We start from the raw sequence: 57,437 nt of genomic DNA on the forward strand, positions 1-57,437 counted from the left end.
TGTCGATGTCTTCGTCGGTGAAGGCTGCATTGACGGCGGCCTTCTTGTCATCGGGAAGCAGATCCTTGCCACCATTGACCGCAGCAATGGCGCCAGTGCTGGCAGACATGATCTTCACGTTTTCCGGCTCGAGCACGAAGTTGATCCACTTGTAGGCGGCATCATCGGCTTCACCCTTGCGCGGGATTGCGAAGGTGTCGATCCAGGCAAGTGCGCCGGTTTTCGGCGGCACGAACACGATATCCTTGTTTTCGCCATAGAGCTTGTAGGCGGTCGAATCCCAGGTTTCGGACGCAACGATCTCGCCCGACATCATCATCGCCGAAAGGTCGTCGCCGCCCTTCCAGTAGGCCTTGAGATTGTCCTTGCAGGAAATCAGCTTGTCCGCGACCTTGTCGAGAATGGTCTGGTACTTGTCGAGGTCGGCATAGGCTGCAAACGGATCCTCGCCCATGTCGAATGCCATCCCGAGAAGGATCGTGCGCTTCAGGCGCATCGAGGTCTTTCCCTTGTATTGCGGGTCGCACAGATCGCCCCATGCCTTGACGTCAGGCGCCATTGACGTGTTTGCCATCAGGCCCGAGGTGCCCCATTGATGCGGCACGGCATAAACTTCGCCATCGATTGTCGTGTTGGCCTTGACCCCATCCAGCAGCTTGGCCTGCATGGCGGAGGTGTTGATCTTGGAAAGATCCAGCGGCTTGTAGATGTTGTATTCCTGTTGCACCGCATAAATGCGGTCATGGCTCGGTTGCGCCAGGTCGAAACCGGCACCGCCGGTTGCCCGCAGCTTGGCGATCATTTCCTCGTTGTTGGAAAAAGTCACCTCGACAGTGATGTCGGGATTTTCCGCTTCAAATTTCTTGACCAGCTCGTCAGGAGCGTAAGAGCCCCACGTCAAAAGGCGCAAGGTTTCTGCCTGCGCCGGAACGGCTGCCATGACGGTTGTGGCCAGAAGCCCGGCCATTGCTATTCTTATGATCATTTTCTACTCCCTTTGAACCCTCTGAATATCAGCGCATTATTGCTTATAACCCGCGCAGATGACAAGAAGCGTAGTCCCTCATTGGACTGCACCTCATATCCATTATAGATATTTTTCCATACCAATTTGTGACATTCAGCCACTTCTGTACAGAGCATTGCACCGGAGTCAATTGAGCGCAATACGGGCGAGCGATTGAGTGCCGGTGCAAGGCCAGTTTTGGCATGAACACAGCATGTCAGGCAAACAGCTGCGCCATGACATCCATGCCCTGCCTGATCTCGCTTTCACTCGCCGCCCCGTAGCCAATCACCACCCCCTTGCGATCTATCGGGGCAAGGCAGTAGCGGCCGATCCCCGACAGGGTAAGCCCTGCGGCGTTCGCCGCCTCTATGAAATCATCTTCGCTCCGGTCCGGATCCGAAAAATAGCCCACCGTGTGAAACCCCGCCGATGCGCGCTGCACAAGCATATGCGGTTCAAGCCGTCTGGCGTTCTGGTGAAGAACTTCGTGCTTCTTCTTGTAGTGTTGCCGCATGGTCCGGATATGGGTGGAAAAATGCCCCTCATCGATAAAATCCGCAACGACTGCCTGCGGCCAGGTCGGCACGCCGCTCAACGCGGCCGAAAAAACCGTCATCATGGCTCCGACCATGCTGGCGGGTGCAATCAGAAAACCCAGCCGCAGCGAGGGAAATAGCGTCTTGGAAAAGGTGCCCACATAGATCACACGGCCATGGGTATCGATGCTCTTGAGCGTCGGAAGCGGTTGATCGCCGAAATAGAAATCACCGTCATAATCATCTTCCACGATAAAAGCGTCGGCCCGGTCCGCAGCATCCAGCAGCGCCAGACGGCGTGACAGGCTCAAGACCTTGCTCAAGGGCTGCTGATGCGATGGCGTGACAAACGCCAGCCTGAAATCCGGCGCTTTTGCGAGCCCGTCATCAACGACAATGCCTTCCTCATCCACCGCAACCGGAACAAGCTCCCCGCCTTGTGAAACAAACGCGTTGCGGGCTCCAATGGCGCCGGGATTTTCGAACCAGACCTTATCGCCCTGGTTGAGCAGCATGCCACCGATCAGGGAAAATGCCTGCTGGGCTCCTCCCACAATGAACACTTGCTCGGGATCGCACTGGATACCGCGACTTGCATTGAGATGCGCCGCGATTGCCGCACGCAGCCGAGGCAGTCCAAAAGGGTTGCCATATCCCATAACTGCATCCCGGTCCGTCCGCAGGTGTCTGGCCGAAAGCCGCGCCCATTGCGCCATCGGAAACGAGTTCAACGCCGGGAGCGCGGTGACGAAAGCCTGGGATTTGTTCGGCAGTCGTCGTCGCTCGGCAAACAGGCCGCAGGCCTTGAGCGTTGATTGAGACAGGCGCGGCTGTATCTCGGCACCGTTTTTGGCCGTCTCCGGCCTGACCCGCACCCTGCCCGTCATTGTGTGGCTGACAAATGTCCCCGCACCGATCCGCGATTCCAGCAGTCCCTCCGAGATCAGACGGCTGACCGCATCGAGCGCGGTTGTGCGCGAGACGCCGACTTCACTCGCAAGGGTGCGTGTCGCAGGAAGACGCTCCCCTCCGCTCAGTCCGCCAGAAAGGATGATGTCACGCAGTCCCATATAAAGCTGCACACTTATTTTCCGATCCTGCAATCTGTCGATCCGGATCGAGGAAAGGATCGCGCCCGCCTTGGTTTTCATAATTCTCCATCCGTCGCCGGTCAAAATTGGTTTGCAAGCTTTGCCAGATTGGACCTTATCGTAAGTCCAATCGAGCCGCTACGGTCTCACCAAATGTCAGCACGGAATCGAACATCATGAAAATTTCTCACATCGAAACCTTCACCAACGAGTTTGTCTGCTTCGTCAAGGTAACCACGGATACAGGCGATATCGGATGGGGCCAGGTGGCGCCCTATTACGCCGATATCACCGCCCAGATCGTGCACCGGCAGGTCGCCCCCTACGCGCTTGGTCAGACCGCGCTCGACATTGATTACCTGGTGGATCTGATCCCCGAGAAAGAACACAAATTCCCCGGCTCCTACCTGAAGCGGGCCATTGGAGGCTTGGAAACGGCGCTCTGGGATTTGCGCGGACGCCTGGAAGGCAAGCCCGTGTGCGAACTGATCGGCGGAACGCCGGGCACCATTCGCGCCTATGGTTCCTCGATGAAGCGCGACATCACGCCCAAGGACGAAGCGGCGCGATTGAGCCGCCTGCGCGACCAGTTCGGATTTGATGCCTTCAAGTTCCGCATCGGAGCCGAATGCGGCCGCGGCAAGGATGAATGGCCGGGCCGGACCGAGGAAATCGTGCCGACTGTGCGCAAGGCCATGGACGACACCGTCGCGCTGCTGGTCGACGCCAATTCGTGCTATGCCCCGGCCCAGGCAATCGAGATCGGCAAGATGCTCGAGCAAAACGGGATCAGCCATTTCGAGGAACCTTGTCCCTACTGGGAATACGAGCAGACCAGGCAGGTCACCGAAGCGCTGTCGGCACTGCCTATCGATGTCACCGGCGGCGAGCAGGATTGCGAACTGCCGAACTGGCGCTGGATGATCGACATGAAAGCCGTCGACATCGTACAGCCCGACATCTGTTATCTGGGCGGTCTCACCCGCACATTGCGCGTGGCGGAGATGGCGCACAAGGCAGGGCTGCCATGCACACCCCATTGCGCCAACTGGTCGATGGTGACGCTGTTCACCATGCATCTTCTGCGCGCTATCCCGAATGCGGGAAAATATCTCGAATTCTCCATCGAGGGCGACGACTATTATCCGTGGCAGGACGGTCTGTTTGTCAAATCTCCCTATGACATTGTTGACGGCAAGGCGACAGTTACCAACGCACCCGGCTGGGGCGTGGAAATCAATCCGGTCTGGCTTGAAAAATCCAGCCATCAGATCAGTTCTGTCGGGGCCTGACCCACAGTCGGCAACCGGCAGCCTTTCGGATTTCAACAAGAATGCGGCGGCCAATTGTCCAGCCGTGTTTCTGCGGCTAGAAAGACCGGATGAAACATCGTCAATTGGGAAAATCCGGGCCTAGCGTTTCCGCGATCGGGCTCGGATGCTGGAATTTCGCCGGGCCCTACGGGCCTACCTCTGAGAAAGAGAGCCACGAGACCTTGGCTGCGGCAAAGGATCTGGGGATCAACCTGCTCGACACCGCCAATGTCTATGGCATGGGGGTGTCCGAGAACGTTATCGGGACATACCTGAAGCAACACCCGGGCTACTTCAAGATCGCAACAAAAGCCGGGATCCGCCGCGATCCGTCGACCGGCGTCCGGCACTTCGACAACTCACCCGATCATCTCAGAAGCGAACTTGAAAACTCGCTTCGCAGACTCGGCGTCGATCATGTCGATCTGTTCTATGTTCACCGGCGTGAAGCTGAACGGCCAATCGAAGAGGTTGTCGAAACCCTGCAGCGGTTCAGGCAGGACGGCAAAATCGGCGGCTTCGGCTTTTCCGAGATCTCGCCTGCTTCACTGCGGCTTGCGCATGCAGTTTCCCCGGTAACAGCGGTGCAAAGCGAGTATTCACTGTGGACCCGACAGCCGGATCTGGGAATGGTGCAGACCTGCGGGGATCTCGACGTCGCTTTCGTCGCCTTCTCCCCACTTGGACGCGGTATTTTCGCCGAACAAGCACCGGATCCATCAACGTTTGGAGATGGCGATTTCCGCAAGGCGAACCCGCGCTTTGTCGAACCCAACCTGTCCCGCAACATCGCGGCAATCACCCCGTTCAAGAAATACGCCCGCGATATCGGCGCCACGCCAATCGCTCTGGCCATTGCCTGGCTTCTGGCGCGTGGACCGCACGTCATCCCTATTCCAGGAACCCGGTCAGCCACCCATCTGACGGACTGCGCCAATGGCGTCTCCCTGGACCTGACCTCGGACCATCTCGCCGAAATCGAGCGCATCCTTCCTGCCGGCTTCGCCCATGGCGCGCGCTATTCAAGAGATCAGGCAATCGGCACTGAAACCTATTGCTGATCACCTCAACCGGTCGGCCTGAAACGAGCCGGGATGGAAAATCCGGATTATCCGGCTTGCCTTCAATCCCAATAGTGCTAAAAATTTAGCCATGGAGAATTTTTGTGCAGATTCAACCGCAACTGTAACCGTAACTCCGAAGCAGATTCCAAAGCGTTTGCGCGAGGGGCTGCAGATGCTGTTGCAGTCAGTCTATCCGGACCATGATCCCCAGGCACTGCTGGCGGGAACTGTTGAAGCGTTTTGGCCCGGCGATGAGAGCCCCAAGCGACGCGGCAGGGCTCCGGCAAATACGCTTTGGAGCGAAAAGGACAGCTATGTCATCACCTATGGGAATACGTTTGTTAATGGCGAGCACAAGCCTCTGGATCTGCTGTCGGATTTCCTTGACACCCGATTGAGAAACATCACGACCGGCGTGCATATCCTGCCGTTTTTTCCCTACACGTCAGACGACGGGTTTGCCATTACAGACTATTACGCGGTCGACAGCGGGCTTGGTGCCTGGGAAGACATCGGGCGCATCGGGGAGAATTTCCGGCTGATGTCGGATCTGGTGATCAATCACTGTTCAAGCCAGAGCACCTTCTTCACCGAATACCTCCGGGGGCACGCCCCTTACGACAGGTTCTTCTTTGAAGCCTCACCGGAAGACGACCTCTCGATGGTGGTCAGACCCCGCGCGCATCCGCTGCTCAGACAGGTTGAGACGGCCAGCGGAATCAAGCATGTCTGGTGCACCTTCAGCCACGACCAGGTGGATTTCGATTTCTCCAATCCCGAAGTGCTGTTCGAATTCCTGCGCATCCTGCGCTTTCACATGTCCAAGGGCGTTAGAACCTTGCGGCTGGATGCGATAGCGTTCCTCTGGAAGGAACTCGGCTCGCCATCGATCCATTTGCGCCAGACCCATGAGATCGTCCGCTTGATCAGGTTGCTGGCCGACTATGCAAGAGAGCCTCTGGTTCTGCTGACCGAGACCAATGTGCCCAACACGGAGAACCTGAGCTATTTCGGCAATCGCAATGAAGCTCACATGATTTACAATTTTTCATTGCCGCCACTGCTGCTCCATGCCCTGCTGCACGGCACCTCGAAGCATCTCAACGCCTGGCAGATGACCATGCCGCCGGCGCAACTCGGGTGTAGCTATTTCAATTTCACAGCGTCGCATGACGGGATCGGCATGAGACCCGCGGAAGGCTTGTTGAGCGAAGAAGACATCGCCCGGGTAATTGAGACCACACAGAAGTTTGGCGGCTTGCTCTCCATGCGCCAGATGCCGGATGGCGGCACCCGGCCCTATGAAATCAACATCGCCCTGTTTGATGCGTTGAAGGGAACGATAGACGGCGAGGACGAATGGAATATCGAGCGCTTTCTGTGCAGCCAGATCATTGCCATGGGGCTCGAAGGCATTCCCGGATTTTATATCCATTCGCTGCTGGCCACCGGCAATGATCACGATGGTGTTGAAAAATCCGGGCACAACCGGGCGATCAACCGGCACCGCTGGCATTACCCCGATTTGATCGAACATCTGGACAACCCGGCCAGCACCCATTCCCAAGTCTTCACGGCACTGACGGGAATTTTGAAGAAGCGGACCAGGCAGGCTGCGTTTCACCCGAACGCCACCCAGTTTACACTTCAGTTGGGCGAGCGGTTTTTCGGTTTCTGGCGGCAGAGCATGGACCGGGCGCAGAGCATATTCGCGATCCACAACCTCAGCAATGAACCTGCATCAATTCCGGTCATGTCCCTCAATCTGATTGGCGGAGAAAGCTGGCGGGACTTGCTGTCGGATGAGGACATACCCGGACCTGGCGGCGAAATCGAATTCACACCTTATCAATGCCGCTGGATCACCAACTGACAGATGAAATCGTGACCGCTCGCCCCATCAACAACCTGATTGTTTTCACCGATCTCGACGGTACGCTTCTCGATCACGAAACCTACTCCCATACCGAGGCCCTGCCGGCGCTCAGTCTCCTGCGACAGCAGAAAATTCCGCTCGTTCTGGCGTCGAGCAAAACAGCGGCTGAAATCATTCCCTTGCGCAAATCGCTGGGCTTTTGCCACTGCGAAGCCATTGTCGAGAACGGATGCGGCATTCTTGAAGCCGGCAATGACGATCAGGGTTCCGGAGATGGCTATCACCAAATCCGCTTGATTCTGAACCGATTGCCGCAAAGCCTGAGACGCCAGTATCAAGGATTTTCGGACTGGAGTGCTCAGGAGGTTTCCGCGCAGACAGGATTGACACCAGTCGAGGCTGCAAGAGCCAAGCAGCGCCGGTTCTCCGAACCGGGACTGTGGCTCGGAGATGAAGCGGATCGCGAGGAGTTCGTGACAACCATCAGTTCACAAGGCCTGAGCGTCCTGCAAGGCGGACGCTTCATGACGCTGTCATTCGGTGGCAACAAGGCTGAACGCATGATGGAAATTGCAAAGCGATACGCATCCGGTGGGGAACAGCCTTTCACCGTGGCACTCGGTGATGCGGAAAATGACATTGCAATGATTGAGCATGCCAGGTTGGGCGTCATCATCCCCAATCCCGCCCATGATGGCATCCCGCCGTTACATGGCGAGACCACAGGCCAGATAATCCGGGCTCCATCCGCCGGACCCAAGGGATGGAACCAGGTAATCATGTCGCTACTCAAGCAGCAGTGAGAAATTCAGGAGAGAACAATTGGCCGATTTTCATCAGAATGGCAGCGTGGCGACGCTTCACAATCTCTCGCGAATGCCCCTGGAGGTGATGGAGGGCCAGCTTCGGCAATTTTCCGCCTCACGCAAGATTACCCTGATCTTGCCGTCGCTGTTTTCCGAACTGGGGCGCGTTGCGCTGTCCAACATTATCGATGAATTGAGCGGTGCTACTTATATCAACAACGTCATCATCGGGCTTGATCAGGCAACCGAGGAACAGTACCGCTTTGCCCGTGAGTATTTTTCACGCCTGCCGCAAAAACACGACATTTTGTGGAATGACGGTCCGAGACTGCAGGCGATCCACACTAAACTTGCCGAGGCCGGGCTAGCGCCGGCCGAACCGGGCAAGGGCCGCAATGTCTGGTACTGCATCGGCTATGCGCTTGCATCCCAGAACTCCGATGTCATCGCCCTGCATGACTGCGACATCACCACCTACTCCCGCGAAATGCTGGCGCGGCTGGTCTACCCGGTCGCCAATCCGGTATTTCCCTACCAGTTCTGCAAGGGCTATTATCCGCGCATAGCAGATGGGAAACTGAACGGGCGGGTCTCCAGACTGCTTGTTTCTCCCTTGCTTCTGTCGATCCAGAAGGTTTGCGGTCATCTCGATTATATCGAATATCTCAAGGGATTCCGCTATCCGCTGGCAGGCGAATTCGCCATGCGGGTCAGCATGCTTCCCGACATGCGAATCCCGTCGGATTGGGGTTTGGAGATCGGAGTCCTGTCGGAGGTCTGGCGCAACCTGTCAAACCGCTCGGTCTGCCAGGTGGATATATCCGATGCCTATGACCACAAGCATCAGGATCTTTCAAAGGCCGACGCCACCCAGGGGCTGTCGCGCATGTCTGTCGACATCTCCAAGGCTTTGTTTCGAAAACTGGCGACAGACGGCGTGGTCTTCTCGCAGGAAACCTTCCGCACGATCAAGGCCACCTACTATCGCACCGCACTCGATCTGATCGAGATGTATCACAACGACGCGCTGATGAACGGGCTCCACACCGATCGCCATCAGGAAGAAGAGGCTGTGGAACTGTTCGCAGCCAACATCGTCATCGCCGGTCAGATTTTTCTGGAGAACCCGATGGAAACGCCATTCATCCCGAACTGGAGCCGAATTCAGTCAGCAGACCCGGATCTGATGCGCAATTTGCATGAAGCGGTCGCCGCCGACACTGCGGCGGCATAAGCGCGCCATCCTGCTATTGCCTGTTAGTGATCCGGACGCGACTGGAAACCCAGCCGCGCCCGGACAAAGCGTATTCAGGACACGGCGAGATCGAAACGATCGGCGTTCATGACCTTGGTCCAGGCCGCCACGAAGTCCCTGACGAACTTGTCCTTGGCATCGCTCTGCGCATAAACCTCGGCAATGGCGCGCAGCTGCGAGTTCGATCCGAACACCAGATCAACCCGCGTGGCGGTCCACTTCAATTCGCCGGTCACGCGATCACGGCCTTCAAACTCTTCCTCGTCCTCATCAACGGCCGACCATTTGGTGTCCATGCTCATCAGGTTGACGAAGAAATCGTTGGTCAGCGTGCCCGGCTTGTCGGTCAGCACACCGTGCTTGACCTCACTATGGTTGACGCCGAGAACGCGCAACCCACCAAGAAGGGCCGTCATCTGCGGCGCGGTCAGCGTCAACAGCTGAGCCTTGTCGATCAGAAGTTCTTCTGCAGCCGTGGTGTAGCGGGTCTTGAGGTAGTTGCGGAACCCGTCAGCAGCTGGCTCAAGCACGTTATAGGATTCAACATCTGTCTGCTCCTGCGACGCATCCATGCGGCCCGGCGTGAACGGAACCTCAACGGTCTTGCCCGCAGCCTTGGCAGCCTGCTCGATGCCGACAGACCCGGCCAGAACGATCAGATCGGCCATTGACACCTTCTTGCCGTCGGTGCGGCTGTCGTTGAAGGCTTTCTGGACGCCTTCAAGAACAGCAAGTGCCTTGGCCAGCTTTTCAGGCTCGTTGGATTCCCAGTTCTTGGCGGGCTCAAGCCGAATGCGGGCACCATTGGCGCCACCGCGCTTGTCCGAACCGCGGAAGCTTGAAGCCGCAGACCATGCGGTCGACACCATCTGGGCGACCGAAAGTCCGGAAGCTGCGATCTTGTCCTTCAGCTCGGCAATGTCCGAAGCGTCAACCAGCGGATGATCAACGGCAGGAATTGGATCCTGCCACAACAGATCTTCTGCAGGCACTTCCGGACCGAAATAGCAGGTCTTCGGACCCATATCGCGGTGGGTGAGCTTGAACCAGGCCCGCGCAAAGGCATCGGCGAACTGGTCGGGGTTCTCATGGAACCGCTTGGATATCGGCGCATAGATCGGATCGAAACGCAGCGCCAGATCAGACGTCAGCATCCCTGGAGCTATACGTTTAGATGAATCATGCGCAGCAGGAACCGTGCCTTCGCCACCGCCATCCTTGGGCTGCCACTGCCATGCGCCAGCCGGGCTCTTGGTCAGTTCCCATTCGAAACCGAACAAATTGTCAAAGAAAAGGTTGCTCCACTGCGTCGGAGCCTGTGTCCAGGTCACTTCCAGACCGCTGCCAATGGCGTCCGCGCCAAAACCCGTGCCATGCTTGCTGGTCCAGCCCAGACCCTGCTCGGCAATGCCCGCGGCTTCCGGGTCCGCGCCAACGAGACCGGCATCACCGGCACCGTGGGTCTTGCCGAACGTATGACCTCCAGCAATCAGCGCGACGGTTTCCTCATCGTCCATGGCCATGCGGCCGAACGTGTCGCGAATGTCGCGAGCCGAAGCCAGCGGATCGGGCTTGCCGCCGGGACCTTCCGGGTTCACATAGATCAGACCCATTTGCACCGCGGCGAGCGGGTTTTCCAGCTCGCGTTCGGGGCGTTCGGGGTCATAGCGGGTCTTGTCGTCAAGCCAGGTGTCTTCCGAACCCCAGTAGATATCCTGTTCCGGCTCCCATATATCCTTGCGCCCGCCAGCAAAGCCGAAGGTCTTGAAACCCATTGATTCCAGCGCGACGTTGCCGGTCAGGATCAACAGATCCGCCCAGGAAATCTTGTTGCCGTATTTCTGCTTGATCGGCCAGATCAGCCGCCGTGCCTTGTCGAGATTGACATTGTCGGGCCAGCTATTAAGCGGCGCGAACCGCTGCGCGCCGGAGGTCGAACCACCACGGCCGTCGGCGGTACGGTAGGTGCCGGCGCTGTGCCAGGCCATACGGATGAAGAACGGACCGTAATGTCCAAAATCAGCCGGCCACCACTCTTTCGAGTCGGTCATCAAGGCGTGCAGATCCTGCTTGACTGCGGCGAGGTCGAGCTTCTTGAACTCCTCGATATAATTGAAATCCGCATCCATCGGGCTTGCGGCAGGCGAGTTCTGATGGAGCATGCTCACATTGAGCTGGTTCGGCCACCAGTCGCGATTCTGCCGTATGCTCATGTTCGTGGCACCGTGCACCACCGGGCATTTTCCCGCTTTCGGGTCTACATTCATATTGTTCTCCGATCCTGCCTGTGTCGTCGTGTTGCTCTCATGGCCAAAGCCAATTTTTCATCCGCGATGGCGAAGGTCCGTAACAGAAAAACACCTGTCTCGACCTCACTCCAGAAACCCCAGGTTCCGCGCCTTCGTCCGCTTGCGACGAAATGATAAAATTGAATGCTCTCCCATATAGAAGACAAACATAGCAAAGCCGTGTCATTGGATTAAGTTGTTTTTATTGATCATCATGATAATATTTGGTTATGAGAAACATGACGCTCAGACAATTGCGCTACTTCGAAGCCCTGGCACAGCACGGCCACTTCGGACGCGCCGCCGAGGCCTGCGCGATCTCCCAGCCAGCCCTGTCCGTGCAGATCATGGAACTGGAGAAATCGCTCGGCACGGATCTGTTTGAACGTGGCCGGCGTCAGGTTCGCTTGACCAGCTTCGGCGAGGAGTTCGCAGTGCGCGTCCGCACAATCTTGCAATCGGTGGAGGAACTGGGGGAATTGGCGCGGGCGTCAACGGAGCATCTGGTCGGCCGTCTTCGCATTGGCATCATCCCGACGATTGCCCCTTACCTTCTTCCGGCGATCATCGGCAATCTGACCCGTATAAATGACAACATTGATATCCAGGTGCGCGAAACCCTGACGCCCAGGCTGGTCGAGGAACTTCTCGAGGGGCGCCTGGATGCGGCCATCGTCGCGCTTCCGGTCTCAGAACCATCGCTGACCGAAATTGCGCTATTTGAAGAGAACTTCGTGCTGGTCAGGCCGCAAGGAGATGCCGGCAAGCCGGTGCCCGATCATGAGGACCTGCGCGAGATGAAACTGCTGCTTCTCGAGGAAGGCCACTGCTTTCGTGATCAGGCATTGTCGTTCTGCAACATTCAGTCATCTCGACCACGGGAAATCCTTGATGCAAGTTCGCTGGCCACCCTGGTCCAGATGGTTGGCGCCGGACTGGGTGTCACCTTGATTCCGGAAATGGCGATTGCAGTCGAAACGCGCTCTGCCGCTGTCTCCATATCACGCTTCGCCGCACCACAGCCGGCGCGAACCATCGGCATGATCTGGCGCAAGACCAGTCCGCTGTCCAAACAGCTTATCGAGATATCCGGTATCGTGCGCCGCCCGGACGCGGATGGTGGCCGCAAGGATTAAAACCCTTGCCCTCCTCAGTGTACCGAGCCGCTGGGCGCCGGCTGACCATCAATGACGACATTGACGCAAGCCACCTTGCCTGATGCCACCGCACGGTTGAGTGCAGCATCGAGATCCGCGAAGTCGGTGACATATTCACCGTGACCGCCAAGGGCTTCCACAGCTTTGTCGTATCGGGCATCGCTCAACTGGCAGCCAATCAGCCTGTCCTTGCCGTATTCGCGCAACTGGATCTGGTGTTCGGCATTCCAGCACGAATCGTTGCCGATGACGACGACAAAGGGAAGGTTCTCCCGCGCCGCAGTTTCGAATTCAGCAAAATGGAAACCTACGGTACCGTCGCCCATCAGCGCGAAAACGGTTGCAGCGGGCCGGGCAGCGCATGCAGCCAGAGCATAGCAGAGACCGCCGCCAATGGCGCCGGAAGGGCCATTGATGATCCGTTCGGCGGCATGGCTGCCGGCCTGGGCCCATTGACCGAACTCACCGCCGTCGCAGATCAGCACAGCCTCATCGGCGGCTTCGATCTGGCTCTGCACGGCTGCAACCAGTTGTGCCGGACTGATCTTGCCGTCGGCGCCTGGCGTTGTCGCATCATAGCTGCGCGCCTTGACCAGATCCGCCACCTGATGGCGCCAGGCGCGGCGTGCAGTGCCGCCCTGTCCCGCTTCCATCAACTGACCGGCGGCCTCCAGCGGATTGGCGTCGATCAGGTGCGCAAGCCGGTCGCCGAGATTGAGACCGGCGCGGTCGCGCTCGGTGACGTCGCTGTCGATAACGATCCAGCGGCAAGCCGGTTCAGCCACCGCCGCAGAACCAAAGCCCAGCGTGAAGTTCACCGGCTTGCCAAGCGAGATAACAAGGTCACTCTGTTTGAGCGCATTCGCGAAATCACCGAGTGACGGATCCTTGAGGCCGCGCGGGCTTTCCATCGCCAGCACCGGCGCATCAAGCGCATCCTGCAGGGCCGTCAACACCGTGCCTTGCCGGGTGGCGTTCATCGCCGGGCCGCACAGCACGAGCGGTGCCTTGGCCTGCGACAGCGACGCAAGCACCAGCGCCAATTCCTCGTTACCGATGCATACCTGATCGCGCGTCATTGACGCGGCTGTGGGCAGGTCTACGCCGCCGGTATCGGCTTCGACGACATCGAAAGGAAGCGCCACATGCACCGGCCCGGGCCTGCCCGACAGCGCGGTGCGAATGGCGAGCGCCACCGTCTCGCCCAAGGTGGCGGCGGATTTTGCGCGCGTTGACAACTTTGTCAGCGGCGCGGTCATCGGCACCTGGTCGAATTCCTGGAAGGCTCCTTTGCCATCCTGGCCGCGCGGAGAATCTCCGGTCAACAGCAAAACCGGGCTCTCAGATTGTCGCGCCGAAAAAAGCGGCCCAATGGCATTGGCAGCGCCCGGAGCCGCGGTCACCAGCGCAATGCCGATCTCGCCGGTTAATTGGGCCCAGGCATCGGCCATGAACACGGCTGCTCCTTCATGACGGGTATGAATGATCTCGATGCCGGCGCCCAGACAGGCATCATAGACCGGCATGATCTGGTTGCCCGACAACGAGAAGATTTTTGTCACCCCGGCCAAAGCCAGGGTCTCAACCAAAAGGTCTGCACCGCGCATAATTTTCATCCTTGTTCGGCCATGATCTGGAGGGCAGGCCTGTCTCGTTTGTGGGTATTGCAGGTCGTCGCCGTGGTCTGCCCGACAGCCCGGTCTATTCTTGGCCGGTCTATTCCTGGTTTGCCGTCTGCATCGGAACGTGTCTCCGCGTCGCCTTGATGCCGGCACGAACGATGGCAAACACTGTAATTACCGTCAGTGCCCAGAAGAACCAGGTGATCGGTCCACGGAACAAGATCGTCGGCGAACTGCCTGACATCAGCATTGCCTGGCGGAAATTGTCTTCAAGCAACGGCCCGAGAATGAAGGCAATCAGAAACGGGGCCGCCGGAATTTTGTAACGCAGCATGAAATAGCCGACCCAACCCATGGCGAACATCACCCCGACATCGAAGATCGAATTGTTGACCGCGAACACGCCGAAGATGCACAGCACCAGAACGGCGGGAAACAGAACGCCGCGCGGAATGTCGGCGACATATTTGAAGCCGCGAATGGCCACCGAACCGATGAAGAAAAGGAACACCGAACTTACGATGAGGCCGATGAATAGCGCATAGATAATGTCGGCGTTGAGCACGAACATCATCGGGCCCGGCTGCAGGCCGTGGATCATGAATGCGCCGATGATGATGGCGGTGATAACGTCACCCGGAATACCCAGCGCCAGCAGCGGAATCAGGGTCGCGCCGGCAACGCCGTTGTTGCCGGCTTCGGCGGCGGCGACGCCTTCAAGCTCGCCCTTGCCGAAATTGTCCTTGTTGGGCGAGGTTCGCCGGGCTTCCGAATAGGACAGAAAGGCGGAGGGAGCCGCGCCGATGCCGGGAATGGCGCCCAGAATGACGCCTATGAAACTACCGCGGACGATCGATTTGAAGCACCGCTTGTAGTCAGCAAATGATACCCAGCTTTTACCCATCGAGCGCTTCTGACCATCAAAGGCCCTGGGATTCCAGACCATGGCGATGATTTCGGGAATGGCGAACAGTCCGATGAGAACCGCGATGAAATTGAGCCCCCCCATCAGATTGGCGTTGCCGAAAGTAAAACGGTTGGTGCCATAGATGAGATCGAGCCCGACCGTGGCCAGCAACAGTCCCAGCATTGCCGACAGCGCGCCGCGCAACAGGCTCTCGCCCGAGACGCCGGCAATGATGGTCAGCGAAAACAACATCAGGGTGAAAAATTCCGGCGGACCGAAACTCAGTGCAAACGTCGCCAGGTAACCGGCAAACAGGATCAGCGCCAGATTGGAAATCAGGTCGGCGGTGCACGATGCCCACAACGCCATGCCGAGCGCCTTTCCGGCCTGACCCATCTCCGCCAGCGGATAACCGTCAAGCACGGTGGCCGACGAAGCCGGTGTGCCTGGTGTCTTGATCAGGATGGCTGGAATGGAGCCACCGAAAATGCCGCCCTTGTAAACGCCGAGCAGCAGCAGGATTCCGGTTATCGGCTGCAACGCAAAGGTAAACGGTAGGGTCAGCGCCACCGCCATGGTGGCCGACATGCCCGGAATCGCCCCGGCAATGACACCAACAGCAACACCCATGCCAAGAGCAGCGAAGCTTTCGATGTTGGCGACCAGCGACAGTCCCATCATCAGATTGTCTGCAAAACTCATGGAAGCCTCACGAAATCACCCTGCGGTATCGCGACACCGGCGACATGGGCAAAGAAAGCATAGAGCACCAGCGGAACCAGTACCGCACTGATCAGTGCGGTTTTCGGATGACTGGTGCCGACAAGAAAGGCGGTTACGATAAACACCAGCATCGAGGTCCAGACCATACCGATGCGGGGCATCAGCAGCATGGTGGCGATCATCACTGCGGCAATGCTTGCCAGTCGGCGCCAGGCATTCGTCCTGTCGTCCACATCGGAGATTACAGGCTCGGAGGATACGGGCTCGCGGAGCGCCAGCACCACCATACCCAGACCCGTGATTCCAGTCAGGCCGGCAAGCGCCCATGGCCAGAAAAGCGGCGACAGGATGATATTTGGAACATTGCTGGGAGACGATACCCAGACAGGAATGGCGACAAGCAAAAGAAAAGCAGCTGCTAATATTGCCCCTACGCCCAATTGAAGTTGAATTGTCCGATCGTGCACCCAAAACCCCTCCCCTTGTTAAAATGCGCCGGATTTTGACCCGATCCGGCGCATTCTACAATCCTAGTGGTCTGACCGAAACAGATGATACCCATCTGTTTCGGATGGTCAGCCCACAAGCTATTGATCTGGTGGGGCGATTTGTCCTGACAGATGGGAACCATCTGTCAGGATCGCACCACTAGTCGTTGATCGAACTAGCCTTCGACACGCATGCCAAGTTCATCAACCAATTTGCGGAAGGTCTCGTACTGCCCTTGAATAAAGGCCTTGGCTTCCTCCGGGTTCATCAGATTGATGACCGAGCCCGCCTTTTCCATGACGGCAAGAAACTTCTCATCCTGGACTGCCGTAGCCATCCACTCGCCCCATTTTGCCGCAACATCATCGCCCAGCGAAGCCGGGCCGGCAATGCCGGTCCATCCGACAAGTTGTTCAAGGGACGGCTTGCCGAGTTCTGTGGCGGTCGGGGCATCAAAACCGTTGAGCCGCTCGGGGGTAGTTACCAGCAGCGGCTTGAGCTGCCCGTTGGCCACAAAACCCGCCAGCGCCGAGGAGTTGGTGCAGATGAAGGTCACGGTGCCGTTGAGCACCGCAGTTGCGGCCTCGCCACCACCCTTCTGCGGGATATGGACCGTCGACTTGAGCGGATCTTCGATGCCGAACTCCTTCAGCACCATCACCGCTGCCAATTGCAACAGTGATCCAACGCCGGAGGAGGAATAGGAGACACCGCCTTCCTGGACCTTGGCTATCAGGTCGTCCATCGAGGCAATGCCGGAGGCTGGCGTTACCGCACATACGACCGGGTTGATTTCATAGACGGTGACAAAACGGAAATCATCAAGCGTGTAGGGCAGTGTTGCCTTCATCGCCGGATTGACGGTGTGCGAGCCGACGCGGGCAAACAGCATGGTGTAGCCATCGCCCTTGGCATTCTGCACAGCCACGGAACCAGTGGCGCCGCCCGCGCCTGTGACGTTGGACATTACCATCGGCGTGCCGGCGGCGGCAGTCAGAGCCTCGGCGATTGCGCGTGCGGAAATGTCCGTGGCGCCGCCCGCACCATAAGGAATAATCATATTGATCGGGCGATCCGGGTATTCGGCCAAAGCCGCCGTCGCCGTCATTCCGAGCGTGAGCGCACACGCCAAGCCGATTTTCTTGAAATTCATAATTTCCTCCCGGTTACATGGCTTGCAGATTGTCCGGAACCATATTTCCTCTTTCCGGGCAACTAGGCCATTGCAAAAACCATATTGGTAAGTCACATTTGTATAAAGTCACAATTGTTTACATATTATGTAATAATTGCTTACACTATATCGCGGAAAACTGATGTCGATACGATTGCTCAAAACGCTTCTGGCGGTGGCGGAACACGGGACTTTCAGTGCGGCGGCCGACGCGGTTTTTATCACTCATGCCGCTGTCAGCCAGCAGATGAAAGCCTTGGAACAGGAATGGAAAATCGCCATTTTCGAACGGTCCAAGCGAACTCCGGAACTTACACCCATCGGCCGCAGTCTGGTGGAAAAGGCACGCGAGGTGGTGCGGGCCTATGACAATCTGGTGCCATCGGTCCTTGGGGATGACGGACTCAAAGGCGATCTGATGCTCGGCGCGGTGCCCACGACCCTGGCAGGTCTCGCGCCGATGGCAATCTCGCTGCTCAAATCCGCCTACCCCGATCTGCACGTCGCCGTCCAGCCCGGACTGACCAATGAATTGCTGCACCAGGTCGAGCGCGGCTATCTCGATGTCGCAGTCATCTCCAAACCGAAACTCGTTCCGCGCGGCCTCAACTGGCACCAGATAGCCATCGAGCCGCTGCAACTGCTGGCCTCTCTGGAGACCGATAGCGACGACCCGGTACACCTGCTCAACACCAACCCCTTTATACGCTTTACCCGCGAAGCGGTGGTTGGCGATCTGATTGAAATTTGGCTGCAAGAGCAGAAGATCGATGTGCGTGACAGCATGGAGCTGGAGGGGCTTGAGGCGATTTCCACCATGGTGCTGTGCAATCTCGGTGTCTCCATAGCGCCGCGCCGCTGCTTCCAGAGTGCCAATCCGCTGAACCTGAAGCGCCTGCCACTTCACAACGGCCCGGTACGCCATCTCGGTCTCATCAGTCGCGCAGACACCACCAAGGTGCGGGTGATCGAGGAAATTCACTCCAAGCTGCTGGAAGCCGTCGAAATCGGCTCGTTCCCGCCCAGGACATTGAGGACACCTCCCCCAAGTGACAATTGAGTTCATCGCAATCCTGGCCGCCGGCGCCGCCCTGGGTGGTTTTGTCAACGGTCTGGCGGGTTTCGGCACCGCCTTGTTCGCGCTCGGTTTCTGGCTGCAGATCCTGCCACCGCTGGAAGCCGTGTCACTGATCGCCTTGATGTCCGTCATCAGCGGTTTGCAGGGCGTGTGGGTTGTAAGACGCTCGGTGCTCGACAATCCGCGCCGTCTCGCACGGTTTTTAATACCTGCGGTCTTTGGCATACCGGCAGGCATTGCCGCGTTGTCGATCTTTCCGCCGCTGGTTATCAAACTGGTGATCGCCGCATTCATGATTCTCTATGGCGGTTTCTTCTCGCTCCGCAGCGCGCTGCCCCGGTTCGAGCGGCCGACACCGGTGATTGACAGCATGATCGGCTTTTTCGGCGGCGTGCTGGGTGGCGCCGCCTCGCTATCTGGCGCCCTGCCGACGATGTGGTGCTCCATGCGGCCATGGCCGAAAGCCGAAATCCGCGCTGTACTGCAACCCTTCAACGTCATTGTGCTGGGGCTCACTGCAGTCGGTTTCGCGGTCAAGGGCGTCTATGATCTTGATACCCTGAAACTGATCGCCGTGACCCTGCCGGTGACGCTGATATCGGCGCAGATCGGCATCATCACCTTCAAACGGCTCAATGACGATCAATTCCGCCGGCTGATCATCGCCTTGATGTTCATTTCCGGCGCAGTCCTGCTTGCAAGGGAGGTTCTCTGGTGACCATTTCAGTCATTGCCCGCATCGAGGTCTCGACCTACCGGGTGCCCATCACCACACCGGTGATGACCTCCTTCGGCGCCATGGCCAACCGCCCGGCCGTGTTCGTCCGGCTCATCGATTCCGATGGTGCATTCGGCTGGGGTGAAATCTTCGCCAACTGGCCTGCGGCCGGTGCAGAACACCGCGCCAGGCTGTTGATGGAAGACATTGCCGACCTTGTGATCGGATTTCAGGCCGAAACCGCGAGCGACCTGTTCCATCATCTGATGACGAAAACCCATATCCGCGCACTGCAATGCGGCGAATGGGGACCCTTCGCGCAGGTCATCGCCGGGCTCGACACCGCCCTGCACGATCTTTTCGCACGCCGCGACGGCGTCTCGTTGGCCCGCCATCTCAATCGCGAGGCGGCCACATCCGTGCCTGCCTATGCCAGTGGCATCCACATCGGAGCGGCCAGCACGATGGTCCCCATGGTTCGCAAACTGGGCTACCAGGCTATGAAGGTGAAGATCGGTTTCGACGCTGGCGCGGATATCAAACTGTTAAGAGACCTCTGCGCTACCCGGCCCCAAGGGGAAAGGCTGTTCACGGACGCCAACCAGGCCTGGACGCTTGAAGAGGCGCTTGCTTTTGTCGACCGGGCCGGCGAACTCGGGTTGGACTGGCTGGAAGAACCGATCCGTGCCGACATGCCGGGTGAGCAATGGACGGAACTGGCCAAGGCGAGTTGCATACCGCTGGCCGCCGGCGAGAACATCACCGGTTTTGACAGTTTCGATACAGCCATCGCCTCGGGCAATTTCGGCTTCATCCAGCCGGACGTGGCCAAGTGGGGCGGCGTGACCGGATGCTACCGGATCGGCAAGGCCATTCTGGCGGGCAGCCGGACCTATTGTCCGCATTTCCTCGGCGGCGGGATCGGGTTGATCGCTTCGGGCCATCTGTTGGCGGCAGCCGGCGGCAACGGCCTGCTGGAAGTCGACGTCAACGCCAATCCGCTGCGCGATGCCTTTTTCCCCGAAGGCATGTGCAAAGGCGGGCGCTTCGAACTTTCCGACGCGCCGGGAATGGGATTCGAAGCACTACCGGAAAGCCTGCTGCAGTATCGGACATTGGACCTGGTCCGCAGTTAGGCCCGGTTCTCACTTCACCTGAAAAAACGGTGCGGGTACCAGGATCTTGTTTTCGACATGGGTGACCAACGGCCGCATCTTGGCGGCGTAGCTCTGCCATTCGGGCGCGGCCTGCAACAGCTTGCGACGCACGAAGCGGTCATCAAGACTGTCATAGCCCCACATGTGGACAATCTGGTTGAGCGGACCGATATCGGTGAAGTAGTACCCGACCATCTTGCCGAGGATTCGCACCTGCACCTCCATTCCCTCCTCCTCATAAAGCTTGAGGAAAACCGGCACCTTTCCGGCCTGCAGCGTATAGATGCGTTCATCAACAAACTTGCTCATGTGAAATCCCTTCCGAAAGCCTCAGTTCATGTAAATCTTGATCGCGGTCAGTGCGAAGACGGCGAGAATCCCGGTGAGCGCGCAAATCAGCACGATGGCACTGCCACCGACATCGCCGAGTTTTTTCAGCGAAGTCTTCATGCCAAGCGCTGCAATCGCCACGACCAGGCACCAGCGCGAGAACGACAGCAAGCCGTCCTTGACTGGCACCGGAATGAAGTCATAGGAGCCGACGATAACCAGCGCGGCAAAACCAATGACAAAGAACGGGATCGGCAGTGCCCGCTTGGCGCCGGGTTCGCGCGAGCCTGCAAACACCAGCGACAGCACCACGACAATCGGCACCAGCAGCGCAACACGCAGCAGCTTGACGAAGGTAGCGGTTTCGCCGGCGAGGTCTGACACCGAGTAGCCGGCACCGACAACCTGCGCAACATCATGGATGGTGGCGCCGAAGAAAACGCCGGTGGCAACTTCCGACAATTGCATCACGTCGGCGATGATCGGATAGAGGATCATGGCAAGCGTGCTGAGCGCCGTGACCCCTATGACGGTGAAGATGGTGTCGCGTTCCAGTGTCTCGCTCTTGGGCAGTACCGAGGAGATCGCCAGCGCCGCCGACGCACCGCAGATCGCCACCGCACCCCCGATCAGCAAACCGAAACGCGAGCCGCGGCCGAGGAACCGGCTCAGGACCAGACCCAGACTGATGGTCAGCGCCACGCCGCCCAGCGTGATCAACAGCACTTCAGACCCGGTCGAGGCGATCTGCTGAACGGTGATTCCGAGACCCAGCAACGCCACACCGAAACGCAACAGCACTTTCGAGGAGAACTCGATGCCGGCCACGCATGTGCCGCCATCCTCAACCAGAAAATTGAAGGCCATACCGATCAGCAGTGCGATCAGCATCACCGGCGCGCCATAATGCTCGGAAATGAACTTGGCCGCCAGCGCTACAGTCAGCGCCGTGAGCAGCCCAGGAAACAGCAGTTGGGCCTTTCGGACCAGCGCAAGTTCGGTCAATCGGGTCATGGACCTCTTCACATTTTCGATAGGGGACGGTGGGAACGCCCCGCATCAGAGGTGCGCGGCGTTGCAGTCAGAACGTACGTGCCTACTGTCCGACAAAGACGACCACTTTCTGGGCCGCGTTGTTGCCGAATCCGCCGGCATCCCATGGCGCTTGGAGTGGCTGCACCTGACCTTCAGCATCGGTTGCGCGACAGCGCAGCACGTGCTCGCCGGGGCTGGCAGTCCAGTCGCAAGTCCATTTGGTCCAGGCATAATCGCCAACAGCAGTATCCAGCCGGGCTTCCTGCCAGGCGCCATCAAGCTCCACCTCAACTCGGCTGATCGGCACACCAGCGCCCGACCATGCACGGCCGATGAGCGTTACCGGTCCGGGCTCCAGATAGCGCTTGCGCGACCCCCAGTCAGGAACGCCCGGCGGCACCATCAACGATTTCACCCGTATGGCGGATACCGGCCGACCCGGATCTTCCGCAGTTTCTCGGTAGCGATAGGTACGCAGTTGCTGAAAACCGTCATAAGGCTCCGTCAGCGCCTCAATCCGCTTAAGCCATTTGACACTTGCCATCCCGTACCAACCGGGAACAATCAGCCGGAGCGGCGCTCCATGCTGTGGCAACAACGGCTGCCCATTCATGGCATAGACGAGCATGACATCGAGTTCTGCGATTTGCGCCAGCGTCAGCGAGCGGCCAAATGGATGGCCGACGCCCTTGTCAAAACCGTAGTCGGCGCCGGTGAAGGCGATCTCAACGGCATCAGAGCGCAGCCCCATCTGTTCGATCAACGGTCTTAGCGGTGTGCCGGTCCATTCCGATGTGCCGACCGCCTCATAGATCCACGGCATGGCATGAAGGCGCGGTGATACGCCAGCGCGCCCATTGCCCGCGCATTCCATTGTCACAGGCAGAGTCACCTGTGGCATTGCCTTGATCTCGTCGAGCGACAGTTCGGCAGCAGTATCGAACGCGCCCGAAAAACTCAGTTTGTGATTGCCGGCATCGAGTAGCGGCACATCGAAATGATTGAGCAAATAATGCAGCCCGGTGGGTGTCACATCCAGCGCCAGGGTCTCCAGCAGAATACCAGAATTGCGGTTGGCGAGCCTCAACTCGTCCTCGCTGTAGATCCCGTCCTGAGTGTCTATCGGCCCGTTATGTCCTGCGAAGGGATTATCATTCGTTGTCATGCCCTACCCTATCACTTCATCGCTGCGGTCGTCGGTTTCGCCAAAACGCTTGAGTACTGCCGGCACGGTGCCTTCATAGACTTTCGCGAGATTGGCGGAAATTTTGGCATTCTCGCGTTCGAACAGTGAATTGCCGGCCAGATCGCTCTCGACGATGAACGGCCCCATATTGTCGGCCTCAAGCACCCACATGGCCTGGGCGAGGCCGAGTTCCTTGTTCCAGTGCACAGTCTTGACCCGCTTGACGCCACGGCCCAGCAATGCGCCGGTTCCATAACCCACCGTGGTCAGGTAGATGGCGCCATTGGGGACGAAATGCTCCCTGTAGTCCTTCGAACTCATGCCGCCCTTGCCGATGATCAGCTTGGCGCCGGATTTCGCCATCCACTCGCCGATCCATTTGGTGAAGCGGAATGACGCCGTGGCGGTCACAGCACCCAGCCGGAATGTGCCGTCCTCATTGATGGCGGCGGCGGGCGAGCAATGGAAATTGGCTGCACTTTCACCCGGCAACTCCATCGGAATGTTGGCCTTGTCCTCGAGCGCACGCTTGTAGACGCCTTCGCGCGCCGTATAGATCAGTCCGTCGAGATAGACGACGTCGCCCAGCCGCAGCTCGGCCAATGCTTCGGGCGTCGGCGTGGTGCTCAGGCGGATTTTTCGTGGTTTTGAGGCATTTCCCATTCCACTGTCTCCCGGCGTTGATAATCAGTGAACCAGTCCGGATCGGTGCGGTATTCCACACGTCCGTCGGCGAAAACCCGCGCCACGGCGCGGCGCGATGAAAGGCAAAATGCATGGACTGACATCTGCATGCCGCCAGTGTGGCAGTAGCCAACCTCGATATTGGCATCAATGACCATCGACTTGCCGACAAAGCCCATCGCGCCCATGCCGATGGAATTGCCCAGTTCCTTGAGTTCCAGCTCCAGTTCGGCGATACGCGGATCGGAATTGCGGGAGCCGACAACGCGCAGGCAGGCGGCGCGCTTGCCCAGCACCATGCAGGTATCTTTGCAGCCGCCCAGCCCGATGCCGATGATCGCCGGCTGACAGGCCAGCCCGCGCTTGCCGAAGGCGACCAGGCAATCGAGATAGAAGCGCTTGATGCCCTGGATGCCGTCTGATGGAAACAGCATGCGGTAGTCAGTGCCGAACAGCCCGCCCTTGTGCACGGTGATCAGGTCGATCCATTCGCCGCCCGGCTCATAGCCGTATTCGATTTCCGGTGCGCCGATGCCGACATTGTTGTCATGATCTGTCCGCCACAGCGGATGCACCCGGTTCGGCCGCAGTGGCACTCCATTGGTTGCGTTTGCGGTTGCCCTGCGCAAGGCAGCCTCGAGCGCGATCGGGCCGCCCTCGATTTGGGTTTCGTTGCCCATCTTGACGTACCAGCGCGGCGTGCCGGTATCGCCGCACATGGCGCGGCGATCTTCCTTGGCCGCCGTATAGTTTTCGAGCATCGCCTCAAGCACGAAGGATGACAGATCTCCGTCCTCCACATTGGCTGCTGCCTGGAGCCCGTCGAGATAATCCTGCGGGATTTCGATTGCCGCCTTGTCCATCAGGACCTCGGCCGTCTTTTGAATGATGTCGATAGGGATCATCAGCTCACCTCCACCAGGGTTTCGGGGTCACCGGCCGGCAGGATCGTCTCACCCGGCCGGACGATGGTAAACTGCACCGGCTCGCGGCTGACAGCGATGCCGTCACCGGTCTGCCGCGCCACGGTGAAATAGGAGCTTTCGAGATCGCCCTGCTCGGGAAAGTCCTCCCGGAAGTGGGCGCCGCGCGAATTCTCCCGCTCCAGCCCTGCCTTGGCAATGACATCGGAAACTTCACACAGCGAGCGGACATTGAGCCAGTCGTGCCACGTCAGATTGAAAGCCAGATTGCCTGCATCAACGCCCGCATGCATCAACTCATCGGAGATCGCGGCGACACGGTCGGTGCCGCGCTGCATGCCGCGGCGGTTGCGGATGACGCCGACGTCCTCCCACATCGCTTCCTGCAATTCATGCCTGAGTTCCTGAATGTTCGACGGCTTGCGGCCAAGCGGTTGGCAGGCGCGCGCAACCTCGGCCTCGAGCACCGTCTCGTCAGGATCTCGCAACGCACCCATACGACGGATATCCATGCCCATGGCGTCGCCGGCCACGCCTCCATAGACGGTCGAATTGGCGACCCCGTTGCCACCCAGCCGGTTGGAGCCGTGCGCGCCGCCTGCATCCTCGCCCGCGACATAGAGACCTTCCATCTCGGTGCGGGTGTCAATGTCCACCACCACACCGCCCATGAAATAATGCGCCGTCGGCACCACCTCGACCTTGCCTGCAGCAAGATCAAAGCCGGAATCGGCACAGCGCTTGACCATTCCCGAGAATTTCTTGCGCACCATGTCAGGGCCGAGATGGGCCATCGAGATGTAAACTCCCCCATTGGTCGAGGTGTTGGACTTGCGCATCTCGGCATAGATGCCGCGCGAGACAACGTCGCGGGTGGCGCGCTCGCCACGGTCATCATAATCGAACATGAAACGCCGCTCGGAGCCGTTGAGCAACTCGCCTCCCGCCCCTCGCAATCCCTCTTCCAGCACCGTACCGGTCATCTTGGTGTGGTCACCAGCCAGAAGTCCGGTGGGATGGAACTGCACCATTTCCATGTCGCGCAGTGGCAACCCGGCGCGCAGCACCATCGCCAGCCCGTCCATGGTCTTGTCGCCGGATGGCGTGTGATACTTGTACATGGTCGGCCCGCCGCCGGTGGCCATCAGCACGGTCTTGGCGCGAACGAAGCGGAACTTTCCTGTTCGCATGTCGATCATCAACACGCCGGCCAGCGCCGAGCCGTCTTTCGTCGGAATCAGGCCGATTGCGCGGTGTTCCTGAAGCTTCTCCACCGGGCGTGAGAGCACCTGCTCCATCAGCCGGTTGATGATCTCGATTCCGGTCAGATCGCCCTTGTGCACGGTGCGGTCCGCAGTCTGGCCGGCAAAGGCCTTGTGATGCAACGTCCCGTCGGCATTGCGGTCGAAGAAACAGCCGATTTCGTTTTCGAGTTCGCGCACCCGCACCACTGCCTGCTCGCAGAGTTTCCAGGCCATGTCCTGGTTGGGCAGCCATTTGCCGCCATTGATGGTGTCCATGAAATGACGTTCGACCGTATCGCCCGATCCGAGTGCGACATTGTAGCCGCCCTGCACCATGCGGGTGCAGCCGCATTTGCCGATCAGGCCCTTGACCGCGACAGTCACCTTGGTGCCTGCCGGCGCGGTCTGCATGGCGTGGAGTGCGGCAAACATACCGGCGCCTCCTGTGCCGAGAATAAGGATGTCAGTGTCGTGGCGATCGATTGTCATCTTGGTCATGCTCATACCGCCTGCAGTAAGAAAGTTCCGGCCACAAGGAACGCAGCAGCGACCGCGGAGGCGGCCATTGTCTTGTGCCGCGGCGACCAGGGGAGGAATTCCAGCGCCAGCAGCCTCAGCCCACCGAAGACGTGAACCGCCAGCAGAAAGACGAGGCCGAATTCGGCCAGTTTCACAAGGGGATTGTCTGCAAAACGCAAGTACCTGTCGAGTTCGTCAGGCTGGTCGAGCGCCAGCGCTAGCATGTAGAAATGCGCAGGCAGGAACAGCGCCAGCCCCAGACCCGAAAGCCGGTGCAGCAGATAGGCGATCCACAATGGATGCGAGCGGTGCGGACGGATCATGACAGCGTCACCGCGAAAAGCGCGCGCAAGCCCATTGCCAGCAACAGCAGGCCTGCAAGCCACATGAAAATCTCCAGCCCCTTGCCTTTCAGGCCCAGGGTCTCGTGCACGATAACGCGCAAACCGATGGATGCATGCATCGACACCGCCACAATGAACAGGCCGTAGAAAGCAAACCAGACGACGCTACCCTTGGTTCGTCCCAGAATTTCGGCTGTGGTGAGTCCGCCCTGTATGGCATAGATCATCACCGCGATGTGGCCGAGCGTCAGCGGGATCATCACCATCGCGCTCAGCCGTTGCACCATGTAAAGCCGCAGACCCAGCATCTAGCGCCCTCCTTTGAAGAAGGAGGCGGTCGTGGCCCTTTTGAGACCGGCAATCGCCTTCATCGGATTGAGTCCGTTGGGGCAATGCAAGGTGCAACTCCCCTGGCTGTGACAGTTGTGACAGCCGCCCTTGCCGGAAACCGCATTGAGGATGGCATTTGGATCGGCGTCCTTGGGATCGAGATAGAGGGTCCAGGCCCTCTGCAGCGCTGCCGGTCCGAGAAAATCGACGTTGTTCGCCACCGTGTCGCACGCCGCGTAGCAGACCGAGCAATTGATGCATTCGATGCCGGTATCGGCCTCCACCCGCGCAGGCGTCGACGGGTCCAGTGTCTCGATGGCATCGTCACGGCTCTTCGTCGGATGGTGCTTTCCACCTGCCGCGATCCATTTGTCGAAGAATGGATCCATGTCCGCGGCCAGATCCTTGATCACCGGCAGATTGCGCAGGGGTGCGATGGTGATGGCGTTGTCCTTGAGCACTTTCTTGACATGGGTACGGCAGGTCCAGCGCGGCACCCCGTTGACCATCATGGCGCAGGAACCGCACATGCCGACACGGCAAGCATAGCGGTAGGACAGGGTTGGATCGGCATGCTGCTGGATCCAGGCAACAACATCGAGAATGGTCTGGCTTTCCTGGGCCGGAACCGTGAAATGCTGGAGTTCGCCGCCCGCCGCGTCACCGCGCCAGACCGATACGTCCATATCTTGCATGCTTTCCGACAAAACCGCCTCGATGACTCTGAATGGGTGTCTGCCTTTATAGTTGTGAGGTTTCCTAACACAAAGGAATAAATGCTAACGAATTATGTAATCTTTGCTTACGTAAAAGTTGCTTTGCAATACCCGGGTTTTGGCTAATGTGGAGGCCAGGTTACGAACCAGTTGAGGAACAGGCCCACCCATGATCACACTTTGCTATGCCAATGGCACCGCCGCGCTGGCGCCGCATATCCTGCTCGAAGACGCGGGCGCCGAGTATGAAACCAGGTTGGTCGACTTCTCCGCAACCGAGCAGCAATCGCCTGATTTCCTGGCTATCAATCCCAAGGGCCGGGTTCCTGCGCTGATCACGCCAAAGGGCACGCTCACCGAAACACCGGCGATCCTGGCCTTCATCACGCAAATCTATCCGCACGCCAATCTGGCGCCATCCGACGCGTTCGACTTTGCCGAAGCCCAGGCCTTCAACCTCTATCTCGCCGCCACTGTGCATGTGAACCATGCCCACAAGCAACGCGGTAGCCGGTGGACCAAGGACGAAGCCGCGCAGGAGAAAATGCGCGAGACCGTGCCCGCCAACATGACCGAATGCGCCCGCATCATTGAGCAGCATTACCTCAAGGGGCCCTGGGTGATGGGCGACACCTATTCGATGTGTGATCCCTATCTGTTCGTCATCAGTCGCTGGATGAAGGCCGATGGCGTCAATCTCGATGATTTTCCTGCCATCACGGCTCATTTTGCCGCCATGCAGGAACGCCCCAGTGTGCAGAAAATCATGCGGATACACACATAAGAAGCGCTGATTGCACGACTATCCCCGACAGGCGTGAGCCGTTGCTTTTCTAAAGGTTTCCGCCCGCATCAGGTAAGACCCATCGAAAATCGGATCACGGACCTTCTGGCAACGATTCGTCGAGCATGGCTTGAAAAAGGAGTGGACCCAGGAAGCGGCACAGAAAGGTTCCGACCGAAAATTCATCAGCCTCGCCATGCGCCGGTTCATTCTGAGGGGCGTGTCACCAGCGTCTCAGTTTCCGGCAACCAGGTATTTTGCCGTCAGCATGTCATTTTCGAGTCAGATAAGATTTCGCGCGGCGAGGTTGCGCATGAAACAAGCGACACCGAACGTCCATTCCGGACATTCCGTCGAAAACCGCACCGTGTTCGTGAGACTGCCAAGAGCCGGTGACGCAATCGTGACGACATCGCCGAGTTTGTGGGTAAACCCTTCGCCCGGCGCATCCCGGTCCTGGGTCGGCGCAAACAATGTCCCGAGGAACAACACGAGCCCGTCGGGGTACTGGTGATGACGACCCAACGTCTGGGCGACGAGACCGGCTGGATCGCGGCTGATTTCCTTCATCGAGGAATGGCCCTTGAGCACATAGCCGTCCTCGCCGGTGACGGTCAGGTCGAGCTCAGCCTGGCGAACATCATCGAGTGTGAAGTCGCTGTCAAACAGACGGATCATCGGCCCGATAGCGCAACTCGCATTGTTGTCCTTGGCCTTTCCAAGCAGCAGTGCCGAGCGCCCCTCGACGTCGCGCAGATTGACATCATTGCCGAGCGAGGCCCCGACAATCCTGCCTTTCGAGGATACCGTGAGCACGATTTCGGGCTCGGGATTGTTCCATTTGGAAATCGGGTGCAGCCCGACATCCGCTCCGGGACCGACCGATGACAGCACCTGTGCCTTGGAGAACACCTCGGCATCCGGACCGATGCCGACTTCCAGATACTGGCTCCACAAGCCTTCAGCGATCAGCGCCGCCTTGACCTGCGCCGCTTCGTCCGAGCCCGCCTTGATGGCGCGCAGTGAACCGCCGATTGCCTCCCCGACCCGCGCCCGGATCTCCAGCGCCTTGCTCGGGTCACCGGCAGCCTGCTCCTCGATCACGCGCTCAACCATCGAAGACGCAAACGTGACCCCGCAGGCCTTGACTGCCTGCAGATCGCACGGCGCCAGAAAATGCAGGCTGTTCATGTCGCCAGCTCTGTTGCTCGCGATCTCTGCAAGTGTACCCAGAGACGCTCCCGGGGCAGTACGCACATAGCCGGTCGGATCATCCATCTCGCAGATGTCGCTAACTGTCGGCGCCATTTTTGATGTGATATCGATGACTGTCCCATCCCGGATCGTCACGACGGAGGGTCCACCTGCTTCCGGCGACCAGATTCGTCCGACGTAGACCCCATCAGCGGGCAGGTGAAATCTGGTCATTGGACGTATCCTTCAAGTGCAAGTGACAACCGACGCTGTCCGGTCAGATACTTGCTATCACTGATTCCGACCAGCCACCAAGAGAGCGCACCGCCGCCTGGTCGCACAAGGTCATCGCCTCAAGTATTTTGGAGAGCGGCCACTATCACCGCAACATCATCGGCCTGCGAGACGATTTCGGCTTTCGCTCCAACATCCACACCATGGGTCGATTTGTCCAGACGCAACAGCTTCGCCCCAGAGATAAGCGCTCTTGCAAACAGCGCATTCTGCTGATTTCCATTGCTCGGGATTCCGATCAACGGATAATCAACACCCAACCTGATCCTGAGGCTGTCACCCTCACCGGCAGGCTTGGAGGCTTTCGTCGGCCTGTCGACACCCAGAAGGGCGATATTCGCGATTTCTCCCGCTCCCGGTGCCCGGCAATCAGGCGGCAGAGACTGCACCGCATTCCGGCCAAGTTATACGCGCGGACTCCATGCCGGGTCCGTCATCAGCGTCATGTCTCGCAAGGCGGCGTCGGCTCGAGACTGGTAAGCCGGCTTTGCCGAAGCTCGCCTCTGTGCTCAAGCACCGGATAGGCCGCCGCAGCAACCAGATGAGAATTGATCTGCTTGAGATCTCGCAGGAGATCGAGATGAAGCGAACTGGTCTCCATCGTGTTGATGTCGCCCTTGCGCAATCTGTCAAAGTGAGCCGAGGTACCGTCGCGCTCGGCTTTTCTGAAAATTACTTTCTCATCTGCCAGCATTCGGGCTGTGCGTTCATCCTGTGTCATCAGCACCGCGGCAGCCTTCTGCAGATTCATCAAGAGCCGGTCGAACAGGACAAAAAGCTCTCTCTGCCCCTCCGGCGAGAAAGTCAGTCCGCGGCGCAGACGCTTGGCAAGATGCGGCAGCAGATTTTGGTCGAGGACATCGCCGGCATGTTCGATATTCATCGAAAACAACAGGATCTCGTGCACTCGCCGCTTGTCTGCATCTCCAAGCTCTTCGGGATCGATCGAGGTCAGATAGGTTTTCACCGCTGTGTTGAGACTATCAAGCACATTGTCTTTCCGTCTGAGCGCCGAGAGCGCCTTGCGGTCAGAGCTGGTGATCGACAGCTTGGCACCGGAAATCATCTCGCCAAGCACATCCACCAGACGCAAGACTTCGCGCGCCGCGGCCCCTATTGCCACCACCGGCGTCTGGGTGGCGGCGGGATCGAGATAGAGTGGCTGCGCCGGATCCGTCGCATCGATCTTGCGCGGCAGAAGACGTCTCAGCCCAGCAGCAAACGGCACCAGAAAGGGCATGAAAAGAAGCGCCAGCACGAGATTGAAGGCGGTGTGGAAGTTCGCCACCATCCGCGCCATGTCCCCGTCGATCATAACGAAGAGATCGGTCATGTGCGACAGCATGGGCAAGGCGATGGCAACGCCGACAATGCGCGTGAGAAGGTTGCCGATTGGCAATCGTCTCGATGCGAGATCCGGGCCAGAATGGCCTTCCAGCACCGGGTTCAACGCGGTTCCAAGGTTGGCACCGAGCACCAGGACGAAAGCTTGCTCAGGCGTGACCAAGCCCTGACTGGCCATCGACATGATCACCAGCAGGACAGCGACGCTGGAATGCGCCGCCCAGGCCACGATGGCTCCGAGAACCAGATTGAGAGCCGGCATTGCCGATATGCCGTGAAGCACGGTGGCCACGGCCGCCGTTCCTTCATACTGAGTCATCAGACCCAGCAGCAGATGCAACGCCATCAGCATGAAGCCGAGGCCAATCACAACACGTCCGAGATCATGGATCGTCGGATTGGATCTTTGCCTAAACATCAGGGCACCAGCAAGGATCAGGGCCGGCGCCAGTGCCGCTATGTCGAAGGAAAGGACTTGAACGATAAGCGTTGTGCCGACATTGGCGCCAAGCATGACCGCCAATGCCGGAACAAGGCCGACCAGTCCGCCGGCAGCAAATCCCGAGGCCATCAAACCCGTTGCCGTGCTGCTTTGCAGGATGGCAGTCACGCCCATTCCGGCAAGAAAGGCCTTGAAACGATTGTTCAAGGCGTGCCCGAGAAATGAACGCAAGTTCGGTCCAAACGCCCTTTGCACGCCGGTCTGAACCATGCGTGTCCCCCAGAGAAGAAGCGCGATGTGCCCGGCGAGGGCAACGAAGGACAGAATCATATCCATATTCACTCCTGAACTGCGGGTGATTTCGGCAAGCAAGAAGCAAGCGCGGTTTTGGTCGATGGCAGGCACCGGGACGGCCCACCACCTGATATAGGCCTCATCGTCAGGAGATTTGCATCCCCTGGACGAAAAAGGTTCAGCGGGCTCAACTGCTCAGAGCCAGATACCCCGTTACATATCAATCACTCGGACAGTTGTCGAAGCAAGCTGTCCTCCAGGCCCTTCTGTCCAAACCAGTTGAGGCGATTGATACAGGCGTATCCCCTGTCAATCAGGTCATTTTCGTCACCATCGCTTGCATCATGCGCCCGCCCGCGCGGTACAATCAGGGTCGTTACATCACCCTCCGTCGCAACAATATCAGCGGCGCGACCAATTTTGTCGCGGCCGATACGCGGCTGGCGTATTTCGGCCGGCAGCGTTGTCGGCAGGTTCATCGACAACCAATGGCCTTCATCGAACCACTGGTCGCGTGCAGCCCAGACCGTGCCAATCAGTTCGCTCAACCAGATTTCATCATTGGCCGAAATCTCGGGGTTCTTGACCCGGGAAAACCCAATCGCGGCCATGTTCCAGAAACTCGCCTCGCGGGCAATTCCCAGTGTCCCCGAATAGGCGAGATCTTCGCCGACATTCCGACCATCATTGATCCCCGACAGCACCAGGTCCGGTTTCGGACCCTGCGCGAACAGCCAGGTCATGGCGGTGACGACACAATCGGCTGGCGTTCCCGAGCAGGAGTACCGCTTGTCGCCATGCCTGGTCATTTCCAGCGGGCGGGCGATAGTGATCGAGCCGCTGGCGGCAGTGCGTTTGCCGTCGGGCGCAACCACCCACACGTCATCGCTCAGCCGTCGTGCCACCCGTTCGAGCATGGCGATCCCCGGAGCCTCAATACCATCATCATTGCAAACCAGAATTCTCATTTTCATATCCATCAAATTGCGAGGTGGTCGCCTGTCACAGCATTGACATCCAGTTTTGGTAAAAAGGCCTGCAGGTCGCGAAGACCGGATTGCGAACAGGAATGACCCAGGGCGGCCGGGCGGCCGGCGCCAGTCCATATCGCCACGTTTTCATCGCGCGTCGGATGTGTCGGCAGTCTTATCCAGGTAGCACGCTCTTCGTCAAAACACCTGCGCGCGGGGGTATGGTCGGGAATATGACCAGTCAGCAGAATTGGCAATCCTTGTGCCGAAGCACGCCGGATCGCGTCCACCGAAGGACCGGCGCTGCCCATGCCGTCAACGGTCAGCAGCGGACAATCGGGAAACGGCGAACCATCAGACCAATCAACTGCGGTGGCAAGCCGCTGACGCAACAAGTCACGCGTGGCGGGAGCGAAGGCGTCCTCGGCAAGAATCTGGGTGGCGATTGCCTCGCGCATAGTCTGATGGATTGCAAATCTGCCGGGAAGGATAGCCATTATTTCCAGCGGCTTGCCGGACGCCGGAACGGGCAACAGGCAGCCGGAAGGATGAGCGGCAAGCCAGTTTTCTATCTGCATGCGACGCTGCAATCCCGAAATGGCATCGTCTGCATAGGATGTATCAAGCAGCACGAGATCACACCGCGGAACGGGATCCATCACGAAAACGCTGCTGCCTGGCGTTACATCCGCACAGTAGACCACTTGCCCATGGCCGTTATCGATGTGAAACCATGCACCGCCGACCACATGGCCGGAACGACCGGTCATTATCTTGAACTGGCCAACATGCATGGTTTCCCCCGGGGAGAACAGTTTTATCTGGTCAGGGTGGATCGGGAAATCTCGTACATGGGACGGATCGGCATACTGAGCCAGCATTTCCGCCGCTTCACCAAGGGTTTCACGGGTCATGAAAATGAGGCCGCGAAACCCGCGTGACAACAACCAGCTCAATCCGCCGATATGATCCTCATGCGCGTGGGAAATGAACACGGCGTCAAGGTCCTTTATCGCGGCGTCTTCAATCACCGGATAATAGTCCCGGCCCATCGCACCAACCTTGATACCAACATCAAGCAGAATCCGGGTATGGGCATCCCCAAGTCCGACACTCGTCCGGCCTTTTTCGCCGAAGCCACCATACAGATCGATCTGCATTATTGCGGGTCTCCCTGCGGGATGACCCATCCGGAACAGATGCGAATATTGGCCGTGTCGCCTTCCAGCAGCGTCACGGGATCGGGGATATCAAATGTCAATTGAAGATCGGGACGGGCAACAGGATACGCCTCTACACGAGCCCCGCCTCCGCGATAGATGACGCGCTTGATGGCAACCGGAATGCCGTCTTTGTCGACAATCTCGATGTCCGAGGAACGGATACAAACCTTTGCCTCGGAAACCGTTGCCTGATCGGAAGCACACCGGAACACCGCATCCTGGCCGAGCAACTGAACCTTGCATTGGCCATTCTCAGGCACTGACATCAGCTTCGCGGGGAGCACCATACCCTGGGCTATGAAGGCCGCCACCATGTCGCTGCGCGGTTCCTGATACAACTCGCGGGGCGTTGCGAACTGTATCAGTTTGCCATGATCCATAACCGCGATGCGGTCCGCGAGCGCCATCGCCTCGGCCTGATCGTGGGTGATATAGACGATGGTGGTTTTGGTCCGCTTGTGAAAATCAGCAAATTCCTCCTCCATGGACGCACGCAGATGCACATCCAGATTGGCGAGCGGCTCATCGAAAAGCACCAGCGATGGCGTCGACACGAGACATCTTGCAAGTGCCACGCGTTGCCGCTGTCCTCCTGACAGATTGGAGGGACGGCGATCGCCAAGCCCGGTCAGATCCACAAGCGCCAGCGCATCTTCCACCCGTTTTTCACGAGTAGCCTTCGCCACCTTTGCTACCTTCAGGCTATAGCCGACATTTTCAGCCACGGACATATGCGGCCAAAGCGCGTAATTCTGGAACACAATGCCAACCTTGCGCTTCTCCGGTGGCACATTGACGCTCCGGCTGGAGACGACGACCTCATCCACCCTGATCTCACCGTCGCTGACTTTCTCGAAACCGGCGATCGCCCGCAAAAGCGTGGTCTTTCCGCACCCCGATGGCCCCAGGACAGCGACAAACTCGCCATTCTTGACTTCGAGCGAGACATCGGAAAGGGCATTCATCGACCCAAACGTCTTGGTTACAGATTCAATTTTCAATCCCGCCATGGCAGAACTCCGTTTGGTAGATGCCGCGCAAACAGATTGGTCAGCAGCATGAGTGTGAATGTCATTGCGACGGTGAGTGTCGAGGTGGCCGCCGCATAGTTGGAATCACCGCCTTGCTCGAAGGAGAAAATCACCACGCCGATGGTTTCCGACCCCGACGCCCACAACAGCGCCGACACCGTGAGTTCGCTGAATGCGGTGAGAAAGATGAGAACACCGCCGGCGATCGTTGCCGGAGCCACGAGTGGAAAGATGATCGTCCGCATGCGCGTTATCAGCCCTGCCCCGGCCACCTGTGCCGCCTCTTCCAGCGATCTGTCGATCTGATGCAGACCGCTTACAGTGGGCCGCAACGCCAGAACCAGGAAGCGCGCCAGATAGGCGTAGAGGATGATCCAGATCGTGTTGTAGATCTGGATGCCGATGACCGGCAGCGGCTTGAGAAACAGCAACAGTGAGGCAATCGCCAGCACCACACCCGGCAAGGCATATGGCAATTCGATAGAGAGGTTGAGAATCCTGGTCCACCAGCTTTGACGCCACGTCACCATGTAGGCGAGCGGCACCGCGATCATCACTGCGAAGAATGCGGTGGTCAACGACAGCCCGAAACTGTTGATGAAGGCCCTGCCGGTGGCTCCGTGTTCAAACAGTACAAAGCCATAATTTGCCAGCGTGATGGTTTGCAGCGTCAGAGGCGCACCATAGGCCGAGACCAGCGACGTCAGTACGAGGCCGAGAACCGGCAGGCCGAGCACAGCAACGACCACCAGCAGCATCAGCAACTCGATCACCAGGCGAAACCGGCCAAGCTCGTAAGGCGCTGCAGGCAGCGACGTCGATACGATGCGGTAATCACGCCGTCTGGACACGTAATCCTGCGCGAAGATACCGGTCATGGCGATAACGCCGATCAGAATCGACAATACCGCGACCTCGGAGAGCACACTCGGCCCTCCACCTGCAAGCTTCTGGTAAATCAAGGTCGGCAACACCAGATAGTTTGCCGGAATCCCGAGAAAGGCAGGAATCCCGAAATTGCCGACACAGGATACGAAGGTCAGAGCAGCGGCACCGATGATGGACGGCATCATCAGCGGCAGAATGATGGTCCGAAGCACGGTCAAACGCCCTGCTCCGCTGCTCGATCCGGCCTCCACCAGTTCGCGCGGCAATTTGCGAAGGCCGGCACGCACCATCAAAAACACCAGCGGTCCGTACTGGACGCCAAGAAGCAAGATGATGCCGGATGTCGAATAGAGCGGATTTCGACTGCCCAGGCCAGGCGCCATGCCAAGCAGTTTCAGGAATGGACTGGCAGGTCCGAACAGTTGCAGCCACGCCAGCGCCGTGACTTGCGGCGCGATCAGCAACGGGGTGACATACAGAAAGACAAACACCGAACGACCACGCACTGCAGTCAACCCGACAAGCAGCGCGACGGAGGTTCCCAGAAACACCGCAAGTATCGTTCCGCCAATCCCGACCTGCAGGGAATGCAGGGTGGCGGTCCAGGTCGCCGAACTTGAGAAGGTCTTTACGATGGCGCCGGACGAACCGTTGCTGGGCACGGCCACCTCGAAAAGCAACCTGAACATGGGCATGATCGAAAGAAGCAGGACGATAGCAACTATCGCCAGAGTAAGGGCCCGATCAAAGCCCCACCCCCCTTCTTGATTTTTCTGCATCGTTAAATCCTTGAGAAGGGTGCCCAAAACCGGAAGCCGGTTTTGGGCTGTCTCATTGACAGGCTGACAAACAAAAGCCTGGGGGAGGACGAGCAGTTATCCGCCAAACATCTCGTTGAATTTTGCCTTGTCGGCATCGGTCTTCATCAAGACTTCCTGGGTCTTGATCGGCATGACGGTGACATCAACGCCTTCGGGCAGCCAGGCCGGACGTCCGATGGATTGTTTGGCCGGCAGATAGCCCTGTTCAAGCGCCAGTTTCTGGCCTTCATCGGAGAGAATGAAGTCGATGAACTTCTTGGCGGCGGGAACGTTCTTGGCTTCCGCCATGATGGCCACGGGCTCGGTCACCGCCGGCACGCCTTCTGACGGAAAGACAAACTCAACCGGAGACCCCTTGGCTTTCGCATTGAGCGCCATGAAGTCAACCATGATGCCGTAGGGCCGCTCGCCGCTCGCCACCGATTTCAGAACGGCGCCATTGCCGCGCACACTGATAAGATCGTTCTCGTGGAGTTTTTCGAAATAGTCCCATCCCAGATCCGGGTTGGCAGCAAAGCCGCTGAGAAGAAATGCCGCAGCACCCGAATACAGCGGGCTCGGCATTACCACGAGACCCTTGTACTCGTCTCCGGCGAGATCGGACCAGTGCTCGGGCTTGGCCTTCACCCCGGTGTTGTAGGCAATGCCGGTGGTGATCAGCTTGCTGCCGAAATAGGTCTTGTCCGCGTCATAGGCATTTTCGGAGAAGCCTTCGACATTTGCTTCGGGGTAGCTCAAGAGCTTGTCTTGGGCCTTGAGGCTCTCCATGCTCACCGCATCGGCAATCAGCAGAACGTCAGCTTGCGACGCACCAGCCGCAAACTCGGCGGCCAACTTGCTCATGATGTCGCTGGTCCCCGAACGATATATCTGCACCTCGATGTCGGGATTGATTTTGCGAAACGCCTCAACGGTCTTGGCTGCATCGGCGTCCGGCTGCGATGTATAGAGCGTCAACTCATCCGCATGCGCACTCGACAGCATGAAGGCAGCGGCAAAAAACACCGGGGCTCGCTTCAACGCCTTGGAAAACACGTTCATCTTATAATCTCCTCTTGGTCCAATTGTGCTCCTGTCAGGCCGCATACGTGCCTGATCACATTTAACGCGCAAGCCACTGGACCGTGCGATGGCTTGCAACCTCCTCACTACTGTACATTTGTAACATTTGTGCGACATTTGTCCAATCTGATATTTGCGCCGCGACGCAGTTTTTTGTGGTAAGGCGAAAATCAACATGTTTTCAGGACCGGCATTGCAAAGGACACCCGATGAGCGAACAGGAATGGCGGAGCAAATCCTCCAACCTCAAGGTGAAGACCGCCTGGCTCTACCATGTTGAAAAGATGACGCAGGAGCAGATCGCCGATCATCTTCAGATCAGCCGGGTGAAGGTGATGCGGACATTGGCGGAGTGTGTCACCGAAGGAATCGTGGTCACCACGATCAACAGCGCGGCCTCCGAGCAGATTGCCGCCGAACGGGCACTCGAAAAGCGCTGGAACCTGTCATCCGCCGTCGTCATTCCCTCTCCCTCCAATGACAAGAACCTGGAGAAGGCGATCGGACACGCCATTGCGCGCTACCTGAGTATGGAGATGGGAGATGGCAAGACACTTGCTATCGGCGGGGGCGCAACCCTGTTCAGCAGCCTGCAGTTTTTGGAGAAACGGAAGCTCAAGGACGCCTCCGTCATTGGACTGGTCGGCAGCCTGCCGCATTCGGGGTGGATCAACCCCTCGATTGTCGCCGCGCGGGTTGCCGAGGCATTCGATATCGACAGCTACCAGATCACCGCGCCCGTGGTCGTTGACAGCCCGAAACTCGCGAAAGCTCTCTGGGCACAGCCGCCCTTGATGGAAGTCAAACAACGTACGGCAAATGCGGACATCGCCTTGCTGACTGTCGGGGAAATAACCCCCGATGCGACAATTTTCAGGCATGGTATTGTTGGCAGCGACCTCATCCCGTCACTGGTCGCAAAAGGCGCAGTGGCCAACGTGCTGTGTTACTTCATCGACGCGCAGGGCAACCTGGTTGATCACGAACTCAACAGCCGCATCATGGCGGTCGACCTGGCCACTGTCTGCAAAATTCCAAGGATTGTTCTTGCCGCAGGCGGCGCCGCAAAAGTAAAGGCCATCCTGGCGGCCCTGCACCTCATGCCGACGGGGGTTCTCGTCACCGACATGCTAACGGCCCAGGCATTGCTGGACCACGATGGACCGTAGAGCGGCAGGGATCAGAGGACGCCACGCCCTTTGAGAAATTGCTCCAGACCAACATGAGTGATGGTTTCGAATTCGGCCACCGCCGCGGCAAACCGGTCGCGTTGCTTGATCATCAGCCGAAACACCTGGCGCATCTCGCCAGACACGCCAAACCGCTGCCAGTGTTCGGCAACATGGCTGGGCATGTCCAGATCGCGGCAGAAATCGGCTATATCGTCATATCCGAGTTGCGCCAGGCTCGACTTTACGTCCGCGGGAGACATCCGGTCTTCCGTCGCATGGTCGTGCAGCCTGTGGGCCAGCAGCCGCAAATCGGAAGGCGATGATTCGAGCACCCGTTTGACGATGTTCGGCACCTGCATTGGAAGCTTCGGCATCTGGTTTTCTCCGGTCTTTTCAAGCGCCATGGATACAACGATGGCATCTCGGGATGCAAATCATATCGGTTGCTCCGCAACCGTTGCCATAAGCGGTGACGCATCACTTCTGCCCCGATCCGGCCTCTCTGAAAAGTTGGTTCTGTGTGGCGGAATATCAAATTGAAAAAGCGACCTCGAACGGCCTTGGCGCTTGTCGATATGCCGTCATCTTGCACCTCACTCGTCGGTCGCCAACAGGCGCATGGCTGTGGCTTCGTCGGTCACAAACGTATTCGGCTTGACGGATTTCAAGGTTGCCCGGATCGCCAGGGTTTTCTCAATCCCACCGGAAATCAACACCTTGTCCGACAATCGCGACAGGCGATCAACCGACACGGAAATGCAGCGTTCATTGACAGGGTGGGGAACCGGCTGGCCATCCCTGTCGAGAAAATTGTAAAGAACATCTCCCACCGCTCCGGCTTCGATCAGCGAGATCCGCTCAGCCTCCGAAACATGGCCGGTCCGGTAAGATGTGGTCAATGTCGATATGCCGCCACATGACAGCAACACGACGTCACAGGTTTCAGCCATGCTCATGATATGGTCGAGCCCGCAATGCTCCAGCAGTGCATGCTTGGTCTGGGCGGAATCGACAATCGCCGGCGCCGGAATCAGGAAGCCTTCCGCGTCAAACAGTTCGGCAAACTGCCAGGCGAATTCCGCCGGATTGAACCGGCGTGCCTGGGCAATTCCGCCGAGTAGCGAGACGACCCTGGCCCCCTCGAGGGTCCGCCCTTCGACATAGGGAAGCATGGTATGAAGCGTTCGTCCCCAGCCAACGCCGATGGTCACGTTGTTGCGCATCAGGCCCGAAACATATTCGCCTGCGGCGGCGGCGATGACCCGCGTCGGGTCGCCATCGTCTTCCGTGAACGGAGCGACAATGGCCTTGGCCAGGCCGAACTTCTTCTCGAGCTGGATCTGGGCCTCGATCAACGGCCCCAGTTTCGACTTGATCCGGATCACGACTTCGCCGCGCTTTCTGGCTTCCGAAAGCAGGCGCGTGATCATGATACGGTTGACGCCGAGCCGATCCGCCACGTCCGATTGCGTGAGGCCTTCCACGTAGTAGAGCCATGCCGCGCGCACCCGCAACTGACTTTGCGGATCCGACACCGGTTTACCGCGACCGACAGAGCCGCTCGGTAGTGTGTCTGCTGCCATGAGATATTCCTGCACTGATCACCGTTTCGCCAGCTATCATAGATGGGTACGCAGGAGTTTTCCAACCTCGTCGGGAATTTCGAATTGCGGAACGTGTCCGACATTGTCGAACAGGTGCAAGCTTACCCGGCCCGGAGCCCGCAAAGCATGTTGCCAGGGGATGATCCGGTCTTGCCTTCCCCAGACAATTCGCGTCGGCGTTGCGACCCGGTCCAATGCGGATTTCATGTCAAAAGCCTGAACCCCATCGGGGAAGACTGCATCCGCCAAAGCATTTTGCGCCAGACGCATACCGGCATCTGCGCGCGCAGCCATCGCTGCCCGCACATAGCCATCGCCGATCAACCGCTCATCCGCAACCATCTGCTTCAGCCAGGGGCCCAGGCTCTCGGCGCGCGTGGCGTTTCCAATTCCGGTGAGAGCTTGTCCATTGATATCGGGTCCAAGCCCGGCCGGCGCCAAAAGCGTCAGGGAGCATACTGTCTTGGGCCGAGTGTCGGCGAGCGCAAGGGCAGCCGCGCCGCCGAGGCTGTGGCCAATCAGATGTGCAGATCCCAGATCAAGCGCGTCAAACGCCCGGCGCACTGCCGACACAAGATCGGCAAAGCAGGATATGCGAAGTCGCGGCGACTTGCCGTGAGATGGCAGCTCGATCCGGAAGATCGGATGGTCATTCAAGTACCCTTCCAACGGTGCCCAGGATTTCGCATCGCTGGCAAAGCCGTGGATCAGCAGGATCGGCGTGCCGGATCCGGCTTTGCTGCGTGACACGGCCAGGGGGCCGGTCTCGGAGACGAAGCCGGGTGGTGCCGCCATCGGCAGCGGTAGTGGTTGATCCAGGATGCCACGCACATCCTCGGCCTGAACCCGGCCGCGAGGCCCGCTTCCAGCAACATCCTCAATATCAAGTCCGGCCTTGCGTGCCAGCGAGCGGGCCAGGGGCGTGGCGCGCGCCTTCTGGCGAGCAGGCGGAGCGGAAGAAGCATCGTCAGCCGGCGCGGTGGCGACCGGATTTGAATCACGGTCAGGTATTGCTTCCGGCGCCGGATCAGATGCGTGAGGTATCGCGGCTTCGGGTGGCGCACCGACCTTCTCGCCCTCGGCATAGATCCAGGCTACCGGCTGCCCGATTGGCACATCTGTGCCTTCGGCAACCGGATGATGCAGGTAACCGCTCGCGGAAGCCTCGACCTCCATTGCCGCCTTGTCAGTCTCGATATCGAAAAGCGGATCGCCTTGACCCACCTTCTCGCCTGCCGCGACATGCCATACCGAGATCTTGCCACTGGCCATGTCCATGTCGACTTTCGGCATGATGACTTCAACAGGCATCAGATAAGGCCTTTTGCAATGTTACGGGCAGCTTCCACAATGTCGGGCACCTGAGGCACGACAGCCTTTTCAAGCTCGGGATTGTAGGGAATAGGGCTTTCCGCCCCCCCCAAGCGAACAATGGGCGCCTCGAGGAAATCGAATGCGTCGCTCTCGGCGACCATGGCCGATATTTCCGCACCAACACCCAAAGTCTTGACCCCCTCATAGACGCAGATCAGTTTTCCGGTCTTGCGGACAGAGCCCAGAACCGTCTCCCGATCCATCGGGCGCACGGTGCGAAGATCAATCACTTCGACATCAATGCCCTCGCTGGCCAAAGTCTCCGCAGCGCTCAAAGCCTTGTGCACCATCAAGGATGTGGCAACGATTGAGAGATCCTTGCCTGACCGGCGGATCGCAGCCTTGCCGATAGGTGTTGTGTAGTATCCCTCAGGGACGTGGCCCTTCATCTTGTAGAGGATCTTGTGTTCGAAGATCATCACCGGATCAGGGTCCTCAAGCGCTGCCAGCAGCATGCCTTTGGCATCTTCGGGCGTGGAGGGCTGGATAACCTTCAGACCCGGCACGTGACCAAACCAGGCTTCGAGGCTTTGCGAATGTTGCGCCGCTGCTCCGGTTCCCGAGCCCGCCGGAAAGCGCATCACAAGCGGAACAGAGACGGCACCGCCCAGCATGTAGCGGATCTTGGCCGCCTGGTTGACGATTTGCTCCATCGCCAAGGCAGCAAAATCCGAAAACTGGAATTCAAAGATCGGTCTGAGGCCCGTCAAAGCCGCCCCGACAGCTACGCCAGCGCCGCCAAGCTCCGAAATCGGCGTGTCCATCACCCGGTCCGCGCCGTATTTCTCGACCAGATTGCCGGTCACCTGGAACGCGCCGCCATAAACGCCGATGTCTTCTCCCATCAGTATGACCCGTTCATCGCGCTCCAGGGAGATGTCCATCGCCTCGCGAATTGCTTCCGCATAGGAGAGTTCGCGAAGCTCGGATTTGCCCTGAGCGTTCATGCCGCAGCTCCATCGGTATAGACAAAACGGGTGGCATCACCGAGTTCGGGCGAGGGGCTCGCCGCCGCAAATTCAATCGCCTCCTTGATCACCCGCGCCGCTTCGTCGTGCAGCGCTTCGACCTCGGCTTCCGACATGATCATGTGCGCGACGAGCAACTCGGTCATTTGCCGGATCGGGTCGAGATCCATCCACTCGCTGATCTCTTCCTTGGTACGGTAGCGGTTGCGGTCGGATTTCGAATGACCACGCCACCGGTAAGTCAGATTCTCGACCAGGCTTGGTCCATCCCCCGCCCGCGCCCGCGCAACGGCGGCATCGACGGCCTCGGTCACTGCGGAGAAGTCATTGCCGTCCACCGTTACACCCGGCATCGAATAGGCGACGGCGCGCTCGGCGATGTTCTTGACTGCGGTGGATCGTTCCGTCGAAGTCGACATGCCGTATTTGTTGTTCTCGCAGACAAAAACTACCGGGAGCTTCCAGACGGCAGCCATGTTCAGCGCTTCATGGAAGGCGCCTTCATTGTTGGCACCGTCACCGAAGAAGCAGACTGTCACAGCCCCCGTTCCCAACCGCTTCGCCGACAGCGCAGCGCCCACGGCAATCGGCAGACCGCCGCCGACAATACCGTTGGCGCCCAGATTGCCCTTGGTCACATCGGCAATGTGCATCGAGCCGCCCCGGCCCCGGCAATAGCCGGTGTCCTTGCCAAAGAACTCGGCGAACATTTTTCCAAGATCGGCGTTCTTTGCAATGCAATGGCCATGGCCGCGGTGGGTCGAGGTGATCTTGTCTTCATCACTGAGCGACATGCACGAGCCGACCGCGGATGCCTCCTGCCCGATCGACAAGTGCATTGTGCCGTGAATCAGGCCGCGCGTGTAGCAGTCTTCCGCACCTTCCTCGAACCTGCGGATCAGGATCATCTTGCGCAACGCCCCTTTCAACGCCTCCGGGCTATAGGCGCGCACGGCATAAGGGGTATTGATCTCAGACATTGGCCGCCACTTTCCCGTAGAGCATTTCATCCTGGCGTCGCCGCAATTCGACGATCTTCGCGTTTGGCAGAGTGGTATTGAGTGCGGTGATCAATTCACCTTTCCGGATCGGCGCAGTCACCGTTGCACCGGTCAGCAGACCGGCCGGCTGCGCTTGCGCAGCGCGTGCCCGGGAAACTTCCATGGCCCAGGCGCGGTAGGTGTATTCGCCGATCTGATCGAGCTTTTCGCCCGGTTTCAGATCCCGTTTGGCCACCGCCGCAACTTCGGCAACAGGCCGGTCGAGGGGGATCATATCGGCCTTGCCGTAAAGGACGGCGCGCGCGCAGGTCAGCGGAACTTCCAACGAGGTCAGGTGATAGGGCCGGATAAACTCGAAATAAGGACCATCGCCCATCTTCAGATCGGTCAGGCGCTCGCGAATACGCGGGTGTTCGGCTTCGATGATGACGAAGACGCCGGGCGAAACCCCCTTGCCGATCGAGTAGTCGACCCGGCCTATGCCTTTCAACAGACCACCGTCCTTTTCAGGAATCAGGGTCTTGGCCAGATCCTTCGGGCCGGCGGCAGGACCATGCATGCCATCACAATCAGGGATCAGTCCGGTGGCGTTGGCGATGGCAGACATTTCCACCATGGTCTTCGACCCGTCGACAAATTCGACCAGCAGACGCGGGTTCATGTGACGCTGCATGGCTTCGGCTTCGTAGGCATCAGGCGTCGCGTCGATGTTGAGCGGGTTGTTCTTGCCCTTGCCGGCGCAGATGATCTTGTGCCCCATCGCCGAGACGAACTCGATCAGCTCCATGCAGGACGACGGTTCGTCGCCCGCACCCAGACTGTAGACCACGCCCAACCGCTCGGCCTCGCGCCGCAGGTAGGAGCCGATGGTGACGTCGGCTTCGACATTCATCATCACCAGATGCTTGCCACGCTCCATCGCGCGCAGCCCGATTTCCGCGCCGACTGCAGGAATGCCCGTCGCGTCGATGACCACATCGATGAGGCCCGATTCGAGGATTGCGTCGGCGTTGTCGGCGATCGCGGTCTTGCCGCTCTCGATCACAGCGTTCAACGCATCTGTCGTGTTGGCGTCCTGGCTGGAACCTTTCGACCGTCTGGCGATCTCGACCGCCCGGTGCGCCGCCGCCGGGTTGATTTCCGAAATGGCGGCAACCTCGACGCCATCCATCATCGAAGCCCGCGTGACGATGTCGGTTCCCATCTCGCCTGAACCGATCAGACCGATGCGCACCGGCCTGCCGTTACCTGCCCGCGCCGCGAGATCCTTGGCCAACCCCGTCAGTGCAATGTTTGACCCCATTTCGACAACTCTCCCATAATCAACAGCTGCCCAAGCATCATGAACTTTAGTACTCATGTCAACTCAATTGTTCGTTCATATTCGGCGAATCCTATTGACTTCCAAGCCCATCTGAACAAAGTTAGCCTTGTAAATGCTAATGTTCAGATCATTGTGCAGGATCACAAAGGTCAAGGCGTAATCCCGGGGAGATTGCGACTCGGGTATTCAAGCGAACTCTAGGGAGGAGAATCCAATGAAATTCAGAGGCAAGCTCTCGCGGCGCTCTTTTTTGAAGAACACCACCGCGACAGGAATTGCGATCGCTGGCACGACGTGGGGCACCCCGTTGCTCGCGGCATCCCATCTTCCGGATCCGCAAAGCGTGCTCGACGATATTTCAATCTCTAAATACGTGCGCAAGGACTACCAGAAACTCTATGGAATGTCTGACGACAAACCAATTTGGGACAACAGCAAGGACTGGATCAGGACCGTAGACTGGGACGCTGTGCGCAGCGAACTGGCTGGAACAACGGTTCGCTTTGCAGTTGGCGCTGCCGATGCTGAGTCGGCAGCTGAAGGTCTTGTGCCGTTTGAAGCACTTTCAGGTATCAAGGTCGAACTGGTTCCGATCCCGGATGACAGTTTCTACGACAAGGCACTGGCCGAATTCATCTCGGGCAATGCATCCTTCGATGCACTTCAGTTCTTCTCGCCCTGGCTGGGAGACTTCGCAGCGCCCGGCTTCCTGCATGAACTCGACGGGTTCGCAGACAAGTGGAACCTGCCGCTCGACGATTTCTATGACACCTACCGGCTCAACTACGGTTTCTTCAACGGCAAGATGTACGGCATCCCGTTCGACTGCGACGTCCAGATGGTTCATGTCCGCAAGGGCTATATGGAGAAGCTCCTCGGTGGTGAAGTCGACCGCGTCAATTCTATTCCGACCTATGACGAACTGATCCGCGTCTCGCGCGAACTCAACAAGGTCGAACCCGGCGTCTCCGGAGTAGGCTTGATGGCCGCACCGGGCTTCTGGTCAACCTACACCTGGGAACACGTATCGGCGCAGGCCGGCATGATGCTGTTCGACGAAAACTGGGAACCAATCTTCAACGGTGATGCCGGCATGAAGGGACTCGAGATTATTCTCGAACTGTCCAAGAACGCCAATGAAGGCCATGCCGGTGCCGGTTGGCCGGAAAACCGTGCCGCCTGGCTCGGTGGTCAGGTTGCCACCAACATCAGCTGGCAGGATTCCGGCACCCAGGCCATGCGCCCGGACCAGTCGCAGATCGTCGACGACTTCGTCACTATCTACGAACCCCGCATCGCCGGAGGGCGCTTGGCGCCGCCGAATATTGCCGGGTCCACCTCCTGTGTCGCCGCATCGGCTCAAAATGCCGAAGGCGCCTTCCTGATGCTGGCCTTCCTCACCACCGGTTCGATCATGGCCATGAACGAAGCCAATGCCAACGGCGTTGCTCCGGGCTACAAGTCGGTGTTGACCAACCCCAACCTTCAGGAAGTCTCGCAGCCAGCCAAAGTCTGGGCCGACTCGCTTGAACACGCCTGGTGTTCACCGCGTCTGCCGGGAGCCTTCCCGATTGAACAGGCCATCGGCAACGAGATCAACCGGGCGGTTGTTGGCCAGATCACGGCCAAGGAAGCCCTCGACAACGCCGCATCCGCCGTCAAGGCCATAATGGCCAGCAACGGCTTCTACCAGGGCAAGGATCCGGTAGACTACGCGGCTGCGGCGCCGGGACTTTATGTCGGAGAAGGCAAGAAGCTTCCCTTCTGATAGGCAACAAAACAACAGACAGACAGGATCTCAATGTGAGTAAATCCTCCCTGTCGGACACCGGGGCGGCTGCGGTCGCCCCGGTCCCGCCGACGCACCAGAAGCTGAAACGGCGAAGCAAGCGCCTCAAGGCATGGTTTCCATACCTGCTGGTGGCGCCGGCCGTCATCTATCTCTTGCTGATCACTCTCTATCCGGGCATCTATGCGGTCATCCAGAGCTTCCACCATGTGAAGTTTGGGCCCTGGCAACCGGTGGGCCTGGCCAATTACATTCGCCTGTTTCAGGATTATCAATTCTGGGGCGCGATCTGGAACACCCTGGTGATCGGCTCGGTCTCGCTGGTCCTGCAATGTGTGCTCGCGCTTGCGATTGCCTTTTATGCCTACCGCGACCCCTGGGTAAAAGGCTGGCGGATCATCTTTCTGGTTCCGATGCTGTTCATGCCGTCGGCGGTGGCGTTCATCTACAAATTGTCATTTCTCGACGCCCGGGTGTTTGCCGACCTTCTGATGCGGATCGGCCTGATTGACGGCAATATCGCTTACCAGTCGTCGATCTGGATGAGCCGTGGCATTCTGATCCTGGCCGACGTCTGGCAATGGACTCCGTTCCTGTTCATCATTTTTGTCGCCGCTTTGCAGGGACAGGACGAGGAGGTCGAGGAAGCCGCGCGGCTTGATGGCGCATCCTGGTATGCGATCTTCTGGAACATATCGCTACCGATGATGAAGCCGGTGATTGCCGTTGCCCTGATCCTGCGCGCCATCGACATCACCACGATGTTCACCAACGTCTTCATCATCACCAAAGGTGGCCCGGCCTTCGGCACGGAAACCATCAGCTATTTCATCTATCGAACCGGGTTCAAGTTCTTTGACTTTGGCTATGCCTCTTCCGCATCGGTGATCATGCTGGTGATCACCATTATCATTGCGCAGCTTGTCGTAAAGCGCGCCTTTGTCTCGGCGAGGAACTGATCCATGGCCTCACAACGCAAAAGCTCCCGAGGCGAAAGCCTGCTGCTGCGATACGCAATTCTCGGCGCCTGGGCCTTGTTCTGCCTGGCTCCCGTGCTGTGGTTCCTGTCCATCGGACTGCGCCCCCGGACAGAGATCATCACGCCACAACCGATCTACTGGCCGAGCTTCTCGCTCGATGCCTGGCACATGATCTGGGAAGACTGGCCGATGGCCAAATATCTCCGCAACTCGGTCGCGGCGATCTTCGGATCGGTGATCATTGATCTCGTGCTCGCGGTGCCTGCGGCCTATTCACTGGCCCGCTACACCTACCGGGGCAGAGACGATATCGGCTTCTATATCCTGTCAACGCGCATGATGGCTCCGGCAATTGTCGCGATCCCGATCTTCTTCCTGTTCCGCAATCTCGGCTTGCTGGATACCATCTGGGCACTGATGCTGATCTATGCCGCGATCAACCTGTCCTTTGTGACCTGGATTATCCGCTCCTACATGCTCGACATTCCCAAGGAGCTGGAAGACGCCGCCCGGACCGATGGTGCAGGCGATCTGCGCATCCTGTGGGAAATCATCATTCCCGCTGTCCTGCCCGGCATTATCACAGCTTCGGTGATCGCCATGATTTTTGCGATCAACGAGTTTCTCTTCACGCTGCTGATCGCCTCGACCCCCAACGCCTACACGATGTCGGTGGCGCTGGCGAACTTCACCGGCGGATCCGACGGTCTGATTTACAATGCAATTGCACTGGTTGCCTTCCTCGCCTTTGTGCCGGTCTTCCTGGTGGTTGTCGCCATCCAGAAGCACCTGTCGCGCGGTCTGACCATGGGCGCAGTGAAAGGATAAGAATATGGCGAGAATTGAACTGACGGGCATTCAGAAAAAATGGGGCACCGTCTGGGGTGTCCGCGATGTCAATATCGACATCGCCGATGAAGAATTCATCGTCTTCCTCGGACCTTCGGGCTGTGGCAAGACGACGACGATGCGGATGATCGCTGGCCTGGAGGACCCAAGCGAGGGCGAGATCCGCATGGACGGCGAGGTCATGAACGAAATCGATGCCCGTGACCGGGATGTGGCCATGGTGTTCCAGGGCTATGCGCTCTATCCCAACATGTCGATTTACGAGAACATCCGTTTTCCGCTGCGGATGCGCGGCGTCGACAGAAGCGAGCATGACACGCTGGTCCGGCGTGCCGCGGGCCTGGTCGAAATGACCGAGTATCTCGACCGCAAGCCCGGCGCCCTGTCGGGTGGCCAGCGCCAGCGCGCAGCGCTTGCACGCGCCATCGTGCGCCAACCGCAGGTCTTCCTGATGGATGAACCCCTGTCCAACCTCGACGCCAAGCTGCGTCAGGCCATGCGGGTTCAGATCAAGCACATTCAGCGGCAGCTGAAAATCACCACTGTCTATGTGACCCATGACCAGATCGAAGCCATGACGCTCGCCGACCGGATTGTCATCATGCAGTCCGGCCTGATCCAGCAGATCGGCACACCCGACGAGATCTACAATGATCCGGCCAACACCTTCGTTGCCGGCTTTATCGGATCTCCGCCGATGAACCTGATCGAAGGCCAGTTGAGCGATGGCGTGTTTACGGCTCCAGGGATCAAGGTCGCCGGGCTCTCCCTGTCCCCCACTGGCAAGGTCACGCTTGGAATTCGCCCGGAAGACTGCACCGTGGGCGGCAATGGCGCGCAACTCAAGGGCACGGTTTACGGTGTTGAGCCAACCGGCGACATCACCTATCTGACCATCAAGGCGGGTGAGAAACTGCTCGAAGTCAAGGCGGAGCGCAATTGTCGTTCGGAACTGGGCGTGGAGGAATCAGTGGCATTTGACCCGGCGCGCATTTACCTCTTCGATGCTAAGACCGGTCAGCGCCTGCGCTGACCCGCCCGCGACAGCCCTGGGAGGCCTGATGACGTTCGATTACACTTCGATGGGATTTTACACCTTCGACGCGCTGTGCCGGCCGGTCAGTGACCTGCCGCCAGGCGGCGGCACCCTGTTTGTCGACGATTTCGCCCTGGCTGTCTCTGGGGCTGCGGGGTCTGCCTCCATCGTGGCGGCCAAGCATGGCCTCAAGGTGCAGGCGGTTGGCGGCGTTGGCCATGACCTGATGGGTGACTGGGTGCTGCGGCGGCTTGACGATTTTGGCGTCGACCGGCTGCTGATCCAGCGCTGCGAAGGGTTCTCGACGTCGTCGAGCATTGTCACCACCCGGCCCGACGGCGCCCGGCCAGCCTTGCACAAGCTCGGGGCGACGGCCGGCTTCTATGTTGACGATGATCAGGTCGACCGGGTGCTCGACACCAAAATTCTTCATATCGGAGGCGTCGGGCTGATGGATGCCATGGACCAGGGCCGCAATGCCGATATTCTGAAGGAGGCCAAGAAGCGCGGCTGCACCACGACGCTGGATGTGTTTGCCTCAACCCAGGACGACCTGCCGCTGATCAAGCCGCTTCTTGCCAATACAGACTTCTTTATGCCTTCCGAGGAAGAGGCAGCGGCCCTGTCCGGCTTGTCCGATTTCGAGGACATTGCAAGCTTCCTGCTCGATCACGGCGTCGGCGCCGTCATCCTGACACTGGGAGCCAACGGCGCCATGTACAGGGACGCCAAGGGAAACAAGATCGACATACCGTCCTATGCCATCGACGTGGTCTGCACCTGTGGCTGCGGTGACTGTTTCAACGCCGGCTTTGCCACGGGACTGCATCTGGGGAAATCCATCGAGGACTGCATCCGGATGGGCCAGGCCACCTCGGCACAGAATGCGATGGGATTGGGATCGCAGGCTGTTGTGAAGGATCTCGACACGACACTTTCCTTCATGGCAAAAACCAGAACTCGCGATTATGTTGTCAAATGAAAAAGGAGGGCCGCTGAAAATGTCCGTTTCGCACCCCGATCCAAGAGAGCTGACACTGCCATTGCGTGACCTCGTCAGGGGCCTTCATCAGAAAGCGTCCTCTTCGCGCGCCCTTCTGGCGCCTGCACTTGAGTTTCTTCCAGGCCCCTTGCGCGAAGCGATAAGGGATATCACACAGATCAATCGTCCAGGCGGGAAGGTGTTACGTTCCTTTCGGAAACCGGATTCGGCGGCTGTTGTCCGCACCGCGGCAGCGCTGCGTGGAGAAACCGTGCCGGCTGTGGACACGGTTTCAGTTGCTGCGTTTGCCATCCGTATCCTGCTTGACGCTGCCAACGAGCAGGACTTCCTGATCAGCAAGACCATCCTCGCACTGTGCTGGCATGATGTGGGAGACCGGCGGTTTCGCGCTGCAGCCTATGTTCACGCCCTTGTTAACCGGAACCCGTTTGGTGTGGCTCCCGGCCTGGTTCATACCGAGGCTGATTTGGATGGTAGGGAACGCAAACGGATTTGCATTGCCCTGGTTCTCTGGCTCCTCGCTGATCATGAAGATGATGGCGCTTGCGAGGAGGAACTGGTGAGGATTGCCGGCTGGTTGGCGGGCGATTGTCTGGATGCCTGTCAAGCCCGATGGGACGATGCAGAACAGCTTGAAATCGTGTTAATCGAGACTGCGGGACGGATCTGACGTGAAAGACGCCCTGCATGTCCTCGATAAGCGTAACCTTCCTGTCCGCAAGACCATTCGCCGCGCCCGCTGGTTCACAGCCTCTTTTCGCGATTTTCTCGGCTCGGTTTCGGATGAAACGCAACGACACTATGTCCTCGATGAAGGAAAGCTCATATCCGCATTCACGTCATGGTTCCGTGCCTTCGAAGCGCAAAAGTACAAGGCCAGGGAACATCGACTGGAATATGTGACCTTCTCGGCTGGTTTGATGTTGCGGGAACTGGTGCGTCACGCGCCTGTAACGGCTGAACCATATGTCGGCCCGGTCGATCAGAGTGCGCCCGAGGGGTTCTGGCCGGAAGGCTACTTGTACGTCACATTTTGCCTGGCCGTCAGAGAGGCTGTCATTGAGCAGGACTTTTCACTGGTCAACGATGTGACGCCGGAGCTTGGCGACCTCCGGACCTGGTGGTCCTTCAGGGAGAATACACGCGACGATATTGATCTGGCCGTCAGTTTTTTTGAGCGGTTCGCCGGTGAAATGCCCAACTGGTCCACGCCGGGACTGTTTCTACCCCACAACTCCAGGGAAAAGACCCAAAAATCGCTCAGTTGAGCGCTTCCTGGATTCCGGCTATGGTGTTCGGTATTCCCGGCGACGCCGTCACAGCAATTGCCGTTGGCGTTTTGGTGATGAAGGGGCTGGACCCAGGGCCCACATTGATGACCCTCCATCCGGAAAACTTCTACGCTGTTATGATCGTCTTTGCCATTGCCAACGTGCTGATGCTGCCACTTGGATGGGTAGCCGCCAAAAGCGCGCGGTGGATTTTTGAAGTGCCGCGCGCCTTGCTGAACGCTGCCGTACTGCTGTTCTGCATTGTCGGCTCCTACTCTATCAACAATACCATGTTCGGCGTGACACTGATGCTGGCCGCGGGGGTGGTCGCCTTTGTACTGGAATCGCGCATGATCGCCATCGCTCCAGTTATTCTTGGCATCGTGCTCGGGCCACTTGTCGAAACCAATTTCACCACATCAATGATCATTGCAGATGGAAACCTGGTCGGGTTTTTCAGTCGTCCCGTTGCGGCTGGATTGGGAATCGTGACCCTGCTTATCTGGGGTGTCACCATTGTTCACGCTATTCAGGGCTTTCTTGTAAAGTGTCGACAGGATCCGGGGCTGGAAGAGTAAGGATGGTGGCAGCGGAGGATTTTTTGCAATCTTCTTGATATGGGTTGAATTGTCCCTCCGCGAACAAAGGCTGAAGAAGCAAGTTCAACACAAGCGGCGCCAGCGCTTCTTCAACAAGACCTTAGCAAGGCTTGTCTTTGTTGATGAAGCATCGACTAACTGCAAGCTAACCAAATGCACGGGGTGATCAGCAAAAGGCCAACATCTATCACGCTTGCTGGAATGGACTGTTTGCCAAACATTTCTGAGCCGCTTGCCGCACTATTCAGCTCGGATACAGGCCACCTGACGTCCGGCCACACGCCGTTCCGGCGGGATCGCCTCGGCGCATTTCGGTATCGCGATCGGGCAGCGCGGGTGGAACGCGCAGCCGCTCGGGATATCGAGCGGTGACGGCAATTCACCTTCGAGCCGCACCCGCTCCTGTTTCATGATCGGATTGGCCACCGGCGTCGCCGACAGCAACGCCTGGGTGTAGGGATGCTTCGGATCGGCAAACACGTTTTGCGCGGAGCCCGATTCCACCGGACGCCCGAGATACATCACCATTACATCGTCGGCGATATGCTTGACCACCGACAGGTCGTGGCTGATGAACAGATAGGCGAGGCCGAATTCCTTCTGCAGATCGATCAGCAGGTTGAGCACCTGCGCCTGGATCGACAGGTCCAGCGCTGACACGGGTTCATCGAGAACCAGGACTTTCGGGTTCAGCATCAGCGCCCGCGCGATGGCGATGCGCTGTCGCTGGCCGCCTGAAAACATGTGCGGGTAACGGTCGTAATGCTCAGGCCTGAGCCCCACCCGCTTCATCATGGCGCGGGCCTTGTGCTGCCGCGTCTCCGCATCGTCCTTGGTATTGACCTTGAGCGGCTCCTCCAGAATGGCGCTGACCTTCTGGCGCGGATTGAGCGAGCCATAGGGGTTCTGAAACACGATCTGCACGGTACGCCGCAGGCTCTTGTCGGTGAGCGCCGCCGGCTTGCCATCGATCATCAGTGTGCCCGAGCTCGGCTCCTCGATCATGGTCACGAGACGTGCAAGTGTCGACTTGCCGCAACCCGATTCACCCACCACCGCAAGTGTCTTGCCGGGACTGAGATCGAAGCTGACGCCGTTGAGCGCGCGCACCAGCGCCGGCTTGCCGAACATGCCGCGCTTGACTTCATAATTGCGGGTCAGGTCGGTGGCGTGGAGAACCGGGCTCATGCCGGCACCTCGTGTGCCGGTGTGCCGTCAGCCGGAACGCCGTTCGCAAGCGGGTGATTGCACAAGGCGAGCCCCATTTCCTGTCCCTGCTGTACCGCACCGACACGACAGCTGTCGGTGGCAAACGTGCACCGCGGCTCGAACAGACAGCCTGGGGGCCGGTCGAACTGGCCCGGCACCACACCCGGAATCGACGGCAGGTGCCCGCGCCCGGTGGCCCGTTCCGGCAAGGCCGACAGCAATGCCGCGGTATAGGGATGATGCGGATCGGCAAACAGCTCCTCCACCTTCTGCTCCTCGACTTTCTGGCCGGCATATTGCACCTGGACACGGTGCGCCATTTGCGCCACCACGCCCATGTCGTGGGTGATCAGCACCAGCGCCATGTCGAACTCGGCGCACAGATCGCGCAGCAGATCCAGAATCTGTGCCTGGATGGTCACGTCCAGCGCTGTCGTCGGCTCGTCCGCGATCAGGAGCTTCGGCCGGCAGGAGGCGGCCATGGCGACCATCACCCGCTGGCTCATGCCGCCCGACAACTGGTGCGGGAACGCCGACAGCCGCTGCTCAGGCGAGGGAATGCCCACCGCCCGCATCAGATCGATGGCGCGCGCCTTGCGCTCGGCGCGGTCAAGCCCGGTGTGGCGCTTGAGCATCTCGCCAATCTGGAAGCCGACCGTAAAACACGGATTGAGGCTCGACATAGGCTCCTGGAAGATCATCGCGATATCGCGGCCGATGATACTGCGCTTGTCCCGTGCGGACATGGTCAGCAGGTCCTTGCCGTCAAACCGCATGACATCGGCTGTTACCGATGCTGTGTCAGGCAACAGCCCCATCAGCGCCAGCATCGCCACTGATTTTCCGGATCCGGATTCACCGACGATCGACAGGATTTCGCGACCATCGACATTCAGATCAACCCCGTCCACGGCGCGGAACGGTCCGGACGCGGTGTCGAAGCTGACGGTCAGGTTCTTGATTTCGAGCAGGGACATCAGCTTTTCTTCAGTTTCGGATCGAGTGCGTCACGCAGACCGTCGCCCATCAGATTGATCGCCAGCACGGTGACCAGGATCGCCACGCCGGGGAAGGTGACCACCCACCAGGCCCGCAGGATGAATTCACGCGCCTCGGCCAGCATCGTGCCCCATTCAGGCGTTGGCGGCTGTGCGCCCATGCCCAGAAAGCCAAGCGCTGCGGCGTCGAGGATTGCCGACGAAAACGACAGGGTCGCCTGCACGATCAACGGCGCCAGGCAATTGGGAAGGATTGTCAGGAACATCAGCCGTATCTTGCCGGCGCCCGCCACCCGCGACGCGATCACATATTCTCGGTCACGCTCGGACATCACCGATGCCCGCGTCAAGCGCACAAAATGCGGCTGAAGGATCAGCGCGATGGCAATCATTGCGTTGAGCAGGCCGGGGCCCAGAATGGCGACCAGCACCAGCGCCAGCAGCAGCGACGGAAACGCCAGGATCACATCCATGATGCGCATGATCACAGTGTCGACCCAGCCGCGGAAATAGCCGGCGATCAGGCCGATCATCACGCCGCTGGAAACCGAAAGCACCACCACGAACAGCCCGATAAACAGAGAAAACCGCGCTCCGTACATCAACCGGGATAGAATATCGCGGCCCACGGCATCGGTTCCCAGCAGGTAGCTCAGGTTACCCCCCTCCTGCCAGAATGGCGGCAGCAGGAAGGCTTCGCGGTTCTGCACGCTCGGCGAATGCGGCGCGATCAGGGGTGCGAAAATTGCAACGAAAACAACGATGGAGAACACCACAAGCCCAAGCACGGCACCGCGATTCTGGCTGAAATAATACCAGAATTCGGAAAACCGGCCGCGGCGCAGCGGCGTCTGGTCGGGGGAAGCAACTGTTGTGTCAGTCATGGCCCACCCTCAATGCCTGATGCGTGGGTTGATCAGCCCGTACAGCAAATCAACGATGAGATTGACGAGCATGATGACCCCGGCGATCAGCAGCAAGCCGCCCTGCACCACGGAGTAATCGCGTTTGAACACCGAATCGACCATCCACTTGCCGATGCCCGGCCAGGAAAAGATGGTTTCGGTCAAAATGGCGCCGGCAAGCAGAACGCCGACCTGCAGACCGATCGTGGTGATCACCGGGATCAGCGCATTGCGCAACGCATGCACCCCGATCACCCGCCGAGGCGGCAGCCCCTTGGCGCGCGCGGTGCGGACATAATCCTCGCCCAGCACCTCCAGCATTGCCGAACGCGTCTGCCGTGCAATCACCGCCAGCGGAATTGTTGCCAGCACGATGGTCGGCAGCACCAGATGGCTCAACGCTGACTTGAAGGCGCCGGACTGGCCCGACAGCAGGCTGTCGATCAGCATGAAGCCGGTGACCTGCGGAAAGAAATAGATCAGCGAGATCCGCCCCGACACCGGGGTCCACTGCAAAATGCCGGAAAACAGGATGATCAGCAAAAGCCCCCACCAGAAGATCGGCATTGAATAGCCAACCAGCGCGGTGCCCATCAGGCCCTGATCGAGCCACGAGCCGCGCTTGACGGCGGCAACCACACCGGCGGGAATGCCGATCAGTGTCGCCAGGATGATGGCGCAAAGCGCCAGTTCGATGGTCGCCGGGAAAAGCGTCAGGAATTCATCAAGCACCGGTCGCTTGGTGACGATCGAGGTGCCAAAGTCGCCGTGCAGAATGTCGACGAGATAATTGTAGTACTGGACCGGAATCGACTTGTCGAAACCGAGCATCGCCTGCAGTTCCGCATAGCGCGCGGGGTCAACGCCGCGCTCGCCGGCGAGCAGCATGATCGGGTCGCCCGGCAGCAACCGGATGAAGGCGAAAGCCACGATTGAAACCCCGATGAAGGTCGGGATCAGCAGGCCTACACGTGTAAGGAAAAAACGCAGCATATGATCATTGGCAACGGGGGCGTTTGTAAAACGCCCCCGTCTTTCCTGTTGAGGTTATTCGGCGATATCGACGCCGGTGAACCAATGGCCACCGAGGGGATCCATCACGTAGCCGGTGACCTTCTTGCTCATCGGCATGAAGACCACGGAATGGGCGATCGTGGCCCACGGTGCTTCGCGCTTGAAGACAACCTGTGCTTCTTCGTAAAGCTTGGTCCGCTCGGCCTTGTCTGAAACGGACTTGGCCTTCTGGATCAGCGCTTCAAACTCGTCATTGCACCACTGTGCACGGTTCGAGCCGCCAACACCGTCACAGCCCAGCAGCACGGCCAGGAAGTTGTCCGGATCGCCATTGTCGCCGGTCCAGCCGAGCAGCACTGCGCCGTCACGGTCCTTGGCCTTCGACTTGTCAAGATATTCGCCCCATTCATAGGAGACGA

54 protein-coding genes (1 of these 54 running past the window's edge) are annotated in these 57,437 nt (G+C 58.8%); 19 read left to right on the forward strand and 35 right to left on the reverse strand.

Annotated elements, in window-relative coordinates:
* Both ABJN75_RS01625 and ABJN75_RS01630 read right to left on the reverse strand, forming a co-directional pair.
* The coding region (locus tag ABJN75_RS01625; protein ID WP_348436211.1) for an extracellular solute-binding protein at positions 1-985 on the reverse strand (985 nt) is incomplete at its 3' end.
* Positions 986-1,223: 238 nt separating this feature from the next.
* Complete coding sequence (locus ABJN75_RS01630; RefSeq protein WP_348436213.1) at positions 1,224-2,696, reverse strand: PLP-dependent aminotransferase family protein; 1,473 nt, start codon at positions 2,694-2,696, stop codon at positions 1,224-1,226.
* Positions 2,697-2,812: 116 nt separating this feature from the next.
* On the opposite strand from ABJN75_RS01630, the gene ABJN75_RS01635 reads away from it, so the two are divergent.
* From ABJN75_RS01635 to ABJN75_RS01655, 5 genes are all read left to right on the forward strand, one after another.
* Complete coding sequence (locus tag ABJN75_RS01635; protein WP_348436215.1) at positions 2,813-3,928, forward strand: mandelate racemase/muconate lactonizing enzyme family protein; 1,116 nt, start codon at positions 2,813-2,815, stop codon at positions 3,926-3,928.
* 89 nt (positions 3,929-4,017) lie between these two features.
* Complete coding sequence (locus ABJN75_RS01640) at positions 4,018-5,010, forward strand: aldo/keto reductase (protein WP_348436217.1); 993 nt, start codon at positions 4,018-4,020, stop codon at positions 5,008-5,010.
* Positions 5,011-5,185: 175 nt separating this feature from the next.
* Positions 5,186-6,886, forward strand: a complete 1,701-nt coding sequence (locus tag ABJN75_RS01645) for a sugar phosphorylase (RefSeq protein WP_348436219.1) — start codon at positions 5,186-5,188, stop codon at positions 6,884-6,886.
* 11 nt (positions 6,887-6,897) lie between these two features.
* Complete coding sequence (locus ABJN75_RS01650; protein WP_348436221.1) at positions 6,898-7,692, forward strand: HAD-IIB family hydrolase; 795 nt, start codon at positions 6,898-6,900, stop codon at positions 7,690-7,692.
* Between the two features lie 19 nt (positions 7,693-7,711).
* Positions 7,712-8,929 (forward strand): glycosyl transferase, encoded by a 1,218-nt coding sequence (locus ABJN75_RS01655; RefSeq protein ID WP_348436223.1) that lies wholly within the window; start codon positions 7,712-7,714, stop codon positions 8,927-8,929.
* 74 nt (positions 8,930-9,003) lie between these two features.
* Here ABJN75_RS01655 and katG read toward each other — a convergent pair whose 3' ends face one another.
* Positions 9,004-11,217, reverse strand: a complete 2,214-nt coding sequence (gene katG / locus ABJN75_RS01660) for a catalase/peroxidase HPI (RefSeq protein ID WP_348436225.1) — start codon at positions 11,215-11,217, stop codon at positions 9,004-9,006.
* A gap of 251 nt (positions 11,218-11,468) precedes the next feature.
* On the opposite strand from katG, the gene ABJN75_RS01665 reads away from it, so the two are divergent.
* Entirely contained in the window at positions 11,469-12,374 is a 906-nt protein-coding gene (locus tag ABJN75_RS01665) for a hydrogen peroxide-inducible genes activator (protein WP_348436227.1), read from the forward strand.
* Between the two features lie 14 nt (positions 12,375-12,388).
* Here ABJN75_RS01665 and ABJN75_RS01670 read toward each other — a convergent pair whose 3' ends face one another.
* The 4 genes from ABJN75_RS01670 to ABJN75_RS01685 all read right to left on the reverse strand — a co-directional run bounded on the left by ABJN75_RS01670 (position 12,389) and on the right by ABJN75_RS01685 (position 17,289).
* Positions 12,389-14,002 (reverse strand): thiamine pyrophosphate-binding protein, encoded by a 1,614-nt coding sequence (locus tag ABJN75_RS01670; protein WP_348436229.1) that lies wholly within the window; start codon positions 14,000-14,002, stop codon positions 12,389-12,391.
* Between the two features lie 109 nt (positions 14,003-14,111).
* On the reverse strand, positions 14,112-15,626 hold the full coding sequence (locus ABJN75_RS01675; protein ID WP_348436231.1) for a tripartite tricarboxylate transporter permease: 1,515 nt from the start codon (positions 15,624-15,626) through the stop codon (positions 14,112-14,114).
* Positions 15,623-16,114 carry a tripartite tricarboxylate transporter TctB family protein gene (locus ABJN75_RS01680; protein WP_348436233.1) on the reverse strand — a complete coding sequence of 164 codons (492 nt, stop codon included), beginning with the start codon at positions 16,112-16,114 and terminating at the stop codon, positions 15,623-15,625. Before ABJN75_RS01680 ends, ABJN75_RS01675 begins: the two co-directional genes overlap by 4 nt.
* Before the next feature lie 197 nt (positions 16,115-16,311).
* Positions 16,312-17,289: a tripartite tricarboxylate transporter substrate binding protein gene (locus tag ABJN75_RS01685; RefSeq protein ID WP_348436235.1), complete on the reverse strand. Its 978-nt coding sequence runs from the start codon at positions 17,287-17,289 to the stop codon at positions 16,312-16,314.
* 163 nt (positions 17,290-17,452) lie between these two features.
* Between ABJN75_RS01685 and ABJN75_RS01690 the strand changes: the two genes are divergently transcribed.
* Genes ABJN75_RS01690 through ABJN75_RS01700 form a run of 3 tightly spaced genes read left to right on the forward strand, consistent with a single transcriptional unit; the run spans position 17,453 to position 20,242 of the window.
* Positions 17,453-18,370 (forward strand): LysR substrate-binding domain-containing protein, encoded by a 918-nt coding sequence (locus tag ABJN75_RS01690; protein WP_348436237.1) that lies wholly within the window; start codon positions 17,453-17,455, stop codon positions 18,368-18,370.
* Positions 18,360-19,106, forward strand: coding sequence for a sulfite exporter TauE/SafE family protein (locus ABJN75_RS01695; protein ID WP_348436239.1), 747 nt, complete (start codon positions 18,360-18,362; stop codon positions 19,104-19,106). The genes ABJN75_RS01690 and ABJN75_RS01695 overlap by 11 nt, the downstream gene beginning before the upstream one ends.
* Entirely contained in the window at positions 19,103-20,242 is a 1,140-nt protein-coding gene (locus ABJN75_RS01700; protein ID WP_348436241.1) for a mandelate racemase/muconate lactonizing enzyme family protein, read from the forward strand. Before ABJN75_RS01695 ends, ABJN75_RS01700 begins: the two co-directional genes overlap by 4 nt.
* A 9-nt stretch (positions 20,243-20,251) precedes the next feature.
* Here the strand turns inward: ABJN75_RS01700 and ABJN75_RS01705 are convergent, their stop codons facing one another.
* The 9 genes from ABJN75_RS01705 to ABJN75_RS01745 all read right to left on the reverse strand — a co-directional run bounded on the left by ABJN75_RS01705 (position 20,252) and on the right by ABJN75_RS01745 (position 27,544).
* Entirely contained in the window at positions 20,252-20,572 is a 321-nt protein-coding gene (locus tag ABJN75_RS01705) for an NIPSNAP family protein (protein WP_348436244.1), read from the reverse strand.
* A gap of 21 nt (positions 20,573-20,593) precedes the next feature.
* Positions 20,594-21,607 carry a putative sulfate exporter family transporter gene (locus ABJN75_RS01710; RefSeq protein ID WP_348436246.1) on the reverse strand — a complete coding sequence of 338 codons (1,014 nt, stop codon included), beginning with the start codon at positions 21,605-21,607 and terminating at the stop codon, positions 20,594-20,596.
* A gap of 82 nt (positions 21,608-21,689) precedes the next feature.
* Positions 21,690-22,793, reverse strand: coding sequence for a sulfite oxidase (locus ABJN75_RS01715; RefSeq protein ID WP_348436248.1), 1,104 nt, complete (start codon positions 22,791-22,793; stop codon positions 21,690-21,692).
* 3 nt (positions 22,794-22,796) lie between these two features.
* Entirely contained in the window at positions 22,797-23,477 is a 681-nt protein-coding gene (locus ABJN75_RS01720; protein ID WP_348436250.1) for a fumarate hydratase C-terminal domain-containing protein, read from the reverse strand.
* Positions 23,441-24,403 carry a fumarate hydratase gene (locus ABJN75_RS01725; RefSeq protein WP_348436252.1) on the reverse strand — a complete coding sequence of 321 codons (963 nt, stop codon included), beginning with the start codon at positions 24,401-24,403 and terminating at the stop codon, positions 23,441-23,443. Before ABJN75_RS01725 ends, ABJN75_RS01720 begins: the two co-directional genes overlap by 37 nt.
* Positions 24,403-26,163, reverse strand: coding sequence for an FAD-binding protein (locus tag ABJN75_RS01730; protein ID WP_348436254.1), 1,761 nt, complete (start codon positions 26,161-26,163; stop codon positions 24,403-24,405). Before ABJN75_RS01730 ends, ABJN75_RS01725 begins: the two co-directional genes overlap by 1 nt.
* A gap of 2 nt (positions 26,164-26,165) precedes the next feature.
* The gene (gene sdhC, locus ABJN75_RS01735; protein ID WP_348436256.1) at positions 26,166-26,507 is read right to left on the reverse strand and encodes a succinate dehydrogenase, cytochrome b556 subunit; all 342 of its coding nucleotides are present in this window, start codon (positions 26,505-26,507) and stop codon (positions 26,166-26,168) included.
* On the reverse strand, positions 26,504-26,836 hold the full coding sequence (locus ABJN75_RS01740) for a succinate dehydrogenase (RefSeq protein WP_348436258.1): 333 nt from the start codon (positions 26,834-26,836) through the stop codon (positions 26,504-26,506). Before ABJN75_RS01740 ends, sdhC begins: the two co-directional genes overlap by 4 nt.
* Entirely contained in the window at positions 26,837-27,544 is a 708-nt protein-coding gene (locus ABJN75_RS01745) for a 2Fe-2S iron-sulfur cluster-binding protein (protein ID WP_348436260.1), read from the reverse strand.
* Between the two features lie 199 nt (positions 27,545-27,743).
* Here ABJN75_RS01745 and ABJN75_RS01750 point away from each other — a divergent pair, with 199 nt between their 5' ends.
* Positions 27,744-28,358, forward strand: coding sequence for a glutathione S-transferase family protein (locus ABJN75_RS01750; RefSeq protein ID WP_348436262.1), 615 nt, complete (start codon positions 27,744-27,746; stop codon positions 28,356-28,358).
* Positions 28,359-28,640: 282 nt separating this feature from the next.
* On the opposite strand, the gene ABJN75_RS01755 is transcribed toward ABJN75_RS01750, so the two are convergent.
* The 8 genes from ABJN75_RS01755 to ABJN75_RS01790 all read right to left on the reverse strand — a co-directional run bounded on the left by ABJN75_RS01755 (position 28,641) and on the right by ABJN75_RS01790 (position 37,844).
* On the reverse strand, positions 28,641-29,786 hold the full coding sequence (locus ABJN75_RS01755) for a fumarylacetoacetate hydrolase family protein (protein WP_348436264.1): 1,146 nt from the start codon (positions 29,784-29,786) through the stop codon (positions 28,641-28,643).
* Positions 29,787-29,905: 119 nt separating this feature from the next.
* Positions 29,906-30,106, reverse strand: coding sequence for a hypothetical protein (locus ABJN75_RS01760; RefSeq protein WP_348436266.1), 201 nt, complete (start codon positions 30,104-30,106; stop codon positions 29,906-29,908).
* 182 nt (positions 30,107-30,288) lie between these two features.
* Positions 30,289-31,968, reverse strand: a complete 1,680-nt coding sequence (locus ABJN75_RS01765; protein ID WP_348436268.1) for a Na/Pi cotransporter family protein — start codon at positions 31,966-31,968, stop codon at positions 30,289-30,291.
* Positions 31,969-32,150: 182 nt separating this feature from the next.
* Entirely contained in the window at positions 32,151-32,894 is a 744-nt protein-coding gene (locus ABJN75_RS01770) for a 5'/3'-nucleotidase SurE (RefSeq protein ID WP_348436270.1), read from the reverse strand.
* Between the two features lie 11 nt (positions 32,895-32,905).
* Positions 32,906-34,057, reverse strand: a complete 1,152-nt coding sequence (locus ABJN75_RS01775; protein ID WP_348436272.1) for an MBL fold metallo-hydrolase — start codon at positions 34,055-34,057, stop codon at positions 32,906-32,908.
* The gene (locus ABJN75_RS01780; protein WP_348436274.1) at positions 34,057-35,130 is read right to left on the reverse strand and encodes an ABC transporter ATP-binding protein; all 1,074 of its coding nucleotides are present in this window, start codon (positions 35,128-35,130) and stop codon (positions 34,057-34,059) included. The genes ABJN75_RS01775 and ABJN75_RS01780 overlap by 1 nt, the downstream gene beginning before the upstream one ends.
* The gene (locus tag ABJN75_RS01785) at positions 35,118-36,818 is read right to left on the reverse strand and encodes an iron ABC transporter permease (protein WP_348436276.1); all 1,701 of its coding nucleotides are present in this window, start codon (positions 36,816-36,818) and stop codon (positions 35,118-35,120) included. The genes ABJN75_RS01780 and ABJN75_RS01785 overlap by 13 nt, the downstream gene beginning before the upstream one ends.
* Positions 36,819-36,914: 96 nt before the next feature.
* On the reverse strand, positions 36,915-37,844 hold the full coding sequence (locus tag ABJN75_RS01790; protein WP_348436332.1) for an ABC transporter substrate-binding protein: 930 nt from the start codon (positions 37,842-37,844) through the stop codon (positions 36,915-36,917).
* A 287-nt stretch (positions 37,845-38,131) separates the two neighbouring features.
* On the opposite strand from ABJN75_RS01790, the gene ABJN75_RS01795 reads away from it, so the two are divergent.
* Positions 38,132-39,091 carry a sugar-binding domain-containing protein gene (locus tag ABJN75_RS01795; protein WP_348436278.1) on the forward strand — a complete coding sequence of 320 codons (960 nt, stop codon included), beginning with the start codon at positions 38,132-38,134 and terminating at the stop codon, positions 39,089-39,091.
* Positions 39,092-39,102: 11 nt separating this feature from the next.
* Here ABJN75_RS01795 and ABJN75_RS01800 read toward each other — a convergent pair whose 3' ends face one another.
* The 6 genes from ABJN75_RS01800 to ABJN75_RS01825 form a co-directional block, all read right to left on the reverse strand.
* Positions 39,103-39,468 carry a hypothetical protein gene (locus ABJN75_RS01800; RefSeq protein ID WP_348436280.1) on the reverse strand — a complete coding sequence of 122 codons (366 nt, stop codon included), beginning with the start codon at positions 39,466-39,468 and terminating at the stop codon, positions 39,103-39,105.
* A gap of 219 nt (positions 39,469-39,687) precedes the next feature.
* Positions 39,688-40,677, reverse strand: a complete 990-nt coding sequence (locus ABJN75_RS01805) for a sugar-binding transcriptional regulator (RefSeq protein ID WP_348436282.1) — start codon at positions 40,675-40,677, stop codon at positions 39,688-39,690.
* A gap of 36 nt (positions 40,678-40,713) precedes the next feature.
* Positions 40,714-42,009, reverse strand: a complete 1,296-nt coding sequence (locus ABJN75_RS01810; protein WP_348436283.1) for an acetoin dehydrogenase dihydrolipoyllysine-residue acetyltransferase subunit — start codon at positions 42,007-42,009, stop codon at positions 40,714-40,716.
* Positions 42,009-43,019 carry an alpha-ketoacid dehydrogenase subunit beta gene (locus tag ABJN75_RS01815; RefSeq protein WP_348436285.1) on the reverse strand — a complete coding sequence of 337 codons (1,011 nt, stop codon included), beginning with the start codon at positions 43,017-43,019 and terminating at the stop codon, positions 42,009-42,011. The genes ABJN75_RS01810 and ABJN75_RS01815 overlap by 1 nt, the downstream gene beginning before the upstream one ends.
* On the reverse strand, positions 43,016-44,020 hold the full coding sequence (locus ABJN75_RS01820; RefSeq protein WP_348436287.1) for a thiamine pyrophosphate-dependent dehydrogenase E1 component subunit alpha: 1,005 nt from the start codon (positions 44,018-44,020) through the stop codon (positions 43,016-43,018). Before ABJN75_RS01820 ends, ABJN75_RS01815 begins: the two co-directional genes overlap by 4 nt.
* The gene (locus ABJN75_RS01825; protein ID WP_348436289.1) at positions 44,013-45,344 is read right to left on the reverse strand and encodes an SAF domain-containing protein; all 1,332 of its coding nucleotides are present in this window, start codon (positions 45,342-45,344) and stop codon (positions 44,013-44,015) included. Before ABJN75_RS01825 ends, ABJN75_RS01820 begins: the two co-directional genes overlap by 8 nt.
* A 235-nt stretch (positions 45,345-45,579) precedes the next feature.
* Here ABJN75_RS01825 and ABJN75_RS01830 point away from each other — a divergent pair, with 235 nt between their 5' ends.
* The 8 genes from ABJN75_RS01830 (at position 45,580) to ABJN75_RS01865 (ending at position 52,871) form a co-directional block, all read left to right on the forward strand.
* Positions 45,580-47,133, forward strand: a complete 1,554-nt coding sequence (locus ABJN75_RS01830; protein WP_348436291.1) for an extracellular solute-binding protein — start codon at positions 45,580-45,582, stop codon at positions 47,131-47,133.
* Positions 47,134-47,168: 35 nt separating this feature from the next.
* Positions 47,169-48,113: a sugar ABC transporter permease gene (locus ABJN75_RS01835; RefSeq protein ID WP_348436293.1), complete on the forward strand. Its 945-nt coding sequence runs from the start codon at positions 47,169-47,171 to the stop codon at positions 48,111-48,113.
* 3 nt (positions 48,114-48,116) lie between these two features.
* Positions 48,117-48,962: a carbohydrate ABC transporter permease gene (locus ABJN75_RS01840; protein WP_348436295.1), complete on the forward strand. Its 846-nt coding sequence runs from the start codon at positions 48,117-48,119 to the stop codon at positions 48,960-48,962.
* A 4-nt stretch (positions 48,963-48,966) separates the two neighbouring features.
* Positions 48,967-50,016 (forward strand): ABC transporter ATP-binding protein, encoded by a 1,050-nt coding sequence (locus tag ABJN75_RS01845; RefSeq protein WP_348436297.1) that lies wholly within the window; start codon positions 48,967-48,969, stop codon positions 50,014-50,016.
* A gap of 28 nt (positions 50,017-50,044) precedes the next feature.
* Positions 50,045-51,001, forward strand: coding sequence for a sugar kinase (locus ABJN75_RS01850; RefSeq protein WP_348436299.1), 957 nt, complete (start codon positions 50,045-50,047; stop codon positions 50,999-51,001).
* Positions 51,002-51,200: 199 nt separating this feature from the next.
* Complete coding sequence (locus ABJN75_RS01855) at positions 51,201-51,692, forward strand: hypothetical protein (RefSeq protein WP_348436301.1); 492 nt, start codon at positions 51,201-51,203, stop codon at positions 51,690-51,692.
* A gap of 1 nt (position 51,693) precedes the next feature.
* Positions 51,694-52,290 carry a hypothetical protein gene (locus ABJN75_RS01860; RefSeq protein WP_348436303.1) on the forward strand — a complete coding sequence of 199 codons (597 nt, stop codon included), beginning with the start codon at positions 51,694-51,696 and terminating at the stop codon, positions 52,288-52,290.
* 20 nt (positions 52,291-52,310) lie between these two features.
* The gene (locus ABJN75_RS01865) at positions 52,311-52,871 is read left to right on the forward strand and encodes a tripartite tricarboxylate transporter permease (protein ID WP_348436305.1); all 561 of its coding nucleotides are present in this window, start codon (positions 52,311-52,313) and stop codon (positions 52,869-52,871) included.
* A gap of 261 nt (positions 52,872-53,132) precedes the next feature.
* Here ABJN75_RS01865 and ABJN75_RS01870 read toward each other — a convergent pair whose 3' ends face one another.
* The 5 genes in view from ABJN75_RS01870 to ABJN75_RS01890 are tightly spaced (at most 54 nt apart) and all read right to left on the reverse strand, a layout consistent with a single transcriptional unit that may run on beyond the window.
* Positions 53,133-54,080: a peptide ABC transporter ATP-binding protein gene (locus ABJN75_RS01870; protein ID WP_348436307.1), complete on the reverse strand. Its 948-nt coding sequence runs from the start codon at positions 54,078-54,080 to the stop codon at positions 53,133-53,135.
* Positions 54,077-55,078: an ABC transporter ATP-binding protein gene (locus ABJN75_RS01875; protein ID WP_348436309.1), complete on the reverse strand. Its 1,002-nt coding sequence runs from the start codon at positions 55,076-55,078 to the stop codon at positions 54,077-54,079. The genes ABJN75_RS01870 and ABJN75_RS01875 overlap by 4 nt, the downstream gene beginning before the upstream one ends.
* A complete protein-coding gene (locus tag ABJN75_RS01880) occupies positions 55,078-55,983 on the reverse strand; it encodes an ABC transporter permease subunit (protein ID WP_348436311.1) in 906 nt (301 codons plus the stop codon). The genes ABJN75_RS01875 and ABJN75_RS01880 overlap by 1 nt, the downstream gene beginning before the upstream one ends.
* Before the next feature lie 9 nt (positions 55,984-55,992).
* Positions 55,993-56,997 (reverse strand): ABC transporter permease subunit, encoded by a 1,005-nt coding sequence (locus tag ABJN75_RS01885; protein WP_348436313.1) that lies wholly within the window; start codon positions 56,995-56,997, stop codon positions 55,993-55,995.
* Positions 56,998-57,051: 54 nt separating this feature from the next.
* A protein-coding gene (locus ABJN75_RS01890; protein ID WP_348436315.1) for an ABC transporter substrate-binding protein crosses the window boundary here: on the reverse strand, positions 57,052-57,437 show its end. It continues 1,210 nt past the right edge of the window; only the last 386 of its 1,596 coding nucleotides appear in the window; its start codon lies beyond the right edge, outside the window — the gene reads right to left on this strand; it ends in the stop codon at positions 57,052-57,054.

The organism is Hoeflea sp. (genome assembly GCF_039975035.1).
Classification (GTDB): domain Bacteria; phylum Pseudomonadota; class Alphaproteobacteria; order Rhizobiales; family Rhizobiaceae; genus Hoeflea.

What these genes read in the sequence shown, in the direction of transcription:
- ABJN75_RS01885 (WP_348436313.1), bottom strand. Translation starts at nt 56,997, where the DNA reads ATGCTGCGTTTTTTCCTTACACGTGTAGGCCTGCTGATCCCGACCTTC.
- ABJN75_RS01705 (WP_348436244.1), bottom strand. Translation starts at nt 20,572, where the DNA reads ATGAGCAAGTTTGTTGATGAACGCATCTATACGCTGCAGGCCGGAAAG.
- ABJN75_RS01640 (WP_348436217.1), top strand. Translation starts at nt 4,018, where the DNA reads ATGAAACATCGTCAATTGGGAAAATCCGGGCCTAGCGTTTCCGCGATC.
- ABJN75_RS01630 (WP_348436213.1), bottom strand. Translation starts at nt 2,696, where the DNA reads ATGAAAACCAAGGCGGGCGCGATCCTTTCCTCGATCCGGATCGACAGA.
- ABJN75_RS01850 (WP_348436299.1), top strand. Translation starts at nt 50,045, where the DNA reads ATGACGTTCGATTACACTTCGATGGGATTTTACACCTTCGACGCGCTG.
- ABJN75_RS01765 (WP_348436268.1), bottom strand. Translation starts at nt 31,968, where the DNA reads ATGGATATGATTCTGTCCTTCGTTGCCCTCGCCGGGCACATCGCGCTT.
- ABJN75_RS01725 (WP_348436252.1), bottom strand. Translation starts at nt 24,403, where the DNA reads ATGATCCCTATCGACATCATTCAAAAGACGGCCGAGGTCCTGATGGAC.
- ABJN75_RS01635 (WP_348436215.1), top strand. Translation starts at nt 2,813, where the DNA reads ATGAAAATTTCTCACATCGAAACCTTCACCAACGAGTTTGTCTGCTTC.
- ABJN75_RS01685 (WP_348436235.1), bottom strand. Translation starts at nt 17,289, where the DNA reads ATGAATTTCAAGAAAATCGGCTTGGCGTGTGCGCTCACGCTCGGAATG.
- ABJN75_RS01805 (WP_348436282.1), bottom strand. Translation starts at nt 40,677, where the DNA reads ATGGCAGCAGACACACTACCGAGCGGCTCTGTCGGTCGCGGTAAACCG.
- ABJN75_RS01840 (WP_348436295.1), top strand. Translation starts at nt 48,117, where the DNA reads ATGGCCTCACAACGCAAAAGCTCCCGAGGCGAAAGCCTGCTGCTGCGA.
- sdhC (WP_348436256.1), bottom strand. Translation starts at nt 26,507, where the DNA reads ATGATCCGTCCGCACCGCTCGCATCCATTGTGGATCGCCTATCTGCTG.
- ABJN75_RS01665 (WP_348436227.1), top strand. Translation starts at nt 11,469, where the DNA reads ATGAGAAACATGACGCTCAGACAATTGCGCTACTTCGAAGCCCTGGCA.
- ABJN75_RS01790 (WP_348436332.1), bottom strand. Translation starts at nt 37,844, where the DNA reads ATGCTGTCGAGTGCGCATGCGGATGAGTTGACGCTCTATACATCGCAG.
- ABJN75_RS01755 (WP_348436264.1), bottom strand. Translation starts at nt 29,786, where the DNA reads ATGACCAGATTTCACCTGCCCGCTGATGGGGTCTACGTCGGACGAATC.
- ABJN75_RS01730 (WP_348436254.1), bottom strand. Translation starts at nt 26,163, where the DNA reads ATGACCAAGATGACAATCGATCGCCACGACACTGACATCCTTATTCTC.
- ABJN75_RS01740 (WP_348436258.1), bottom strand. Translation starts at nt 26,836, where the DNA reads ATGCTGGGTCTGCGGCTTTACATGGTGCAACGGCTGAGCGCGATGGTG.
- ABJN75_RS01880 (WP_348436311.1), bottom strand. Translation starts at nt 55,983, where the DNA reads ATGACTGACACAACAGTTGCTTCCCCCGACCAGACGCCGCTGCGCCGC.
- ABJN75_RS01815 (WP_348436285.1), bottom strand. Translation starts at nt 43,019, where the DNA reads ATGAACGCTCAGGGCAAATCCGAGCTTCGCGAACTCTCCTATGCGGAA.
- ABJN75_RS01875 (WP_348436309.1), bottom strand. Translation starts at nt 55,078, where the DNA reads ATGTCCCTGCTCGAAATCAAGAACCTGACCGTCAGCTTCGACACCGCG.
- ABJN75_RS01670 (WP_348436229.1), bottom strand. Translation starts at nt 14,002, where the DNA reads ATGCGCGGTGCAGACCTTTTGGTTGAGACCCTGGCTTTGGCCGGGGTG.
- ABJN75_RS01770 (WP_348436270.1), bottom strand. Translation starts at nt 32,894, where the DNA reads ATGAGAATTCTGGTTTGCAATGATGATGGTATTGAGGCTCCGGGGATC.
- ABJN75_RS01830 (WP_348436291.1), top strand. Translation starts at nt 45,580, where the DNA reads ATGAAATTCAGAGGCAAGCTCTCGCGGCGCTCTTTTTTGAAGAACACC.
- katG (WP_348436225.1), bottom strand. Translation starts at nt 11,217, where the DNA reads ATGAATGTAGACCCGAAAGCGGGAAAATGCCCGGTGGTGCACGGTGCC.
- ABJN75_RS01795 (WP_348436278.1), top strand. Translation starts at nt 38,132, where the DNA reads ATGAGCGAACAGGAATGGCGGAGCAAATCCTCCAACCTCAAGGTGAAG.
- ABJN75_RS01785 (WP_348436276.1), bottom strand. Translation starts at nt 36,818, where the DNA reads ATGCAGAAAAATCAAGAAGGGGGGTGGGGCTTTGATCGGGCCCTTACT.
- ABJN75_RS01715 (WP_348436248.1), bottom strand. Translation starts at nt 22,793, where the DNA reads ATGACAACGAATGATAATCCCTTCGCAGGACATAACGGGCCGATAGAC.
- ABJN75_RS01775 (WP_348436272.1), bottom strand. Translation starts at nt 34,057, where the DNA reads ATGCAGATCGATCTGTATGGTGGCTTCGGCGAAAAAGGCCGGACGAGT.
- ABJN75_RS01865 (WP_348436305.1), top strand. Translation starts at nt 52,311, where the DNA reads ATGGTGTTCGGTATTCCCGGCGACGCCGTCACAGCAATTGCCGTTGGC.
- ABJN75_RS01750 (WP_348436262.1), top strand. Translation starts at nt 27,744, where the DNA reads ATGATCACACTTTGCTATGCCAATGGCACCGCCGCGCTGGCGCCGCAT.
- ABJN75_RS01810 (WP_348436283.1), bottom strand. Translation starts at nt 42,009, where the DNA reads ATGCCTGTTGAAGTCATCATGCCGAAAGTCGACATGGACATGGCCAGT.
- ABJN75_RS01870 (WP_348436307.1), bottom strand. Translation starts at nt 54,080, where the DNA reads ATGAGCCCGGTTCTCCACGCCACCGACCTGACCCGCAATTATGAAGTC.
- ABJN75_RS01675 (WP_348436231.1), bottom strand. Translation starts at nt 15,626, where the DNA reads ATGAGTTTTGCAGACAATCTGATGATGGGACTGTCGCTGGTCGCCAAC.
- ABJN75_RS01720 (WP_348436250.1), bottom strand. Translation starts at nt 23,477, where the DNA reads ATGGGAAATGCCTCAAAACCACGAAAAATCCGCCTGAGCACCACGCCG.
- ABJN75_RS01710 (WP_348436246.1), bottom strand. Translation starts at nt 21,607, where the DNA reads ATGACCCGATTGACCGAACTTGCGCTGGTCCGAAAGGCCCAACTGCTG.
- ABJN75_RS01825 (WP_348436289.1), bottom strand. Translation starts at nt 45,344, where the DNA reads ATGGGGTCAAACATTGCACTGACGGGGTTGGCCAAGGATCTCGCGGCG.
- ABJN75_RS01645 (WP_348436219.1), top strand. Translation starts at nt 5,186, where the DNA reads ATGCTGTTGCAGTCAGTCTATCCGGACCATGATCCCCAGGCACTGCTG.
- ABJN75_RS01800 (WP_348436280.1), bottom strand. Translation starts at nt 39,468, where the DNA reads ATGCCGAAGCTTCCAATGCAGGTGCCGAACATCGTCAAACGGGTGCTC.
- ABJN75_RS01845 (WP_348436297.1), top strand. Translation starts at nt 48,967, where the DNA reads ATGGCGAGAATTGAACTGACGGGCATTCAGAAAAAATGGGGCACCGTC.
- ABJN75_RS01780 (WP_348436274.1), bottom strand. Translation starts at nt 35,130, where the DNA reads ATGGCGGGATTGAAAATTGAATCTGTAACCAAGACGTTTGGGTCGATG.
- ABJN75_RS01745 (WP_348436260.1), bottom strand. Translation starts at nt 27,544, where the DNA reads ATGGACGTATCGGTCTGGCGCGGTGACGCGGCGGGCGGCGAACTCCAG.
- ABJN75_RS01690 (WP_348436237.1), top strand. Translation starts at nt 17,453, where the DNA reads ATGTCGATACGATTGCTCAAAACGCTTCTGGCGGTGGCGGAACACGGG.
- ABJN75_RS01820 (WP_348436287.1), bottom strand. Translation starts at nt 44,020, where the DNA reads ATGTCTGAGATCAATACCCCTTATGCCGTGCGCGCCTATAGCCCGGAG.